Origin of the sequence: Streptomyces phaeolivaceus, from assembly GCF_009184865.1 — a bacterium.
GTDB classification, from domain to species: Bacteria; Actinomycetota; Actinomycetes; order Streptomycetales; family Streptomycetaceae; genus Streptomyces; species Streptomyces phaeolivaceus.
This window is the reverse complement of sequence record NZ_CP045096.1, coordinates 3330897-3386117: the sequence shown is the minus strand read 5'-3', so window position 1 is coordinate 3386117 and position 55221 is coordinate 3330897. Positions and strand designations below refer to the sequence as shown.

Sequence of the window (55221 nt, the reverse complement as noted above, 5' to 3'; positions counted from 1 at the left end):
TGATCTGTGACAGATGGTCAGGGCTTCACGGAGCTCTCCTGTGCCTGGGGAAAGGCGGAAGCCCCGGGCCTGGGCGGTCCGGGGCTTCCTATCCGGGGCGCGACTCCCGGGTACGGCGCCGGCAATCCTCAACCGGTAGCAAGAGGGTCCGGGCACGCCGGACGTGAGGCCCATGGTCAGGGATCAGGGCCGTTTTTGCAACTAGGTGCAGGGCTTCCACTGCATGACGGTCACCGGTACCTGCTCGACCTCGGCCGCCGTGATCTGGTCCTGGTCGAACCAGGTGTCGCACTCCTGGTGCTCCGTCGCGGGGACCTGGTAGGTGACCTCGTAGGTCTTGCCGTCGTCGGGCGCACGGAAGACGCAGCGTCGGGTGTCGGCCCAGCGGCGGGAGTCGACCTGCTCGTCGTGGAGGTTGGTGTACGGGACGTCGAACTCTTCGAGTTGCTCGGGGGTGAAGGTGCGGGTGGCCATGGGTGAAGTGTCCTCTCTGGGTCTGACATTCGGGGGTAGATGAGCCGGTAGACGGCCGGGAGATGGCGGTAGATGGGGCGGTAGACGTGCAGGTCAAGCGGCGGTAGACGGGGCGGGAGACGTCTCCTGCGCCTCGACCGGGGAAGGGGCTTCGAGATCCCTCCGGCGCACCCCCCAGGTCGGGGTGCGGCCCACCTTCACGCCGCGGTCGTGGGGAATGCCCAGCAGCTCCAGATGCGCGCGCAGATCGGACACCGTACGGCCCTCCCACTGCCCGTGGTCATGGAGGTGGGCGAGGACGGTCCGCAGGTGCACCCGGTCTGCCTCCCCCATGACGGTGAGGAGGAGGGTGCGGACGGCCTCCACGCCAGCCTCTGCCGGGGCCGACTGCGGGGTCTCCTCGGCGGGCTCGGCGGGGGGCTTGCCCGCGCGCCAGGAGGCGATGGTCCACCAGCCGGTGAGGAGCCACATCAGGGCGGGCAGGGCGCGCACCATCCGGGCGAGGACGTACGCGCCGAGCATGAGCAGCGCGACCCGTACGACGATGCCGAGGGCTGCGCGCCAGCCGGTCAGGTCGTCGCGGCGGCCGCGCGCGCACCAGGCGGCCGCGCGGGAGGCGAGGCGGCGGCCGTACGCGCGGGAGCCGACGGAGAGGCGCCCGGCAGCGCGGGCGAGGCGGGTCACAGGATGCCCGTGCCCTCGAACAGCGCGCGGACCCCGTCGCCGGTGGCGTTGAGGGCGCTGGGCAGCCAGGCGAGCGCGCCGGCCATCCCCGCGGTGAGGCAGAGGGTGGAGCCGACGTAGGCGCCTCCGAGGATGCGCTTCTTGTCCTTCTTGCCTGCGGCCTTGTACGAGAGGACGACGAGGGTGACAGCGATGACGACGACGACCGCGCCCGTGGCGCCGAGGCCGACGAGCTGGCCGGAGGTGAGGCCGGAGGAGGCGTCCGCGCCAGTGAGGGCCTGCCCTGCGCGCTCGCCGGCGCCGTTGCCGAGGGCGCCGGAGCGGGCGTGGGCCCATCCGAGGATGCCGCCGGGGCAGGCGGCGGCGCACGCGGCAGCGCCGAAACCCTTCCCAAAGGAGGCGAGTTGCTTCATCTCGCGGGGGCCGGTCCACCAGGGGTAGAGGTTCGCGATCAGGATGATCAGGGCGGCGAGGAGGCCGCCGAGGGTGAGTGTGGTGGTGGCGGTCACAGGAGGACTCCAGTAAGTGCTGTGATCGGGTCGTACCAGTGCAGGACGCCGAGGGCGCCGAGGCTGGCGGTGACGAGGAGGAAGCGGGGCAGCCAGCGGCCGGTGCGCCGGTCGAGGCCCCACGCTGCGGCGAGCGCGACGAGGGCGATGACGTAGGCGGCGCCGATGCTGGCCTCGATGCGGGCCTGGTGAACGGTGTGGGACCAGATCCCGACGGGGCTGCGTCCGGCGGCCCAGGGCAGAAGTGCGGCGAGGATCGCGGAGATCATTCGCCAGGTGACGAGCCAGTCCCACAGGCGGGCGAGGAGGCCGGGCTCCGGCTCGGGCTCGGGGACGGGTGCGAGGTCGACGGTGACGCGGACCTCGAGAGGGCCGGGCGGTGGCGCGGGCGGTGGCCAGGGGTCGGCCGGTGGGGCTGGCGGACCGGGGGGTGGCGGGCGCCAGGGCGGGGTCTCGCCGGGCTCGGGCGGCCGGGCGGGCAGGGGGACGCCGGCGGGGATGATGCGGGTGGGGAGGATCTCGTCGGGCATGGGGTGCTCCTGGTGGCCGAGGGGGCGTACGCGGAGGCGGCGGAGGTAGGCGCGGGCGCGCAGCTCGTCACCGCCGGGCGACGGCTGCGCGTTCATCAGCCGGCCAGCCGGAGGTAGCGGGCGACGGTCTCCGGCTTGGCGTTGGCGTCGGCGACCTGGTGGACGTAGCGCAGGACGGCGTCCGGATCGGTGATCCCGGAGTCCTTCGCGGTCCGGACTGCGTCCTTCACGGTCATCGGGCCGGTGGGCGGCGGGGGCGGATTCCCGGATCCGGACTGGTCCGGATCCGTGGATCCGGCGGATCCGGAATCCGTGGTGAGGCTGCGCTGCTCGGCGTCGACGACGGCCTGCCCGCGCTGGAGTTCGCGGCGGATCGGGATCATCGCGAGCTGTCCGTCGACGGCCGCGCGCCGCTTCGCAACCCACTGCTGGGTGCGGTCGTCGAGGGGGCGGGCGTGCACGCGCATGGCCATGGACCAGCCGCCCTTGGCGAGCGCGGAGACGACGGCGCCGACGATGCCGGTGATCCAGTCGCCGCTGACGTAGCCGTGGGCGAAGACGGCGCCCATGGACACGGCGAGCGCCCACCGGCCGGCCTTCTTCGCAGCCTTGGCGCGTTCGGGGTCGTAGCGGAGCAGCCACTCGACGCCCATGCACATGATCCATGAGGCGTCGAATGCGACGGCTGCGGCGTAGGCGACGACGCTGATGGTGACGGCGGCGAGGAGGTCGCCGATGCTGGCGGTCGTCCAGGCGAGGGACGCGGTGACGAGGATGCAGGCGCCGACGGTGACGGCGACGCGCACCATGTGGTCCCAGTCGCGTGGGGGTGCGGGGACCTCGACGAGCTCGCGGTCGAGGACGAGTTCGGTCTCACCGTCGACGGTGTGGGGGACGAGGCGGGTCCGCTCGATCTTGCGGGTCTTCACGGTGCTTCTCCGGGAGCGGGGCCGCGCCCCGAGCGGGGGGATGGTCGCTCGGGGCGCGGCGGTCTGGTGGGTCAGTCGTCCGGGGTCTCGGTGACGGTGAGGCCAGGGACGTACTTCCGAATGCGGTCGATGCGCTCCTCGGCGAAGTCCGGCGCGTTGGTGCTGAACTCGTCGAGGAAACGGCCGTCGGGGTCTTCGACGCGGTAGCGGATCATGCCGATGCTCAACGTGGTCTCCTCAGCGGGCGGGGCGGTACCAGCGGCCTCGGCGGTCCTGCTGCCGGTCGCGGTCCTCCCACGCCTGACCAGCGCGGTCGGCTTCGCGGGCGCCGCTGGTCTTGGCTCGGCGGAAGCGGTCGGCGCGTCCGGTGACGGTGAGGCCAGCGGCCGGGTAGGCGCGGCTGCTCTGCGCGCGGCTGAACAGGCCCATCAGCGGCGGGCCTTGATCTGCTGGTCGAGGCGGGCGCGGATGTCGGCGGCGGCCTCGTAGTCGGCGCGGCAGGTGGCGACGGTGGCGGGCTGCCGGAAGATCGGGTTCTCGCGCGGGGGCTCGGGGCTGTGCTGCGCCGGGGGCTGATCGGTACGGTGGGCCATGGGTCACTCCTGGTCACTCAGGTGGTGGCTGGCCCCAGCAGGAGTTCGCACCTCCCGCTGGGGCCGTTCTGTTGGCGAGCGCAGGGCACGCGCTCAGTCCGCCGTACAGCGGACGATTGTCACCGTACAGCGGGCGCTATACGGTGGCAAGCGTCGTGCTCCCGGAATGGGAAGGGAGCGGCCGTGGCCGATCAGCCGGGCGATGAGGAGGAGGTGCGGCTCGTGACAGATGTCGTCGACTCGCTGGAAGCGTTGGAGGACCCGGCCGAGCGGGCGAAGAGGGCCGGTCAGATGCTGGCCGCGTGGCCGGTGCAAGGGTCGCGGCTGCGGGAGATCCGGCAGGAGGCGGTGGTCGCGATGCGGGCGCAGAAGGTCAGTTACCGGCAGATCGCGAAGACGTTGGGGATCTCGCTGGCGCGGGTGCAGCAGATCGAGGCTGGGGAGCGGGGCAGGAAGGCGAAGGCCGAGGAGTAGCCGGGCATGCGAGAGCCCCCGACCGTGGTCGGGGGCTTCGTCGTGTTCAGGCGACGGCGGCCTGCCCCGACCAGACGTGCCCGCAGGCCGTGCAGCGGGCGACGGGCAGTGCGCCGGCGCCTCCGTGGAGGTGCAGCTGGCCGCCGCAGGTCGGGCATGGGCGGGCGAGGGTGGCGCGGCGTTCGCCGACGTCGAGGGCGTCCTCGACACGCATGGCGCAGCTACGGGCGACGCTGCCGATGTGGTCGAGTTGGGGGCCGGTGAGCGGGCGGAACGGACCAGGCGCGCCTTGGACGCGGCCGAGGAGCCAGAGGGCGGTGAGCGGGGCGTCGGGCCGGGCGCTCGCCCAGGACCAGCGACGGGGGTCGCGGCGTTCCTGCATGACGAGGAGTTCGCGCCGCACGCGGTCGGCCTTCGGGTAGCCCTCCGGCAGCAGCCCCATGACCGGGCGTTGGACGCTGCTCGCGGTCTGGTCTGCGCAGTCGGCGAGGGCGGTGCGGACGATGCGCATGGTCTCGTGGATGTGCAGCCGGATGGGGATGGGGCGTTCGCCGATCTGGGCCGGGTCCCGCTCGTCGCCGACCGGGTGGGAGTGGCCCGGGTCTACGTCGCCGCAGTGGGTGCAGCGGTAGCCGATCGTCCGGCCGTCGGGGGCGCGGAGGGTGGCGAGCTGCTGCGCGTGGGTCTCGTCGTGCTCGTCGTCGGCCTGGTCGAGGGTGCGGAGGTGGTCGTTCATGCGGCCGGCGGGGGGCCAGGTGGGTGCGGACCTGCCGCCGAGGGCCTCTTGGAGGTCGGGCCAGTGGCGGATGACGAGGGTGAGGTGTTCGGCGGTGGTGGTCATCGTGGCTCCCGTGGTGCGAGGTACGGTGATCAGCACCAGGGGGCGCGCCGGTCTGGCCAGACGTGAGGCGCGCCCCTGCCGTGTGTTCAGGGCTGGTCGGGCAGGTTCGCGAAGTACGGCGACTCGGCGGAGTCCGGCTCCCCCTCCTCGACCGGCGGGTTCAGCGCTTCGTCCCACACGAAGTCGCAGCGCCAGCACTCGCGTTCCAGGCGCTCCCCCTTGGGTGATCGGCCGAACGTGATCGGGTCGCGTGAGCCTGGCTCGCCTGCTGCCTTGTGGCGGGTGACGGCTTGGGTGTGGCTGCACTTGGGGCAAGTGGTGGTGTCGCCGGAGAACGGCGGCAGGGTGTCGGCCATGGGTCAGCTCTCCTTGGGCTCGTCGAGGGCGGCGTGCAGCTCGACGAGGCGGGCGTCCCACCATCGGGACACGGACGTGCCGAGGGGCGGCGGCCCGGCCTTCACCCACTGCTCGTACAGGTCGATGACGCGGCTCACGTTCTGCTCGGCGGACTGGTGCAGAGCAGCGACCACGCGCACGGTCTTCTCCAGCTCAGCTGTGTGCGCAGCGATGCCCGCGTACTTCTCCTCGGTCGTGTGGCCGTCCCACTGCGCGCGTGCGTCGTCCACGGTCACGTGCTCTACGTGGCCGAAGAGCGTGGCGTCCCGGGGGCTGATGTGCCAGGAGGCCTGTCGGCCGCCGATGTTGAGGTAGGCGATCCACCAGCCGGGTTCGTCGAGGTCGAGGGCCGGGGCGAGAACTGCGCCGTCGGTCATGGCGGCGAGGAGGGCGACGAGGTGGGCGCGTTCGCGGTACGCCCCGTCTCGCTCGCGCTCGGTGTCCTCCAGGCGCACGCTGAGTTCGGCGGCCTGCTTGGTCGCGTGCTCCATGCGCGCGGCCTTGAGCTGGAGGGCGTCGAGTTGGTCGCTGTTGATCGTGTCGACGGTCAGGCGCCCCGGGTGCTCGGCGGCGATCTTCCGCTTGGCCGCGCCGATCACCTCGGCGAGCGCGGCACGGCTCTCGTCGCTCATCTCAGCTGCGCCGCGCACGCGGATCAGCTCCCCGTCGATCTCAACGGAGCGGCAGGTGTCGGGCTCGTGGTCGCTCATGGGGTGTCGTCCTTCGTGGTGTCGGGGTCGAACGGGGCGGTCAGCTGGTCGAGGTGGGCGGACCATTCGCCGAGCAGCTGCTCGTCGGCGGCACAGAGCGCGGTCTCGTCCTGGGCGGCCGTGGCGCCGACCGGCACGTGCACGACGCGGGCGGTGAGGTGGCCCCAGCACCAGCCGACGGCGAGCGCCAGGAGCGCGGTGAGCAGGTAGGTCACGGCTGCGCCCCGTCCTGCCGCACCCCGGCGGCGGGATCGGTCTCCGGCTGCTGCGCCTCGTCGGCCATGAGCGCGGAAATGATCAGCCCTCGGTACTCCAGGGCGGTGCGGTTCAGGACGGGCTCCAACTCCAGAACGTGGCGGACGCGCTGCACCGTCGCCAGCTGGCGCTCGGCCTCCGCCTCGGCCTCGCGCAGCACGTCGCCCCGGTCGGTGGGCTCGGGCTTGGTCGCGGTCGGCTGCTCGTCGGCCATGCGGCGCAGCAACTCGGAGCCGTGGACCGTGCCGAGGTCCCACGCTTCCCGCATGCTGCCGAGGTTCTCGTCGCCCTCCTCGCCGACCATCGCGTCGTAGTCCAGCGCGAACACCGCGTCGGCTCCCTCGCGGAGGACCAACGACCGGGCGCCAGCAACAGCAGCGGCGGCGATGGTGCGGGGGTCGTCGTGCACGATCCCCCCATCACCGGTCTCACACCGGGCGTGCACCGCCTGGGCGATGGCCCACATGAGCGGGTCGCCGTCGACCCACACGGCCGGCGGCTGGTCGATGGGGCAGGACAGCGCCGAGTCGAGGAGTTCGGCGACGGCTGGCGTCTCCTTGTCGGCGGTCAGCGCGTGCGCGTGCTCGTCGAGCTGCTGCGCGGCGGCCCGCTGCCAGGGCGAGACGGCCCGAAACTGGGCGGCGATCACGTCGGCGTGGTGGGCGAGGATCGCGGCGAGGTCGGACCGGGTGATGGTGATCTGGTCGGGGATGGTGTCGGGCGGGTTGGTCATGATCACGTCCTGTTTGTGCGCGTGGGCTGGCGGAACCGGATGACCGGCGGCTGTCAGGGCTCGCTCTGTCTGCGGCTGGGATGCGTCGTGACGCCGCGATAGCGGAACCCGGCCTGCGAGGGGGCGGGCTTGCGGTAGCCGTGGCGTGCGAGGCGGTTGTAGACGCTCCGGTGGCCGACGCCGAGGACTTTCGCGAGCCGGTAGACGGTGACGCCCTGCTCGATGAGGGCGGCGAGGGCTTCGGTGAACTCGATGTTGGTCTTGCGGGAGGGGTGGTTGAGGGGGGTGTTGCCGTTGACGGTGCGGGCGATGGCGTGGAGGGCGCGGAGTTCTTCGGCGGTTTCGGGGGTGACGGTGTCGGCTGTGGTGCGTGGCATGAGGGCGCTCCTGGGTCAGGTGGTGTGCTGGCAGGGCCAGGGTTCGGCGTGGGTGATGGCGCCGCTGCTGTGGATGGTCGAGTGGGTGAGGCAGGCCGTGTGCTTGTCGGTGTTCGTGCAGTAGTCGGCGCCTGGCTCGACGCTGTGGTCGCACTGCCCGTCCAGGCACGCCTTGTCGCCGTTGACGGTGGTCATGGGCAGGCAGCGGGGTTCGGGTGCGGTGGGTCCGCAGGTGGGGCATTCCTTGCGGACGTCGGGTAGTGGGAGCCCGTTGATCCCTCGGGCCATCTCCTGGTCGGTGACGTCGCCGAGCTGGGTGCCGCAGCCGTTGCAGGCGCGCTGCATCTTGATGGTGGTGGTGCCGTCGGGGTTGGTTCGGTCGGGGGTGTGGGTGCGGGCGGGCATGGTCATGCGCTGTTCCTCTCGGCGTCGTCGGTGGTGGGGTGTTGGGGCCTGTCGGGGTGGCTGCCGGTTTCGGGGTCGCAGGCGAGGTGTGTGGTGTAGCCGCGGTCGAGTCGGTAGCCGGTGAGGGGGGTGTGGCAGACGGTGCAGAGGGGCTGTTCTGGAGCCTCTGCGGCGGGTGCTCCCTCCCCTTCCCCCACCTTCGGTGGGGGGGAAGGGGGGGAACCTGGGCCGGGGGAAGGTTCCCGCGAGGTTCCCGGGGAATGTTTGACCTGCGGTTTTGTGATTTCCGGGGAGGTTCCCGGGGAACGTTCCCCGGGAACCCCGTCGGGGAAGGTCTCGGGGAAGGTTTCCGGGGAACCCAAGTTGTCCCGGTTTTTCCGGTTGCGGACTGCGGTCGCGATCTTGTCCTTGCCGATCTTGATTCCGGCGTGCGCGAGGGCCGCGATCGTCCTCGGATTCCCGGCGTCGTTCGGCAACCCGAGGTCGTCGATCTTCTGCACCAGCCACTCCACCGAGCCCTCCGCCACGGGCTCCATGCGGTCGAACTCCATGAGGACGTGCCGGGTGCAGCCGGGCCGGTAGCGGTCGCCGTCCTTCTGCGCCTGCCGCACGAGCACGAACGCGTCCGGGCCGATCCCGGTACGGGTGTGGGTCCGCTTCAGGACCACGACGCCGCCGCCCTGGGCGCGCAACTCCCACACGTGGTCGACGTCCTGAGTCTTCGCCGACGAGCCGCGGGCGCCGCGCTCGCCGTCCTTGCCGAGGTGGTCCAAGCGCACGGAGGCGATCCCGGCCCGCTTCAGCGGGAGGAGGGTGTGCCGGTACAGCGACAGCCAGGTGTCGGCGTCGTTCTCGGGCCCGCTGATGAACCGGGAGACGGTGTCGAGGCAGACGAGCTGGGCGCCGCTCTCGCGGACCATGGCCATCAGATCGGCGCCGCCGCCCGCAGTGTCCAAGGGGCGCAGCGGGGGGAACGACGCGTACGTCATCAGGCCCATACGTCCGGGCCCGGCACCGTAAGACAGGAACCGTTCCTGAATGTCCTGGTGGCCGTTCTCGGCGTCGACGTACAGCAGCGGGATCGACGGCTGGGGGCGGTCGCCGAGGAAGGACTGTCCGGTGGCCATGCGCCACAGCCACTCCTGCACGAGGAGGCTCTTGCCGGCCTTCCCGTCGCCGACGATGGTGATCTGCTGGCCGGGGGCGAGGAGCTTGCCGGGGAGGAGTTCGACGGCGCCGAAGTTGGTGGCGAAGAAGGGGTTCCAGTCGAGGAACGCGGCGGTGAGATGGGAGGGGCCGTGGCCGGTGGTGGCGCGGCGGTCTTCGTACTGGCGGTGCTGCTCGTCGAGCTTGTCGAGTTCCTCGGCGGTCGCACCGCGGGCGATCTCGGTCTTGACGCGGTTGGCGTGCTCGTCGTGGCGGCGGACCTTGGCGATCTCGGCGATCCGCTCGGCGAAAGCCTGCGCCATCAGCGGGTCGATGGTCTGGGCGCCGAGCCGGTTGAGGAGGAGCCCGTTGTCGACCTCGCGGAGTCGCTTCTGCTTCTCGATCTCGGCGCGGACGGTGATGGGGTGGAGCTGCTTCTGCTCGGCGACCATCTGGCCGACGACGTCCCAGATGAGGCGGACGGCCGGTTGGTAGATGTCCTCGCGGTCGAGGACCTCGGTGCACTCCAGGTAGGCGATGCGGCTGTGCATGATGACGCCGGCGACCCAGTTCTCGGCCTCGGCGTCGTGGGGGCTGGTGCGCTTGGGGCCGTCCTGGTCCGCCGTGTCGCGGTTCATGTGGCGGACGTTGTCCACGGGGCGGTCTCCCTCAGAAGAGCGTGGTGGGTTCGGCGGGCGGGCAGCGGTGTTCGGTGACGTGGTCACCGCGGGCGCAGTCAGGCGGGTGGCCGGTGGCCCAGGTGAGGCGGTGTTGGCCGAGGCTGTTGGTGAGCAGGCACCAGATGAGCCGGTTGGGTTCCCGGAGTTCCGTCTGCTGTGCGGGTGTGAGCGGGGTGAGGTCGGCGGTCACATTGAGGGCGGCTCGCTGGCCGACGAGCTGGGTGATGACGGGGGCCCGGCACGCGGGGCAGCGGGAGTCGGCGCCGCCCCGCGTCCGGGCGGCCATCAGGCCGGGGTCCCGTTCAGGACCGGGGTGTTGATCTCCTGGCCGATTGCCTTGACGACGTCGGCGAACGCGGTCTTGCGGACGTCGTCGGGGCGCTCCAGCTTGAAGCCGAGCTTCAGGCCGTCGGGGGTGATCCGGTGCCGGAGCCGGGCGGTGAGCTTGTAGCCCTCCGAGCCCTCGAACGGCACCAGGCCGATCGTGAACGCCTCGGGGACGGCGAGCTGTCCCTTCTGGCCGGCCTTCGAGGTCTGGGTCTCGACGTACTGGAACTGCCGCTGGCCGTTGCTCAGTCGGGTCGCGGACTGGAAGTCGACCTTGACGGCGGCCTGGAAGGACTGGGCGATTTCCAGCATCTCGGCGGCCGAGGGCTCCAGGAGTTCGGGGAGGTGGTCTTCGAGGAACTCGGCGAACGCGTCCTGGGAGAGGAGGTGTCCGTCGCAGCGCATCCACTGCTTCCAGGTTTCGGTCTCGCGGAGGGCGAGGTGGAGGCGGTGGCCGCCCCAGCGTGCGGCGCTGGCGAGGTGGGCGTCGAGGACGGCGGTGACGGTGAGTTTCTCGGCGTCGGCGTAGATCTCGCTGGCGGGGTCGCTGTGCTTGGTCCAGTAGGCGAGGAAGGAGACGGCGTCGCGGACGACGGTGGTGCCGTGCTTCCGGCTGGGCTGGTCCTTGTACCGATCGCCGGTCAGGTCAACCTGCTCGACACCGCGCGGGGTGACGAAGGCGTAGACGCTGCCGGGCTCCAGCTCGGCCGGCTCGGCAGCCTGCTGGGCGATGTCGATGACGGACTGAACGCCGTCGAGGTCCTTGGCGAGGGCGCTGGTGTAGCTGGTGGTCATGGTCAGGCGTCCTTGTAGTCGGTGGTGGTGGGGGCGGTGCGGAAGTCGAGCTGGGTCTGCCGGGGGTCCTCGCGGACGGGCATGCCGTCGTTGTCGAGGAAGTAGAGGGACTTGACCGGGGTGGGCTTGGGGGCCTTGACGGCGGACTCGATGCCGATGGGCATGGGGGCGGATTCGACGCCGTTGGCCGGGGGGTCGACGACGATGGTGATCGTCATGGAGCCCTTCTTGCCGTGGGCGCGGACGGCGTCGAGGAGGGTGTGGAACTCGGTGGAGAGTTCCTCGTCGGTGCGGCCGTTGAGGTGGCGGGCGAGGAATGCGGCGACGGGTGCTTGCTGGATTTCGCCGGTGTCGGGCTGGACGGTCACGGTGTGCCTTTCTGCTGGTGGTGCTGGTCGGTTGGTCCGGGCCCGCCCCTCGGGGGGAAGTGGGGCGGGCCCGGCGGCGGCCGGTGGGGGTCCGGCTGCCGGTTTCAGGTGGTCGTGGGGGTGCACCTGGCGCGGTGTTCGCTGAGGGGGTTCGCACGCAGGTAGTCGGTGACCTTCGCCCGGCCGGTGACGCGTTCGTGGTGGTGGCAGGCGGTGCAGTAGAGGTCTGTGATGGGGGTCTGGTCTCGGTCGAGGCCGCGGATGTGGAGGCCGCCGTACCAGCGGGCGCTCATGCCGCGATCCGGGTGGTCTTCGGCGGCACGACCGCGCGCCGCTGGTGATACGCGGTGTTGGCGTTGCGGCAGTCGGCGCAGGGCTCCGTGCGGTCCTTCCGGTGCTTCTGGTAGCCGGAACGGGTACCGCACTTGGCGGGCGGGCGTTTCGGGCCCTGGAGGGTCTTCTCGTAGCGCCTTCGCCGCTGAGAACCGGTGAGGCCGCCCCGGATTCCGTGCCGCTCGGATCGGTGTGCGGCGCCTTCGAGGGTGAGCGCGTCGGTGAGGCAGGCGTCGCGGACGGGGCACTGGTGGCAGATGAACCGGGCCTCGTCGACGGCGTCTTTCCGGGATGCGGGTGCGAACCACAGGTCGTCGCGGATGTCTTCGTACGACGAGTCGGCGCAGAGGGCTTGGACGGTCCAGTCGTCGGCGCGGGGGCTGCTGAGGCCGTGGGCGGAGGCGCGGCTCATCGGGTCACCGCCTCGAACAGCCCGAGCTGCACGGATTCCGCGACCGTCGTCAAGGTCGGGACCGGGGCCGCCAGGTGGCAGGAACACGCGCACATCTCGCGGCACCGCACCCCGGTCAGCCACACCCAGGCCAGCTTGTTCCTGCCGTACATCAACCGACGCCCGTTGCGGTCCTCCGGCGTGCGGTGCAAGTACGCCTCGGGAAACGTCGCCGGGATCAGGCGGCTGTTCTGGATCACGGTTTCGGGGGCGAGGAACTCGCCGGTGAGGCATGCCCGGTGTCGGCCGGCCTGGCAGGCCAGCGTCGGCGGGCGCTGGCAGTCGCAGTGCTGGAACGGCTCGGGGAAGCTGACGAACTTCCGCAGCCACAGAGCGGGCCACACGTGCTCGCGGACCCAGGCGGCCTGGTCGGGGGTCATCGCGTGGTCACCGCCTCGCGGTCGGGCCACTGCACGCCGGCCAGCGCCGCACGATGCCCGTCCGGAACCTCCGCCAGCGCCTGCCCGAGCCACTCCAGGCCCATCGCCCGGAGGATCAGCGCGTCGGCCTCGTTGTCGTTCGGGAGGATCGCCCCGTACCGCTTCTGCGCGGCATCGAGGACGGCGGCCTTCCGCGAGTTGCCCTTGCCCGTCGCGTACTTGGCGCGGGACATCGGCGGGACGACGGCGACCGGGATCTCCCGCTCGCACAGGGCGCCGACGATCCGCCACCACAGGCCGGACAGGTCGTGGTGCCCGGCCTGGCCCATGGAGGCGTGCGAGGGTCCTTCGACGCATGCGAGGTCGACGGTGCCGACCTCTTCGAGGACGCGGGTGACGATGTGCTGCTGCCGCTGGTGCCGGACGGGGATGGTGTCGGCGCGGCGGCCCTTGGTGCGGATGCAGGTGGTGCCGCCGAGGGTGGCGACGCCGGTGCCGGTGAGGCTGATGTCGAGTCCGGCGACGCGGTAGAGGGGCCGGGGCCCGGCCGCCCCTGTGGCGGCCGGAACCTCGGAGTCGAACAGTGTGGGGGCGGTCACTGGGCACCACCACTCTGGCGAGCGGCGACGCGGGCCTGCCACTCCTCCTCGGTGAGATACACCTTCGGCTTCGGGGCGGCCTTCTTCCGCAGCCCCTTGGCGTTCCGCTCACGCTGGTAGGCGTTCTCGGCGTTCTGGCAGGGCTGGCACAGCGGCTCCTTGCGGTATCGGTGCTGCCGGGCGCCCCGGAAGGTGCCGTGGTTGATCGGCTTGCGTTCGCTGCCGCCGCGGGGCCGCTTGAGGCCGATGTCCTTGATGAGCTGGGTGAGTTGGGCGTCGGTGAGTTCAGGCATGGGGAGCCTCCTCGTACGAGGCCGGGTCACGGCTCGGGTTCCGGCAGTCCATGCACACGAACTGGCCCGTGATCCGCACCCGCGCGTGAGGCGTCACCCGGCCCTCCGTCGAGCACAGAGCCGACGTCTTCTCCAGCGCGTCGACCGGCCGGGCGAGAAGCACCCGCCGCCGGCAGTGCCTGCCGCGCGTCGGCTCCGGGCGGAGCAGGATCGCGGACCCGCCGACCATGAGGGCAGCCGCGGCGATCAGGGCGAGGCAGAAGCTCACGACGCACCGCCCGTGCCCCGGCCGTCGAGGAGGGCCTGCAACTTCCGGCAGCGGTCCAGCGCCCGCCGCAGCTCAGCCGCAGGATGCAACGGTCGCCCGGAGGCGCCATCGACCGGCCGCGCCTCCCAAGCGTCCCGGCCGACCGGGGGCTTCCAGGTGTCGTGGGCCTTGGCGCGGGCCTCCCACGCGGCGATGTCCTCCTCGGAGGCGTTGGGGAACTGGGCGCGGAGCCGGGCGATTTCGGTGGCCTGGCGGCTGATGATGGCCTGCTGGTCGGCGGCTTCGCGGACGAGGCGGTCGCAACGGTCCTGGAGGCGGGCGTGCTTCGCGCCGCTGACGATCTTCATGACGTGCTCCCGTCCTGCTGAGCCAGAACCAGCGGCCACTCCGGCGCGCAGTACGCCGACGGCGAGGTCTTCCGGAGGTGGGCCTGGAGCCCCTTCTGCTGCTCCTCGCGCCACGCCTGCTGAGCCAGGTACAGGCGCTGCGGGTCGTAGCCGTCGAGCCGCGGGTTCCGCTCGTACAAGGCGTCCGCGATACCGAGCGCGGCGATCGCGTCCGCCTCGGCGTTGTGCCAGTTCTCCAGGTGGACGCCGTAGTGGGCGGCGACCGCCTGCAACTTGCGGGAGCCCTTGCGGTACTTGTCGGCCTGCTTGTCCAGCACCAGGGCGTCCAGCAGCGGGTACGGCGTCTGACCACCGAGCCGGTCCGCCATCGTCGGCAGGCCGTGCCGCAGCAGCTCGTAGTGCAGGACGGACCAGTCGTACGCGGTGTTGAACGCGACGGTCGGCATGCCGTACCGCAGGCAGTTCACCAGCGTGGACGCGATCACGTCCAGCTCGGTCTTCGGGTCCTGGCCGCGCTCCTGGGCGATCTGGTCGTCGATGCCGTGGATGGCCGTGGTCTCCGGCGGGATCGGCACTCCGGGGTTGATGAGCCACGTCTGCACGCGTTCCGGTCGGTCGCCCCCACGGGCGACGATGGCGGCGGTGATGATGCGGGCTTCGACCGGGTTGGTGGATGTGGTCTCCGTGTCCCAGCCGATGCGGCGGGAGTCGAGGTACTTCACTTGCCACCGCCGTGGATCTCGCGGGCGCTGTCGTAGCCCTCCCAGTTGTCGACGCCGGCGGCCTCCAGCGAGGACAGCCACGCGTCGCGCTCCTCCAGCTCGGCGAGACGCTGCCGCAGCTTCGCGGCGTCGCCCTCACCGGCCTCGATCGCGGCAGGGGCCAGGCCCGGCAGCGCCGCAGCGAGACGCCCCTCCCGCCAGGCCTCGGCGATCGCGGTCTTACCGGCGTCCGGGATCGTCATCCGCGTGTGAGCCGCCCGGCCCTGCATCTCGACACCCGGCACCTCGTGGATCACGCCCGTCTCCGGGTCCGCCCACTCGGCGACACCGGCCGCCGTGATCTGGTCGAGGATCTTCTTCTGGAACCCGGGCTGCACTGTGGTGACGAGCTGGCGCTTGATCTCGCCGCTGTAGTTCTCGCGCACCCACTCGGTGAACTTGTCGGGGTCGGTGACGGCGGCGGCGGCCTTGGGCTGGACGAGGCTGACGCTGCCGATGTCCGGTCCGCCGTCGTCGAGGGTGAGGCTGATCTTCTGGGTGCCGGTCTCGGCCTTGGCCGTCTTCAGCCCGGCCTCCAGTTCCTTCTTCGCGTCCTTCAGCTGGTCGCCGATGGCCGTGTGGAGGGTGGAGAGGATCGCCGCGCTGCGGGCGGTGTCCTTGAGGCTCATGTGCTACTCCTTGGGCGGGGCGCCCCTGATTTGGGCAGGGGCGCCCCAGTGGTGCGGGTGGTGGGATCAGGCGGCGGAGCCGGTGAGGATCGCGGTCATCTCGCGGAGCTGCTGGGCGCCGGCCATGTCGATCGGGAGGCCGTAGCTCTTCTCGAACTCCTCGTCGAGGTTGGTGAGCCCGGCGGCCTGGGCGGCGGCGCGGAGCTGCTTCTCGGCGGTGGCCGCGTCGGCGTCGGCCTGGCTGCCGTGGATGCTCGGGCCGGTCTCGACGATCTCGCCGGACTCCCCGCCCGCGCCCGGCTTGTCCTCCGCCGGGAGCGCCTTCCAACAGCGGGTCAGGTACTCGCGCAGACCGTCCTGCTCGCCGGTGTCGGGGGCCTTGATCCGCGCGTCGGAGGGCACGGAGTCCCTGGCCTCGTTGACGATCGCGGTGACCTCGGTGCGCGTCTTGACCTCGGAGGCCCGGACTGCCAGGGCCTGCGCGGCGGCGTGCGGCTCGAACTCCCCGCCCTGCTCCGGCGTGGTCCACTGGTCGGCCTCGCCCGGCTGCACACGGCGCAGCTGCTGCACGTCCGCCTCGACGACCTCGCCGTCGGCGTTGACGTTCGCGCCCAACTCCTCAGGCGTGTAGTGCAACCCGAACAGCACGTCCTCACACGCGTCCCGAGCCACCTCGGTGATCGCACGCGCCTTCAGCATCGCGGCCGTGTACTTCTCCCACGTCGCGGGCTTCCCGTTCCTGTCCCGGGCGAAGGGCTTGCCGTCCTTGATCTGGAGCAACCCGGCCTGCTCGGCACGCTGGAGGTTCCACGTGCACTCGTAGGTGAACTCGGGGTCGTCGGCGCGGACGATCTGCGCGGTGGCCCAGGACATGCCGTCGCTCTTCACCCGGAGCTTGTGGCCGGCCTTGCGGACGAGGCCGCCGATCAGGCCGGAGGAGGCGGACGGCTTGCCCTCGATGACGTGGATGCCGGTGATGGCGGCCACGGGGGTGATGCCGAGGGTCCGGCCGTACTCGACGGCGTAGAGGACGTTGGCGGGCTTGCCGATGAACTGGCGGGGGAGGAGGTCAGCGTCGGCGAGGAGTTGGGCGAAGCGGACGGCGCCGTCGAGGGTGGCGGGGGTCGTGTTCTGGTGCTTGACGAGTTCGGCGCTCACGGGCGGCCGTCCTTCCTGGTGCGCTGCCGGGGCAGCGGGTGTGCGGTGAGATAGGCGCGGGTCGCCTGCATGGCCGGGTGCCGGATCTCCGACGCACCCCGCACCGGGGCGGCCGGACGGCGCAGGCGGCGGGCGAGGAGCGTGGGTGCGTCGAGCCAGCCGAGGGCGAGCGCCAAGGCGAGGAGCACGTGGGCGCAGAACACCCAGTCGAGGCCGGTCACTCCGCACCGCCCTCGGCGAACCAGCAGCGGACCACCACGGGGACGCCACGCCACTTCGCGTGCGAGGTCACGAGACCACCGCGGTTCGTCGTCCGCGCGAGGTCGACCTCCAGCGCCTTCTGCCAGGCCGCCCACTGCTCCTTGGTGGCCGTCAGGTCCAGCTCGATCGTCTGGAACGTCGGGTTGTGCCGGGCGTTGGCTTCCTGCGCGGGGGCGAGGGTGGTGAGGTCGACGACGTCCTCGGCGCGGAGGGCGGCCGGGCAGCCGTCGGCGTGACGGTCGAACCGCTTCGGGCAGCCGCACGGGTGGCACGGGTCGTAGTCGGGCTCGTCCCAAGGGGCGGTCAGCTTGACGCCGAAGATGTTCCGCAGCTCCGACGGCGAGACGTAGCTCTCGCTGACCAGCTCCGGGTTACGCCCTCGCTGCCACTGCTGGCCCGCGCGAAGCCGCTCGGCCAGCGCCGCGCGCTGGGCCTCCAGCTCGGCGATCCGGTCCCGGTCCACGCGCAGCTGCTCAGCCGCCTCGGACAGGGACTCGTTCGTCGAGTGCCGCTCCGCCTCCAACTCGCCGATACGGGCTTCAGCGGTCATGAGATCCTGCGTCCGCGCCACGAGCGTCGCCGCGAGGTGCCCAGTGCGAGCAGCAGCCTCCGGCGACATCAGCAGCCCCGCGTCCTCCAGCGCCTGAGCCGCCTCCACCTGCGGGCTCTCCACGGTCCGCTGCTCCCAGCGGGCCCGGATCGTCTCGGCCGCATGCGCGACCCTCGCCGCGGCGCTCACGCCGACACCGCCGAGGAGATCTCGTCGACGTCCTGCGCCAGGTCGCCCATCATCCACACCCGCACGGGCACGCCGTCGACCATGGTCGTGAACTGCAAGTGCGCCCGCTCCTCGGCGCAGTTCCCCGGCAGCACCTCGGACGGCGCGACGTTCAACGCCACCCGCCACGCCTCCAGCGCGGGCCAGGACTGCGCCTGCACGTCCACCGACTCCGGCGAGACGTAGTGCAGGGCGATGTGCATGGCGGGCAGGTTCGGGTGCAGCCCGAAGATCCGGTCCAGCGCGCTCAGCGCCTGCCGCTGATCGGCCAGCGTCGTACGCGCCCACCGTTCGGGGCCGTAAGCCGCGGGCTGCGCGGTCGGTTCGGTAATCTGTGCGGTCACGGTGACCTCTGCTTTCTCTGTTGTGTGGGGTCGCCGGTCGTCGGGTCGCCAGGACGGGCAAGTCGGGCGGCCCTTCGGCGCGTTCAGGGATGGATCAGGCGGCCTTCATGCGGCGCTTCGCTGCAGCGTTCACACGCCGTGCGGCGGCGGCCTGGAGCGCCAGCCGCGAGAAGTGCGCCGACCGCAGGTGCTGAGCCGCGCGGGCGATCTGCTCCTCCGTCGCGTCTGGGTGCAGCTCCCGCGCCTGCTTCTCAAACCGGCCGTTCGCCGCGGCTCGCGCCTTCGCCGTCCGACTCGCCGGGTCGAGCGTGTTCGCCCAACTCGTGTGGGCCGCGAGGCTGGCTCGAAGCGACCTCTCCGTGGGGTCCATGGCTATTCCTCCCTTCGTCATCCCCATTCGAGTATGGGGATGGATCGTGCGAAAAAAGAGCCCGGCGTCGGGCCTGGACAGCCGCCGCGATCGCGTCGGCCTCCGGCTCCGAGACGGTGGGGCGCTCCTCTTTCACGAGTTTCTGGATCTTGCTGTACGAGACGCCGGTCGCGCAGGCCAGGGATCTGACCGTGTGGACCACGCCCCCCGGTAGCGGCTGCTTCATCAGACGGTGAAGCAGTTCGCCGTCGTGCACGCGGTATCTGTCCGACACAGGGCCTCCGGTAGTGCCATCCCCATTCGCGAATGGGGATGGCCATAGCTAAGCACAGCGCTCCCGGGATGTCTAGCACAGCGCTCCGTCTAGTTCAGTGCGCCCCATGCGCCCCTTGTGTGTACACACGGGCGCCTGTTTTGGGCCGATCTTTGCAGGCCATGTCCCCGTTCGCGTATGGGGTTGTGGACAATGGGGCCTGTTGGGGCGTCGGGCCCCCGCCGGGTGGAGCCGACGCCACCCGAGCCGTCGCCCCCCACAAGGAGACCTCCGCATGAGCACTCGGGACGCCGAGACGCTGGCCGACCTCGTCAGCCAGTACGCAGGAAAGGGCCCCGGCCGAGGGGCGAAGATCACGTTCGAGCAGCTCGCCGACCGCAGCGTCGACCCGGAGAGCGGCTACAAGCCGAGCGCAAACCTGCTCTGGAGCATCGCTGCGGGGCGGGGGGTCAAGATGAACAAGCGGCTCGTCCGCGCTGTCGCGGCCGGCCTCGCTGGGTTCGGCATCGATGTGCGCCGAGTGAAGGCCGCTGCTGCCCGCGAGTACACAGGGTGGGATGCGGGCGAACTCACCCAGGGTGATGATGAGTTGGTGGCAGGAGAGGTGATCCAGGTGGCCCGCGCTGAAGGTGTGACGCCTGACGATATGCCCGCTGTGCGAGCCTTCTTCCAGGAGCTTCGCAGGCGGCGCGCGACCAAGGAGTAGGAACCGAATGAAGATTCTTACTCACGGTGCGTTTCACATTCACCCCATTAGGTGACCACCATATTGCGACCTCTCGCGTAGAGTGATCGAACCTCGCGCGGTTCGAACGCGTGTGCTAGCTAACGCTGCCCGCACACGCGGGAATGGGGGTCGGATGGCAGAGTCACCCGCGATGTACGAGGTCCACGTCGAAGCTGCCGACTTGAAAGGGGAGACCCCAGTCGCGGTCAGAGACGGCCTCGACAGGTACGAACTGGCCATCGACTTCTCCTGGCCTCCAGACGCCATCGCGGCGGGCCTTCAGGCCATCTTCCAGGAGGCGGTCGAAACCGAGCGCTGGTCACGCAACGACATCCGAGAGCACGGCGCAGCCACCGAGGAAGCCCGCGAGGCCGCACCCCATACGGAGCACGGCCTCGACTGCTGACACGAGCAACCCGGCGGCCTACAACCGGTCGCCGGGGCTCAGCCTCTTGTGCGCCATCCGCGCCCGCTCGGCGCCGGCCGACGAACCGTAGCGGGCCACCATCGACCGCGACCTCCACCCCGCGATCCGCATGAGGTCCGTCTCCCCTCCGTCCTCCACCATCCACTGGTGCGCGAACGTGTGACGGAACTGGTGCGGGTGGATGTGCGGCAGGCCGGCCTCCTTGCAGCGGTTCTCCACCATCGTGCCGACACCCCAGATCGTCAGCCGCGACCCGCGCTTGACGCTCCACCACAGAGCATCGTCGCTCTCCAGCGCCCGGCTGCGGTGCTTCGCGTACGCCCGCAGGTACCGGTCCAGGGCCTGAGTCGTCTTCCGGCCGAACGGGATGGACCGGTGGCGGCCGCCCTTGCCGAGGACGCGCATCACCATCTGGTCCAGGTCCAGATCGCCCACCGTCCGCTCCGTCAGCTCGGACAGCCGCGGGCCCGCGTCGAGGAACAGCATGATGATCGCCGTGTCCCGGCGGGCCTTGTAGTCCTTCCCCTCGCACTGCTTCAGCAGCTTCCGCAGGGAGTCGTCCGGGATGATCGGCACCTCCACCTCGGGGACCTCCGGCGGCTTCATCGTGCGCATGGGGGAGCGGTCCATCTCCTCCTCATCCACACACCAGTTGAAGAACCGGCGCAGCGACCGGTAGTGCTGGTGCGCGTTGCCCGGACTGGTCCTCTTCCGCAGGGCGATGATGTACGCCTCGATGTGCTCGCGGTGCAGACCCTCGTCCCCCTCCAGCTCGGTGGGCGCCAGCCGCGGATGGTCGTCGGTGGGCTCGTACTCGCGGAGGAAACCGGCGAGGCCCTCGGCTGCTGTGCGGTAGATCCGCTGCGTGTTCTCGCTCAGGCCCTGTGCCCTGAGGGAACGGAGCCAGGACGCGGCGAGGGGGGCGATGTCGTAGGCAGGCTGGTCGCTCAATGCCCACTCCCGTCTCTATTCGAGTATGCGAATGGCCGTGACCCCAGGGGAGGCGGTGGTGATCTCCGGGGTTGAGTAAGACGGTACGCCGATTCGGGAGATGGGTGAAGCGCTTGGCGAAATACCGCTGTGCGCGGTCGACATGAAAAAGACCTCGCCTTAAAAGGTGAGGTCAGAGGGTGTTTGCGCCCCCGGCAGGACTCGAACCTGCGGCCAAGCGCTTAGAAGGCGCCTGGCGCATCTCGTCGGCAGGTGCTTTGACCTGCCACTTTCTTCCTCACTGACACGCTGTCAGGGGTTTTGTGGGACGTATGTGGGATGAGGGCACCTCTGGGACGGATGGGATGCAGGGGTTCCCGACTGGGCCAGGTGGTCACCGTCTCACATCTCCTCACCTGTTCGGTGCGCCCGCGCGGAAATAGATCTACCCCTCTCCTGCGTTCTCGATCTTTGAGCCGAGGAGGGGAAGGTGTCGGGCCTGAAGCTGTTCCACACGACGAATGGCGGCGTGACGGAGGTCGCGCCGCGTCTTGCCGAGGTCGAGGCGGATGTGCAGGGCCTCGTCGAGGCGCACATGGAGACGATGCTGGGGGTACGGCTCCTGGCGAGCGAGTACGTCATCGACTGTGCTGACGGCGGCCGGATCGATTCGCTGGGGCTCGACGAGAACGGGGCGCCGGTGGTCGTGGAGTTCAAGCGCGGCACCGCGGCCGGCGTGGTCAATCAGGGCCTGTATTACATGGCGTGGCTGATGGCGCACAGGGACGCCTTCCGGCACCTGGTCCGCGACCGGCTCGGGGTATCGGCCGCGTCCCAGGTGCTGTGGAGTGCACCGAGGTTGATCTGTGTCGCCGGCGACTTCACCCGCTACGACGCGCACGCCGTACGCGAGCACAGACGCAGCATCGACCTGGTCCGCTACCGGTTCTTCGGCAGGGACCTGATCGGCCTTGAGACCGTAGCTTCCGTCACCGGCCGGACGCCGACCGTCAGACGGCCGCGCCGGGGCGCGGCCGGGCTGCCGCCTGTCCGCGCGCAGGGCGGGGCGCTGACCAAGCTGGCTGAGGCGGTCGATGAGGTGCTGCTCGGCCTCGGGGACGGCGTCAGCCGGGTGCAGCGCAAGCAGTACCGGGCGTATCAGCGCCTGCGGAACTTCGCGTGCGTCTGCCCGCCACAGAAGACCAAGCTCCTCGTCTACCTCAAGGCCGACCCCAAAGAGGTCGACCTCATTCCCGGCTTCACCCGGGATGTGACGGAGGTCGGCCACCACGGTACGGGCGATCTGGAGGTGCAGTTGCGCTCCGAGCGGGACGTGGAGCGGGCTGTGGACCTCTTCCGCGCGAGCTGGGCGGCGGCGTAATCGCCCATCGCGTCTGTGACGTCATCGGGTGCGGGACTGGGCCGCTGTGGATGTGGTGGCGATCGTGCCTTCCGACGTAGGGGGCAGGTAGTGGCGGTGGACCATCAATGATGCGAGGGATCGCCGGTTTGGCCAACCGGCGATCCCGCGCTATGTTGCCTCGCTTCGAAGCAGGCTGCGTTCACCTACCCGAGGTCTGTCATCAGCTCGCCGCAATCGGCAGCGGTGCTTCGGTGCCGCGGCCTGCAATGCCCGTCCGCACCGTCCCTGAGCCATCGGGCTACCGGAGCGGACCGAAGCCGTCACTGACCGTGCCGACCGATGCGGTCAGTCGACGGTGCGTCGGCTAGGTCGTACTCGGGGCAGGGCCGAGCGCCCGGAGGCAGGCCGGCCAAACTCGTCGAGTGGCTCCGGGACGGAGTACTCATCGTGCGCCAACTCGTGGATGCCCGGCTCTCGCACTGACGTCGGTCCGGTTCGAAGGCCAGTCCGGGCGCGACCACCTACGTTGGTTCATCTTGAGATCACGCGGATCGCAGCCGGGAAACCCACCTGCCCGGAGGTTATGGCTCGTGGTCTACTGCCGGTCATGCCGTTGCTGATGCTGGATCTCGACAACACATTGGTAGACCGCGACGCCGCCTTCCGGGCCGCGGCCACCGCACTCCTGGCGGAGCATGCACTGCCCAAAACCGACATCGAATGGCTGATGACCCTCGACGCGAGCGGCTACACACCCAAACCGGCTGTCGCAGAGGCCATGGCGGACCGCTACGGGACGGCGCTTCCTGAGACCGCTATCCGAACGCTTCTCGATCGTGGCGCCGCTGATCGCGTCGTTTTGGCCAAGACCACCCGCGAGGCGCTCACGAAGGCGCTCACCGATGGCTGGACCTGCGTGATTGTCACCAACGGCCGCACCGTGCAGCAAGAAGCGAAAATCCGCAACACCGGGCTCGAACGGCTCGTACAGGGCTGGGTGATCTCCGAACACATTGGTCATAGGAAGCCGGACCCGGAGATCTTCCACGCGGCGGCTCAAGTCGTCGGAGTCCCCCTCTCCGGCGCCTGGATGATCGGCGATTCGCCGCATGCCGACATCGGAGGCGCAAACGGGCTCGGTCTTCGAAGCGTGTGGGTGTCGGGCGGCAGGCCGTGGCCCGAGGACTCATACCGGCCCACCCACGTTGCCAGCGGCGTCTCCTCAGCGATCAACTTTGCCATCGGCACGACGTGATAAACCAGGGGACACGGGACCGTCTCAAGCCTCGCGGATCGGCGTGTCGAGCACGGAGACGAGTGCGTCCACGTTGGCGGTGATGAACTCAGCCAACTGCGGTGGCATCAGGTGGAGTTCGTCGACAGCTTCCGCTGTGAACGGCACCCGGACCACCTCGTAGCCTCCCCGCTCTGGCTTGCTGAACTCCGTGCCGGTCCGCGCGGTCAGGTCCATCGACACCAGGTTTGCGGCGAAGATGTGCTGGATGCCGATGCCGTCGTCGAGTTCGTCGGTGATCAGGTAGACGAGTTCAGCGCGGCCCACTGTGCCGCCGAGTTCCTCGTACACCTCGCGGTGCAGGGCCGCCTCGATGGTTCTGTCGTCGGCTTCCACACCACCGCCGACCGTCACCCAATACGGCTCCCGGCCCGGCTTGTGTGAACCGCCCCGGCTCGAATGGAGACTCGATTTCATGAAAGGATCGAGTCATGGCACGACCTTCCCGTTACCCGCTTGAGCTCCGCCGTCGTGCGGTGCGCATGGTCGCCGAGGTGCGCGACGGCTATCCGACCGAGACGGCCGCCTTGCAGGCGGTGGCAGAGAAGCTCGACATCGGCTCGCGCGAGACGCTGCGGAACTGGGTGAAGCAGCACGAGATCGACGGTGGCCAGCGTCCGGGGATGACGACGGAGGAGTCCGCCCAGCTCAAGGCGTTGAAGAAGGAGAACGCCGAACTCAAGCGGGCCAACGAGATCCTGAAGGCCGCGGCGAGTTTCTTCGCGGCCGAGCTCGACCGGCCACACACACGCTCGTAGCGTTCATCGACGAGCACCGGGACCGCTTCGGCGGCGTCGAGCCGATCTGCAGGACGCTCACCGAGCACGACTGCAAGATCGCCCCTTCCACGTATTACGCCCACAAGAAACGCCTTGAAACTCCCTCCGCCCGTTCCGTGCGCGATGAGGAACTCAAAGAACGGATCCAGGAGGTCTACACGTCCAACTACCGTGTCTACGGGGCCCGGAAGATATGGCGCGAGCTGAACCGGCAGGGACATATGGTGGCCCGCTGCACCATCGAGCGTCTGATGCGCGAACTCGGCATCACCGGCGCCGTCCGCGGCAGGAAGGTGATCACGACGATCACCGATCCGGCCGCCGGGCGGGCCCCGGACCTTCTCGACCGCGACTTCGTCGCCCGTGCCCCGAACCGCTGCTGGGTCGCCGACTTCACGCATGTCGCCGCCTGGAGCGGTGTCGTCTACGTCGCCTTCGTCGTGGACACGTTCTCCCGGCGCATCGTCGGCTGGTCCGCCTCCGCCTCCAAGGAGACCCAACTCGTCCTGGATGCACTGGAGATGGCCCTGTGGCAGCGTGACCGCGAGGACCGCCGGCACACTCCGGGGCAGCTGATCCACCACTCCGATGCCGGGTCGCAGTACACGTCGTTCCGCCTCGCCGAACACCTCGACGCGGCCGGCATCGCGGCGAGTATTGGATCAGTCGGGGATGCGTACGACAACGCCCTGATGGAGTCGACGATCGGCCTGTACAAGACCGAGCTGATCAAACCCCAGCGTCCCTGGAAGTCGCTCTCCCAGGTCGAGTTGGCCACCGCCGAGTGGGCCGACTGGTACAACCACCGCCGACTCCACGGTGAGATAGGCCACGTTCCACCCGCCGAGTACGAGGCCAATCACTACAAGGAATCCACGAAACCCCAGGTCACAACCACAATCTGAGATCTCTACCGAACCCGGGGCGGTTCAGTCCTGTTCAAGGAAGTTGCCGACCTCGGCTTCGAGGGAAGCCAGAGAACCTTCTACCGCGAGCTGGACCGCCGACGCCACCTGCTGGTCCCGGCCGACCGCCAGGAAACCAACTCGCAGGAGGACCCTGACCAGGTCCCATCCGGGATATCCCGCACGCTCGCCCTCAGGTCGGAGCGGACACCGGTGCTGCCACAGCGAGTCGCCCCGATCGCAGGAGAAACCCTCAACTCCTACCTGGCCCGGATCGCCCAGGCCAACCACCTCACAGTCACCGAGGTCCTGGCAGTACTGCCCACCTGGTTCTCCACGAAGACCAACAACCTCGACGACCGAGCCCAGCACCATATGCTCGCCCCCGCAGCCACCCAGGCCCTGCACGAACTCGCTCGTCTCACCGGCACCACTCCCGCCGGCCTGGCTCACGCACTCCCCGCGTTCGGCACCGACGAAGGCCCCGTCCGGGCCACGACCGCCTGCCACCAGTGCACTGCCCGCCTCGGTATCCGCCAGCCCGTCCCCGTCCACCTCCCGGTTCACCACAAGGTCTGCACGCGGCACGGAATCTGGCTCAGCGATCTCGGAGAACCCCACCTCGACCTCTCCATATGCCCCGAGATCACCACCGCTCAACACCGGGCGAACCGCCTCCTACGCCGCTTCACACCCCAGCAACTCACCCTCGCCCACCAAACCGCGGTCGAAACCGTCCCGCCCTGGCCGGACTCCCCAGCCGCCGTCCCTCACCACTGGCGATACCGGCGCCTCGCACTGCAGACCCACAATCACCAGCGCGGCATCCCGACCGACCTCGACGCACACGCACACGCCTCGATCTACCCCGACGCCATCGAACTCGCCGCAGCAGCACTCGCCAAGCATCCTCACCATCCGGCAAGATCCATTGGCGAAGACTCTCCACATCTCCGAACGGCGACACCCGCGGGTCACGGCCACTTCGCCACTCAAGATTCCTCGCCGCAGGTCAAAGCGACTGCGTCAGGGACGGCTCGGTGACACAGGACAATGGCCGCTGCGGTTCGTACGGTGCCGACAACGGCCCGCCGAGGAACCCGCCATCCCTATCTGGGCGGAGTGCGGCGGAATCTATCTGGGTGCGGTGACGCGTAGCCGGATGGCCTCCGACCCATCCGGCTAGCGCGTGTGACCTGACCAGTCAGCAGTGGCATGGGCTGGCCGATCAGACGATGTATTCCTCCATCAGTTCGGCGAGGTGGACGATGGCGGGCCAGGTGGTGGCGATGTTGGTGTGGGCGTGGAAGCGTCGTTGGGCGTGGACGTACATGGCCCAGTCGGCTGGGTTGTCGCCGTCCTGGAGGAAGGCGGGCACGATCTCCAGGGAGGTGGGGTTGGAGCAGGTCCAGGTCCGGTTGGCGGTCTGGGCCGGGTCGAACTTGGTGAGCGTGAGAGGGGTCTGGTTCTGATCGGGGCGCGGGTTGATGCCCCAGAAGGAGCGTTCCCCGACTTCGACCAGGCCGGAGAATCGCCCGTGCCGGGTGACGGGGATCAGTTCGTCGGTGTCGTCGCCGGCGCTGGCCATTTCCTGGGTGACACCGAAAGCTCTGGGCACTGCAGAGCGATCGCTGCGCTCGCGTAGCCGGATGATGCGCAGGCCCGGCTGGTCGCCGGGCTTACGGCGGTCTGGATCCGCGTTGGGGGCCGTGATGTCGATGCCCGGCAACACGAGCTGGTCGAAGGTGATCCGGCTGTCCTGTAGCCAGGGCCAGATGTCCTTGTCGCTCGTCCGGGCGCGGCGTACGAGCAGCAGGCGGTTGACGGTGGAGTCGAGCGACAGAGCATTGGTGAGGAATTCGGCGAGGGCCGCGCGAGCGGTACGGGGCACGCGTCCGCGGCCGGCCACGAGTGCTTCCGGCAGGGTGGTCAGTGGCATGGGGCGCTCGGTGGGGCTGCCGGTCGTCGTCATGAGCTGTGCCGTGGACTCCTCGTGGGTGTGCTGACGGATCAGCATGGGCACGAGCATCCGCTCGCCGGCGGGGGCGAGCCAGACGGTGATCAGCTCGAAGGGGCCTTCGATGCCGGGTGGGGCGTGGAGTTTGGGCAGGTGACCGGCCTGGCGGAGGGCGTCCCGGAGGGCGGAAGCGGCGCGCTCGATGTCGGTGGTCGCGAAGTCGGTGCCGGGGAAGCGTTTAGCGAGGGCTGCTTTGCTGGAATTGGTGTTGGCCGGCGGGATGGGGCGTAGGCCCTGGACGTTGCGGCGCAGGCTCGGGAGGACTTTCTTGAAGAGGGTTTTGGGGTCGCGCTGGTGTGTGCGGGAGAAGTAGGCCGCGCCTTCCATCTCCACGATGCAGGCGGTGGGGTGGGCGAGGCGGGGGAATGCACGGGTGATTCGCGCCGTGCGTTCGGCCTCGCTGGCTTCGTAGGCGGCCCGCCGGGCTGCCGGGTCTGACTCGGTGGAGCGCGGCAGACCGGCGGTCAGGTCTTGCGGGTCGTGGCGGTGGAGGGTGAGGTTGATCGGTCCGGTGAAGCTGGCGCACGCCGCTGTTGGGGTGGCGGGAGTCAGGCCGAGTTTGTCGGCGGCGGCTGTCTGTAGACCTTGCCACGTGCGGTCGGAGGAGGCCCAGACTTCGAGTTCGTATGTGGGGGAGCCGGGCAGCTGCATCGGCAGGCGTGTCTTCGAACGGGTCCGTGCCTTGGGGCTGGGCATCAGGGGGACCAGCCCCTTGTCCTCCAGCTGTCGGGCGACCTGAGTGAGGGCCTCCATGTGGTCGCGGGGCTGGTAGCCGTGGCCGACGGGGTGGTCGTGGGTGGCACGAGCCGGCGGGGCGCCGTCCTGGTCCGGATGGCGGTAGGTCATGCCGCTGCTGTGGACGAGATGGGCGGCGAAGGGCTGTCCCGCCGCGTTTCCAGGGGCGGCGCGCAGTTCGTCGAGGCTGGGTGGCTCGTGGTGGGTGAGGCGGGCGAGGATACTGGTGACGCCCGGCTGCCAGGTCCAGGAGGTGTCCTGTCCGCGGCGGCGGATGGTGACGGAGCTCTGCAGGAGCATGGGACGTTCGCGGCGGTGGATGAAGCCTTCCTTGGCGGAGAGCAGGACGCTGGCGGTGGGGTCGCCGTTTCCGCGGCGGGGGATGTAGTCGAGCGCGTTCGTCGCGAAGCGGGTCATACCCAGGTCGACGTGGAGGTGGACTTCGGGAACGCCCGGCACAGTTTCCAGGTGGAGGGTGAGGACGTCCACGCTGGCTCCGACTGCGCCGTCTTCATCGATGAGGATCTCCGGTTGGCCGAGGTGCAGGGTTCGGCGGCCGTCGGCCTGGGTGGGGCCGAGCCGCAGGTCACGGTGGTGGCCCAGGAGCTGAAGGTCGGTGGTGGTGAGATGTTCGGCGACGAGGCTGGGCAGGAGGTCGAAGACGTGCGCGGGAGGGTTGGCGGTGCCGTTGGGGTGGAGGCCGTGCTGGGCGAGGTCGAGGTCTTCGGGGATCCATTTGAACTGGCCGGCGCCTTCGAGACGGCCGTACCAGTCGGTGTCCGGCACGTGAGGCGCCACGTGAGCGGAGGCCCATGCCGACAGCGCGATCAGCAGCAGGTCCGGGTCGATCTCGGTTCGCGCACGCAGCCAGGCCGGATGGCGAGGGTCCCAGTGCACGGAGGTGATCTCCGGGTCGATGAGGGTGATCAAGTCCTTCAGTGACTTGGTGGGCAGGTTGTCGGGTCCGTTGCGCTTTCGGCGGCCGGGGCGGGCCTCCCAGGCGGCCTGGAGGACGTTGAGCATCCCGGGTGGGCAGGTCGCGCGGTAGCCGGTGACGGGCCAGCTGGCCCCGGGGGCGAAGGTGAGCACGGTGGCCTGGGTGGCGCGGTAGGCGGGCATCAGCGGTGACCCCAGTCGATGTTGTCGAGGAGATGGGAGGCCAGGCCCCAGCAGGCGTGGGCGAGTTCATGGTCGAGGCGCTGTGCCGCGGTGGCGGTCGGGCCTGGATCGGTGAGCCAGCCGTGCAGGAGTTGCTGGGCGGCGACGATCACGCTCGTGCGGGGAGTGTCGGCCGCGGTTTCATCGAGCGTGGCGGTGCGGGGCGCGAAGGCGGCGTCGCAGAGGTACACCAGCACCGGTTCGTTGCCGCGGATGCCGCGGCCGATCGTCTGGTGGAGCGGGACGATGAAGTTGCCGACGAACGCCGCGTGTTCGACCGGGTCGGTCAGGCGGGAGAACAGGACCGGCTCTCCGACCCGCTGTTGCCATCGGCGGCGTTCGCCGTGGCGGAGTTTGCGCGCGAGGTCGACGGGATCGACCGAGGGGTCGGCCAGCTCGATCGGGTCGCGGAGGCGGCGCATCGCCTCGCGGCTGAGCAGGGACAGCGGGAAGGTGGCATCGTCGGCGGGTGGGTGGATGCGGGCCAGGTAGAACACCGCGCCCAGGGCGGCGACGCGGCGGGCGTTGAGGATGTTGTGGCCGCGTTGGACGGCGCCTTCGGCAGCAACAAGGATGTCGGCGCCGGAAGCGGCAAAGGTGGGCAGTCGGCGCCTTGGGATGCTGTGCCGGGTGGGCGGGTCGTCGTCGCGGATGACGTGGAGGGCCGTGTAGGGCGTCTTGTGGTTGATGTAGTCGGCGACCGTCTGGGCATCGCGGGTGCTCTGCACGGTGAACAGGACCTGCTGACGGTCGTCGGTCAGCCGCAGACGGGCCTGCTGGAGCAGGGAATCGCGCGCACCGGGGGCCGGGTTGCAGATCCAGTCCGCGGCCGTGCACAGGGCCTGGGCATGTCGAGTGGGGTCGCCGCCGGTACCCGAGATAAAGACGGGGCGGCCGTCGGCGTAGCGCGGCGGCCGGAAGAACATCTTGCTCTCCTTCAGCGCCGCCCTGGCCTTTGCCGGCTCCCGTAGTACCAGGTTCGGGGCCACGTCCAGGTGGAAGCGGGGTGAGGCGGGCATCCAGCTGGTGGCGGAGGCAAGGACGACATGCGGTCCCTCGATACCCTCGGCTGTCAGGAGATCATGAAGGTGGTAGAGCAGCCAGCGGCCGACCCCGCGCAGCCACAGGATGCTGAACGACCCGCTGTCACCACCAGGGTTGGGCTGCCACTGAAGTGCCATCAGGTTTCCGGCAGCCTGTTCGGGCACGAACGGCATCAGGTCACGTGGCGGCTGCCGACTCCAGAACTCCTCCCCGTCGTCGATCGGGGAGGAGCCGATGGCGCGCAGCCGTTGGGCAACTTCGAAGAACGAGGTCGTGATACGCGCGGCCCACACCCCGGCCTGCAGCAGTTGTGCGTACTCCGCCAGCGTGCCTCGTACCTTCGCCTCGTCGATGGCGGGCTGGTGCGTCGTGATCCATGCCTCGGCGGCCTCCTGGGCCGAGACATGAGTGTCGTGGGCTGCCGTCATCGCCTCGATCAGCTCGGCCCAGTTCGCCGCAGGAGCCTGGAACGGGGCGGAGAGCACCGAGGCGAAGTGCTCTTCGAAGTAGTAGTCGGCGGCTTCTTCCTGTTCAGCCTTGTCCGCGAAGTCAGTCCGTTCACCCAGGCCGTGAAGGCTGCGCGCCAAGCGCCGCAGGAGGCTGTAGCCGGTGAACGGTCCCTCGGCGATGACGTCGTGCAGCGCGTCCGCACCAGAGGCGATGACCAGCCGGTACAGCTCGGTCAGTGCCTGATCGTGCCGACGGAAGTGTTTGTCGCCGGCCGTCACCTCCGGGTCGAGCAGATCGAGGAACCAGGAGTGCTCCAGCCGCTGCCCGATGCGGTCGCCTACCCGGTGACTCCAGCCCCTGCCGGGCTGGGAAAGGATTTCGTGCAGCAGGAACCGGTCGTCGAATTGCTGCTGCACGGTGTCGGCTTCGTCGACGAGCAGGACAGACAGGTGGTGCTGTGCCGCTTCGGCGACGCGGACCTCAATATGGGACTGAGGCATCCTCGTTGAGGCCAGGCCCGCCGAGGTCGTCACCCACACCTGTGCTTCGGCAACCTTGCGTGCCGCCGTATGCGAAGGACACCGGGACAGAAGCGGGCAGTCGCGACGCCCGCTCTCGCCGGCGACGGTGAGCCGGCCTGTGCAGGGCCGTTCCTCGCGGGGCAGAGGGGCCCGGTCGGTCCTGCTGGTCAGCCGTAGCTCCTCCAGGTAGCACTGGTCGTCGGCGAACGCCGCGGCAGGGTCCAGACCCGTGGGGAAGGCCGTCTCGCCGTCGTGGAGGAGCGAGCGCCAGAACCGGTCCTTGTGGACGCCCTCCCGGGTGCGTCCGAAGATGGGCACGGCATCGATGCCCAGGGCCTGCAGGAAGCTGACTTTGGCGAACACGTCACTGCCGGAGGCGAGGACGAACCCGACCTTGCCGCCGCGGCGGGCGACGATGAAGGCGATCAGGTCCAGCAGGGTGGACTTGCCGCTGTTCATCAGGCCGACCACGTGCCACAGGCGGTCAATGGTCATCCGCCACTGCTGATCGAGGAGACGACCTTCGGCGTGGTCGGCCAGCAGGGCTTCCATCTGCTTGAACCGTTTCACGAAGTCCCGGTTTTCGATCTCCGGGTGGGCTTCCAGGAGTTTGTCGATCTGTTCGGCAGCCCACTGGAAGTCATCCTGCGTGAGGGGGATGGGCTCCTGCACTCGGGAGACCGCTGCGGGCAGTACTGCGGGTGCCGGCGCCGGGATGAGAGTCTTGGGGACGCGGATCTGTTCCCGCCTGCCGTCGGCCTGCTCGAAAGAACACACCGAACCCGGCGGCGCCGGCCGGTACGAGGACGCCGTCTGGTAGGGGGCGATCTTCTGCAGCGTCTGACGGTAGAGGTCATGACGGGCCGCGGCGTACGGGGTGGACCGCCGGGTGAACACGGTCGACAACTCCGGCTTGTGGCCAAGCATGTCGCAGGGTTCGAAGCCCCGCACCTGTACCGGCAGCTTCACGTACTGATCGAGCTTCTCCCGCATGGTCCCGGTCTTGGCAAGCGGGCCCATCACCTCCCGCAGGGTCCGGAGCTGCGGGCCCAGGTCCTCCTCCAGGCGCATGTACCCGGACAGAACCGGCCACAGCGCGCCGACGCCCTGGCCGGGCAGATGGTCGTCCAGGAACGACAGGCCCACTTCCAACGCGCAGATCTCCCACGGCCTGAGGGGTCCGAGCAGGGGGCGCACGTTGTCGTCCGCCAGTTCCTTAACCAGTGACTTGCTCCAGGCGCGGGTGTCCCTCATCGCGTTCCTCCTGCCTGACGCGCACGGACGGTGGCCTGCCGCAGGAACGTCTGCTCGTCGAGGACTTCGACGCCGGAAACGCGGCCCTGCAGTTCACGCTCCAGATCCGCCACGTAGCCGGGAGTTCTGAGGCGGTGCATGGGGATGACGATGATGTGTCGCCGTGCCGGCACGCGTGGATCGCAGCGAAAGCCCCGGGCGAGTAGGGCTGGGCTTGAGCAGTCCTTGGCGTCGACGGCCCAGCGCTCCGCCTCTGCACCCGGTTCCCGGGCCTTGAACGTCAACGCCATATCCCACGCGTCCAGGCACGGCCAGTCCTCGACGCACAGTGTGCCGTCGGCGATTTCGCCCAGGTGGTCCAGCAGCCGTCCCTCCAGCAGTCCAGGGTCGTGGAAGAACTGGCGGGTTGCCCGGTGCTGGGTCCAATACGCGCCCAGACACGCCACCTCGTACTGCTCTGGCACCCCTGTACAGCCGGGAGCCCCACAGCCAACGGCCCCGTCGTCAACCGGATTTCGGCAGTCTGCACAGCGCCGCAGGCGAACCTTCCCCGGTGCCTGAACCGGGTGGTGGACGTAGGCGATGCGGACGAACTTCGCGAGGAACGAGTCATGGTCGGAGTCCGCTGCCGGGAGTTCCCGCGCCAGCGCCTGGACCTCGCGGTCGCTGAGCACCGGATGGTCGATCAGCAGGCGCCGCAGGCGACAGTAGACCCGCTGAACAGCGTCGTCGTCCTTACCGTTCATCCGTGCACACAGCATCAAGGCGGCAAAAACCTGATTCTGAACGAGCTCCGCCTCGACGTCAGCGTGCTGGATCAGGTCTGCCGCCTGCTCGGCAAACTCAGACAGGGCATCACCCTCCAGCAGCACCACGTCGAGATCGCCCTCGGTGAGCGACAGAGGTACAGGCCACGATCCCAGCGGGCGACGGCACCAGTCGAACAGTTCCAGGTCATTGCCGGGCGCATCCAGGCCCAGTGACTGCGCCTTCCACCACAAGCGGCCCCGTGCGTCACGCCACGCACGCGGCAATGGCCCCGACCCATCCGTACAGCGGGCTTGAACGCCAGCCCGCTGTCGTTCGAGGCGGATTTTCGCCAACGCGGCACACAGCAGCTCCACCAGCAGGTAGTCGTCCTGAGCGGTCCGTGGGTCTCTCTCTCCGCCGGGGCCGGGGTCCCGCGATGCAGGGACCGCAGCAGCCGGGCGGTGATCATCTGGAAAGTCGCCGTCAACCGATGGTGGCTGCGTACCGCCGGAGGCCGACGCAGCCGCTTCCTGAGCAACACTCATAGCCGACCGGTATACCCGACCGCACTGACAACGCCCCTCAAGATTCGAATGGTTATTCGATTGATTCGCTCATGATCTCGATTATCGTCAGATGGCGCTGCCGGATGGCGCTGTGGGCAGCGTCGCTACGGCCTGCGAGATTCTTCGATGGGGATCTCTGAATACGGCTCTGTCTTCGGCCCCGGGGAACGCTTGCGGCCCGCGCTGTCAGTGGTGCGTGGTGGGATATGTAGCAGCACTGTTGCCGATGTCTCCGGAGTCGCCCGCATGAGCTTACGTATGACGGTCCCTGCCTCTCGCGAGCCGAAAATGACATCGGAGCGAGCCATCGGGCTGCGTCCTGGGAGGTCTAGTGCGGGCAGCTCTCGAGCGATGGGGTCCGGCGGGCGAACCTCGCAGTGGCGACGAGGGGTGTGCAGGGTGCCGTCGGCTGCTCGCGCGCATATGCCCGAGGCCGCCGCGCGGTGCGTCCCGAAGGCCGTTTTTTGGTGGTTCTCGGGAGGCGGATATCGTCTGTGGGTCTCCCGCGCAGGCAGCGCGACGCTCCGCGTGTGCTCACCCGGCAGGCCAAGCCTGGTGTGTACATGCAGAACCTGCCCTAAATAGGGTGACCAGCAGGATTTCACGGCCTTCGGGTCGCCACCTTTTGACGAGCAAGGACACCTCCGACTGATGGCAGTGACCCAGCAGGAGATCGAGAACCGGTTGTGGGACGCCGCCGACGAGCTGCGTGTGGCGATGCCCGAAGCGCAGTACTCCTCGGTCGTCTTCCCTCTGATGTTCTGGAAGTACCTGTCGGATACCTGGGAGCACACCCACCAGACCTTCCTCAAGGAGAACGAGGACCTCGACCTCTCAGCCGAGGAAGCCGACGAGGTCGAGTACAGCAACTACCAGACGTTCAAGATCCCCTTCATCTTCCCTGGCACCGTCGCCGAGAGCCGCGCCTCTTGGTCATCCATCCTCGCCACCGTCGCCCAGCACGGCCTCGGACAGCGGGTTCGCGCTTCCCTCCAAGCCATCGAGTCGGCCAACCCTGACAAGTTCTCCCGTCTGTTCGGGTCCATGATCTGGACCTCGGAAGCAGTGCTGCCCGGGGAGGTGCTGGCGTCGGTCATGCGGACGATGGACCGCGCCCCCAAGATGCACGAGGGCAATATGTCTCACGACGTGCTCGGGGGAGCGTACGAGTACCTGCTGAAGCGGTTCTCCGACGGGTCCGGGACCCGTGCCGGCCAGTTTTTCACCCCGCGCGAGGTCGTCGAGCTGATCATCGAGCTTCTGGACCCCAAGAATCACGAGTCGGTGTACGACCCGACGTGTGGGTCAGGCGGCATGCTCATCGCCTCCGCCAACTTCCTGAAAGCCCGCGGCAAGCGTGGATACACGCTCAGCCTGAACGGGCAGGAGGCGGTCACAGATACTGCGGGTGTGGCCCGCATGAACCTCTTCATGCACAACCTGACCGAGTTCAAGGTCGAGGTCGGCGACACCCTAAGGGACCCGCGCTTCAAGAAGCCGGACGGGTCCGTCAAACAGTTCGACGTGATCGTCGCCAACCCGCCCTACAGTCTGAAGTGGAAGCCTTGGACTAATGACCCGCGCGCCATCGGCGGGGTTGCCCCACAGTCTTCGGCGGACTGGGCATTCGTGCAGCACATGATCGCCAGCATGGACTCGAAGAAGGGCCGCGCCGGCGTCGTCCTGCCCCACGGCGTCCTCTTTCGAGGCGGCCAGGAAGCAGCCATTCGCAAGCGCGTTCTCGACGACGACCTGCTTGAAGCGGTGATTGGCCTGCCTGCGAACCTCTTCTATTCAACCTCCATCCCCACAGCGATCCTGGTGTTCCGTGCGCCCGGCACCAAGGTCGAACAGCGGCAGGACGGTGTGCTGTTCATCGACGCCTCCCACCGGTTCACCAAGGCCAAGAATCGCAACATCCTCACGGACGCGGACATCGCCGACACGGTGACCGCCTACCACTCGGACTTGGAGGGCGACGGCACCCCGGTGGCCTCCGACGGAGAGGGCGGTCTGTCGGCGCGATTCGTCCCGATCACCGAGGTCGTGGCCAACGGGTACGACCTCAACATCGGCCGCTACATCAAGCAGGCCGCGGCCGAGCGGGAGGACCTCGGCACCCTCATCGACGCCTACAACATCGCCCGGGCCGAGCGTCAAAAGACCGAGCAGCGCATGCTCGCGGTCCTCTCTGCAGCAGGGATCGAGGGCTTTGATGAGTGACTGGCAGCAGATCAGCCTCGGTGACCTGGAGACCTCTGTTCCCCGCAAGGTAGCCGTTCCGCCGCAGGGATCGAGGGCTTCGATGAGTGACGGCTATCCGCTTCGTCTGCTCGGGGAGGTGATGCGCCTCGACATCCAGCGCACACCGATGAAGCCGGCAACTACTTACCGCCTGGCCGGGGTCCTGAATGCAGGAAAGGGGGTTGTCGCTAAAGGTGAACTCGACGGCGGAGATACAGAGTACGCAGCAATGAACGTGCTGCGCGCCGACCAGGTTGTGATGCGCAAATTGACCGCATGGGAAGGTCCGATCGCCGTAGTACCTGCCGAATTCGATGGATTCGTCGCCAGTAATGAGTTCCCGACGTTCACGCTTGGCCCAGAACTGATGCCCGACTGGATGAGGCACGTCTGCCGTTCACCGCGCCTGTGGGCAGAAATGAAGAACCGGGTGAGCGGGACGGTTCAACGGCGCAAGCGTCTCAACCCAGAGCAACTCTTGCAGATCCAACTCCCAATCCCACCCCGCGAGGTGCAAGCGCGGATCGTCGAAGTGCTCGATTCTGTGGACGCCCAGATCGTCGCACTGGAAGCCGAGGCTGACGTGCTCGATGAGCTTTGGTGGGCGCTGGGACGGGAGATGGTGACAGTATTTGGTGACGTGGCGATGGCCCCATTGGCGTCGTTCTGCGACATCTCGGGAGGTCTCACAAAGAACAAGAAGGACCTTGATCAGCCGGACCTTGTGGAGGTGCCCTATCTGCGTGTTGCGAACGTCCATCGGCGCCATCTGAATTTGTCCGAGGTGGCGATGATCAAGACCACCCGGGCGAAGGCGGACAAGCTTCGACTGCAATCGGGCGACGTGCTGATGAACGAGGGCGGGGACAAGGATAAGCTTGGTCGAGGCCATGTCTGGGAGGATCAGATTCCCGACTGTATTCACCAGAATCACGTTTTTAGGGTCCGAGTCACCGATCGACGCTTCGACCCGCATTTCTTGTCGGCTTGGGGTAATACCTTCGGTCGGGAGTGGTTCGAGACATTCGGCACCCAGACGACCGGGATCGCCTCCATTAACCGCGCGACCCTCAGCAGATTCCCCGTCCCGGATGTCCCGGTGGCCGTCCAGCAGGATTGGGCGGGGCGTATCGGGGCCGTCGCGGAGACAATGGAATCCCTTCGGGGCCAGGCACGCAGCCTTCGAGCAACCCGCGCAAGCCTGGTGTCGGGCCTGCTGGACCAGAGCATCACCATCAACATCGAGTCCGTCGAGCAGGGGGTCTGAGCCGTGGCGAAGGGAATTCGCGAGCGTGAGTTCCAGAACCTAATGATCCATTGGTCTCTGCCCATGGGCTGGGGCTTTACAGCGGGCAGGTCGCTACCGCGTGAGACGACACAAACGGTGCTCGCCGGCCAGCTGCGGGACGCCATCGTCCGGCTCAACCCTGAGGTGATCGACGGGTTCGACATGGACGCCGTGGTCGAGGAGATCATCGCCACGGTCAACGCCGTCGAAGGCGGACTGGTGCGAGCCAACGAGCAGGTGCTGGAACTGCTGCGAGGGCACAAGGAGTTCCGGGGCTCCGACGGCGTGTGGCACGCCTTGAAGGTCATCGATTTCGAGCACCCGACCACCAACACCCTGGTCGTGTCGGACGAGGTGACCATAACCATCCCCGGCAAGACCCCCCGCCGGTTCGATCTCGTGTACTGGGCCAATGGCCTGCCCCTCGTTGTCGTAGAGGTGAAGTCACCGACCGCTAAGTCCGGATGGGCCGACGCCGCACGCGAGATCAACGACGTGTACGCCACCGAATACCCGTGGTTCTTCACCCCCAATGTCTTCGCTGTCGCCTCCGACGGGCTGAAGCTGCGGTTCGGTGCCGCTGGTGCGCCCCTGAACCTGTGGCAGCCGTTCCGATCCACTGACGACGACGAGAACCTGTCCGGGCAGGCCGACGTGCAGCGCTCCGTCGAGTTGCTGCTCAACCCGGCCACGGTCCTGGACATGCTCGCCAACTTCGCCCTCTTCGACACCTCTGGGGGCGGGGCGGACAAGAAGTACCTGCCCCGCTATCCACAGATGGAGGCCGCCCATCTGATCCACAGGCGGGTCCTGGCCGACGGCAAGAAGGGTCTGGTCTGGCACCACCAAGGCAGCGGGAAGACGCTGCTGATGGTGTTCGCTGCTTCGCTGTTGCTGGCTGACACCCGCACCGAGTCGCCCACGATTATCTTGCTCTCGGACCGAACCCAGCTCGTGCGGCAAACCTCCGGGGTATTCACCTCCGCGATGGGCGACGCCTACTTCCACCAGCCCTCCACCAGCAAGGAGTTGCGTTCCCTGCTGGCTGACGATGTGCGCGGCGTCATCTCCACGACTGTCCACAAGTTCGCCGACGCCGGCAAGAACCTGTCGACCCGCCGCAACATCATCGTGCTGGTCGATGAGGCACACCGCACCCAGTCATCCGAGGAAGAGTCCCTGGCGGGGCAGATGCGCGCAGCGTTGCCGCACGCGAAGTTCTTCGGCATGACCGGCACACCCGTCAGGAACCTCGCCACCAACACCTTCGCCCTCTTCGGTGAGGAGACCGACCCGAACAGGGTGCTGCACCGGTATTCGGTGTCCCGGTCTCTGCAGGACGAGGCAACCGTTCCTGTCATGCTGGACCCGCACCCGGTCACCTTCGAGATGAACGACCAGGCGCTCCAGGCCGAGTTCGACCAGTTCGCCGACGAATTCGACCTCGACGACCCTGACCGTGAAACCTTGTCCCGCAAGTTCGGGCGCCTCACCTCGGTGTTCGCCAACCCCGAACGCATCCACACGGTCTGCCAGGACATCGTGGACCACTACCTGGCCGGCACCTATCGCAACGGCCTCAAGGCGCAGGTCGTCGCCTACAACCGTGAGTTGGCCGTGGCATACACGGACAAGATCAACGAGCTGCTGGCCGGCTTCGAGGCGTCGCAGGTACTCGCCGAGGTGGGCAAGCACGATCGGATCACCGCAGAGGTGAATATCCACGTCTCGGACGCCAAGACCGAGGAAGCGGCCATGCGGCCCTACCGGCTCTCCGAGGTTGACGAGGAGGACCAGAAGCGGCGATTCCTCACTCCCGATGACCCGCTGTGCTTCCTGGTTGTGACAGCCAAGCTGATGACTGGGTTTGACGCCCCCAACGAGGGCGTCCTCTACCTGGACAAGCCGATGAAGGCTCACAATCTGTTCCAGACGATCACCCGCCCGAACCGCACCTGGGTCTCCCCGGCCGGTTTCGTGAAGACCACCGGCGTGGTCGTGGACTACATCAGCCTGGCCGAAGAGGTCCAGCGTGCGGTCGTCGACCCCACCTCGGAGGGGTCCGCCGGCAAGGGCGGCGGCTTCGTGACCGACCTGACCGATCTGGTCGCCGAGTTTCGCACCACCTTCGCCCGCATCGAAGACCTCCTCGCAGACGTGGACGGCCTCGACCTCACGGCCCACGGATACGAGTCCGTACGTGTCATCAACGGCTTCCTGGACGCCAACCCTGACGCTGCCGAGGTCTTCAGCAAGAACTACCGGCTTCTGGCCCGCCTGTACCCGCTCATCAACACGGACAAGCGGGTCGCCAAGTACCAGGACGGGTTCGGGCTCTTCGGGTCTGCGTACACGACCCTGTTCAAGAAGTCTTCCGACGAGGAAAGGAAGGAGCGACTGGGCGAGCTGGGGCCGATGGTCCTGGAGATAATCAACGCCCACGTCCACTCCTTCTCGGTGGCCGCCTCCCAGGAAGAAGCCCTCGTCCTGGATGCCCAGGGCATTACGATCCTCAAGGAGCTGCTGGCCCTCGTCCGTCCCAAGCCCGACAAGGACGACAGCGAGGACAAGAGGCCACCGTCTGCGGCGGAGATCCTGGACCAGATCAAGGCTGCCCTCGAGAAGGGCGTCGAACCGGGGTCTGCGAAGTACACCGCCCTGGCAGAGCGGATCAGGCAGCTGCGGGACCGGATCATCCAGAACGCCCAGGACGCCCTGGAGTTCCTGGCCGAAGCACTCCGGGTCGCCCGTGCCATCGTGAACGCGGAGAAGCACCCCGACGAAGCCGTCGTGCTGGACGACGACCACGTGGGTGTCCTGACGCGGATCATCCACGACCATGCTCCGCCCGGCCTCACCGTCACGGAGCGGAACCTGGCCGAGGAGATCGACCACGTGGTCAAGCGCACCCTCGCCCAGTCGTGGGACAACGCCGAGGCTCGCAACCGAGGCGTCCGCCGTGCCACCGCCGCGGTCTTCCGCCGGTACATGCTGAAGCCGGTGGGCGAACCGTACGGCTCCACCGTCGCCTACGTCGAAGCCCACTACCTCGTTGACTGACGAGTGCGTGGAGGCCCGGCAACCTGTGACGGTTGCCGGGCCTCGTCGCGCTGCTCGGGCCCCGACCTGTCCCCTGAGCGACGCCAACTTTCGTCGTCGTTCCGGCTGGCGGGGATGCTACAACGGGGCCAGGGCTGCGATGTCGCGCACGGTGATGTGGAGGGCGTGAAGAGGCTGAGTCCGTGTGGGGCGCACGACCTCCAGACTTTGTGCGCCCTCACGAAGCCGGAAGACGAGCTGGTCGAAGTGGTACCAGCCGAGGTTGATCCACAGGGCGTCCGCGCCGTACTGGTTGCGGCGGTGGTCGAGTGGCTGTCCCTGCACCCATAGGGACGGCGGCGACATGCCGGAGTCCTCGGTATAGCGCACGGCGGCAGCGGCTGCGCGATGCAGTGGGCTGTCCGTCTTCCATCGGCGCCCCAGGGCGGCTACGGCGGCCGGGTCGGTGGGGTCGGCGGCCGTGAGGGCGATGCGGCTGATTTCGATCGCGCCGGTGTCGACCAGTTCCACTAGCCGGATGCGTATGGGGAGGGGGATCCACCGGTCGAGTCCGTCGAACTGCTCGATCATGGCGTCGCGGGGCGCTCGGCCGGCGTCCGGGTCCGCCTTCATGGCCTGCAGCCGTTCTTCTGCGGTGGCGCGGGTGTCGCCGCGTTTCCACAGCAGTCGTGGCTCGGAGCCTTCGGGGAGGCGGTCATTCTGGTTGAACTGGAATTGGAAGCCGCGCTTGCTGCCTTTGAGCGCGCGCTTCATGCCCGCCATGGGATCCCGCCCGTACATGAGGGCGCCGACGACGTGTTCGGTGAATTCAGTGTCGGTCCGGTGGATCACGGCCACGTCGAGGTCGCCTGGCTGCAGCGCGCCTCGGGCGTAGGAACCGAATACATAGACCTCGTCTACGAGGTCGAGGGGGCGACTGCCTGCGTCCAGATTGTCGAGCATCTTGTGAAGCATCTCCGTTGCCCGTTCACGTTTCACTTGGACTCCCTTGCCGCCCACGAGCACTGCTTGGACCTTAGGGGCCACAAGCTAAGGAGAGAGCGCTCTGCAGAGTGAGCGACTCTGTCGGGGATCTTGAGGACGGGCGTCACTTCCCTTGGCGCCACCACAGCGGCCGGGGTAAGTCGCGTGCGTCGAGGTACTGCTGGAATGCTGTGGGAGGGCGGGGCCGGTACGAGCTGTCGGCGGGTTCTTGAAGGCTCAGCCGCTCGATGTTGATCGCGAGTGCGGTCAGGACGTGCTGGACGTGCGTCTTGGCCAGGCCGCGGTAGCGGCACCGGCGTCCGCGGTGGCCGTCCGCGAACTCCTCGATGGTGCCCTCGGCCCCCGAGCGCCGCCTGTAGAGCCGGCGCCAGTCCGCATCCTGCTGATCGGCCCGGTTCTTGACCTGGAGTTCGTACAGGCGCCGTGTCGGGAAGTACAGGCTGCGAAACCGGCCCGGAGTGCACTTGGCCCGCTCGGGGCAGCGGCCGCACTGGCGGGCGTCGAACCGGACTGTGACCTTGGTCGGCTCGACTGTCGGCAGGTCCTGCCAGTTGCCGCTGACCTGCCCGTTGGGGCAGGTCACCTCGCGCTGGTCGAAGTCGATGATGAAGTTCTCCCGGCCGAAGCCGTCCCCTGCCCGGTGCTGCGGGGTGGTGCTGGGCGGAAGCGGCCCGATCAGGGTGACGCGGTGCAGGCGGGCGGCTTCGTCCATGCCGGCCACGGAGGTGTAGCCGCCGTCGACCAAGTGCCGATTCGGCAGTAGACGCCGTCGCCTGAGGCGGGCGTGGATGCCGGGCAGCGCCTGGCTGTCCGCGCTGGAGACGGCCGTGGCCACGTCGGTGATGATGTTGACCCGCTTGTCGTCGCAGGTCTCGGTCAGGTGCACGAGGTAGCCGGTCCAGCGTGTGTCACCGCGCATGGTGCAGCGGGCCTCGGTCTCGTACGGGGATTCGATTCGGACTCGGGAGGGCGGCTGGCCGTCGCGTTTCGTGCGCGGCCTGAACCGCCCCTTGGCATCCACCAAGAAGTGCTGCACCAGGATCGTTCGGAGCACGTTCGCCTGCGCCGGAGCGCCGCCGGGGAACCGGGCGTCGAGACGGTACAGCAGTTCGCGGGCGTCGTTGCCCACCTGCTCCAGGCGGGCGACGGGGTGGCTGGGCTGGGAGCACAGGCGAACCGGCCGGCCGTAGCGTTGGGCCCATTCGGCGGTGACCAGCTCGTCCAGCACCTCTGGCGCGTCGCGGGCCGCCTCTTCCAGCACGGCGCGGACCGCCTCGCACGCCAGCTCCAGGCGGGTCAGCTCCCGTGCGGCGGACAGGACGTGGGTGGAGTCGGTGCGCTGCGTGACCCGCCCTTTGAGCAGGCCGGCCCGTCGGATCCGGGTGAGTGCGAGGCCCAGTAGCCGGTCGGCGCGGTCGCCTTCGGCGAGCCGGTCGCGGAAGTCGGACAGGACGCTGTGGTGGAAGCCGGGATCGTCCAGGTCCAGGCCGAGGGCGTACTTGAAGTCGATTCGGCAGCGCACTGCCTCGGCGGCCTGGCGGTCGGAGAGGTTCATCGCGTACTGCAGCACGCAGACGGTGGCGAGTTGGGCGGGTGAGAGCCCAGGTCGGCCGTCACGCGGGTACCAGGCGGTGAAGTCCTCGTCGCTCCAGAGGCCGTCGAGGCGGTCGCGGATCCACATCGCGGTGGTGCCTTTGGGGTTGGCCGCGCGGGCAACCCGGGCGGTCAGCGGCGGGATCTCGGCTCCGGAGTGAGGCTGGAGGGACACATCGGGCTCCTGGGGAACGAGGGCGGAACGTTCCAACGAGCCTGACGCAACGTCACGATCGTTAACTGCCCATCCTCAAGATTCCCGACAGAGTCGCTCAGTGAATCCACGAGCGCCCTCGCGCTGGGTTGCCGAGGGCGGGGCCTCGTCGGCATTCAGCGAGAGTAAGCCCTCGTGAAACGGACAGGCGCGGTACGGTGCGAGTGTGGCCCTGCGGCATCCCCCGTCCGCAGGGCCACACTGCTGTTCGCGTGCGTGAGTGTGCTGGTCAGCGACTTCGGCTCGCCTGAGGTCTGACGACGGTCGTGGCGATGGCCGGTGCGGTAGCGGTGAGACGCGGAGGCTGCCGCTGGACGCTGGGGTTGAACCGCCGCGTGCCGGTGCCGTGCGCGAGTTCCTCGGCCAGGTCGGCGATCATGGGGGCGGGTGCGTAGGGGGAGGCGTGGATCGTCCAGGTGGGCTGGCCGATGGTGGGGCCGGCCCAGATGGTCCAGGTGGCGAGGCTGCCGTTTGGTTGCTGGGCGGCGAAGGCGTCGAACTGGACACCGGCGTCCTGGGAGGCGTTCGTCCAGCGGAGCCAGCGTCCGTCCACAGTGTGTTGCCATCCGGCGTCAGCGAGGGGTTTCGTGGCGGCGGTGACGGTCTTCTCGTCAACGGGGCTCCCCAGGGCGGTGTCCCATCCGTCACCGTCGGCGAGGTGGTTCAGCAGTGCCTGAAGCATGGGGGCGGGGGCAGTGCCCGTGGCGGTCAGGTGCCACATGCGGTCGGACACTGGCGTCTCGTACGCGGCCACGGTCCAGGCGGTTTCACGGGGGTGGGCTTCGTGGACCCGCTCGATGCGCAGGGTCTGCGATTCGTGGATGGCGTGGGTGGTCTCGTCGGACCAGGTGCGCCATTTCTCCCAGTCGCCGTGTGCATCGAGGAAGGTGTCGAGGATGGCGTCGTGGTCGCCGGCATCGGCCAGGTAGGCCGGGACGGTCTCCGGCTCCGGGCGGGCCGGTTCGGGCTTGGCTGCGGTGCAGGCGAGTGGGGTGCGGGCTTCGGCGGCGGCGCGTTCGGTGTCGGTCAGAGGCGCCGGGCCGGGGTGCATCTCGGCGCCGTGGATCTTCTCGAAGGCGACCATGGCCCCAGCGGGTGAGTCGAAGGTGTCGGCGATTTGCCGCAGGTGGTCCTCGCCGTGGAGGTAGACGGACTTGCCGTTGCGGTGGAGGTAGGTGCCGACCGCGACGGTGGTGTGGCCGTCGTGGGCGTGGGCGTGGATGAGGAGGTGGCCGTGGCGGATGTCGTCGTGGATCTTCTGCGCCTGATTGGAGACTTCGCGGATTTCGCTGCGGGTGCACCAGGGCATCGGGTAGTTGGCCCAGGTCCATTCTTCGTCAATGGCCTTCTGGAGCCGAGGGGTGATCTCGACGGTGATGCCTTCGGCGGTCAGGTGCTTGGCTGCGTCCTGCGCCCAGTGGGGTTCCTCGTGGTCGATGCGGACCAGGGCCAGGACGTTGTCGGTGACGACGGTCCAGTCGGCTGCCTCCAGGCCCAGGTGGGCGATGTGTGCCTGGGCGCCGGTCAGGACGGCGGTCACGGCGCTGGGATGGGTGGGGTGGGTGTCGAGGCGGACGTGGGCGTCGATGGTGGGAGTCACGTTGGGTGTCGTCTCTTCTGCCGGTGGCCGGGCCTTGGGTGGGTCCGGCCACCGGCGTATGCGGGGTGCTATCGGGTTGCTCGCGCGGCGCGGGCGGGGCGCGCGGCTGTGGTGGTCGGCGGGCCGGCACGGGTGGTGGGTGCGGGGCGCGGTCGTGGCGGCGGGACCGTTCCGGTGGCGTGCTGCCAGCGGGTGCGGACGGCGCCGATGTCGGCGAGGGAGCGGCGGGCGCCGACGACGAGCTGGAACGGGGTGTTCGCCGGGTCGCCGGCGTACGCCTCGATGTGCCGGCCGGTGTGTTCGGCGGTGGCCAGGAGGGAACGCTGCAGGGCCCGCTCGCCCCAGTGCTCCACGGACCCGGCCGGTTCGGCCAGCAGGCGGAGCACCTCGCCTGGTTCACTTCCGTCGTCCAGCAGACCGCGCTGCTGGGCTTCCCACAGAACGGTGACGGGGTCGACGGGTTCGCGGCGGCGAGCGAGGGCGGTCAGGCACTGCCAGAGCCCGGCGTGCAGCGGTCGGTTGAAGTCCTCGGGGAGCAGCCACCGGAGGGACTCGATATCTGCGGGGTGCGCGGTGGCAGTCGCGAGCAGCAGCTGCTCCTCCTCGACCGCCTCGGTGTAGTCGGGCGCGATGGTCGGTGGCGGTGCCGTGGTGCGGGGCAGGACGCCGGCGCGCGGAGGGAAGCGGCTCGCGATGTCGTCCACGACCGCGGCGAGCGCGTCGGCCTCGGCGAGCACTGTCTGGACGGGGTGCGGGAGGGAGGCATCGTGGACGGTTTGGACGAGGCGTTCCGCGGCGGCCTCCAGACGGCGGCGGGCGTGTTCGGCCTCGACCATCCGCGCGTAGGCCGGCGCGTGGCGGGGCCAGGGGCAGATCTGGATGAGGGTGTGCAGGTATGAGACGGACAGTCCGCGCGCCTGCTCGCGGCCGGCGGCGAGCACCTGGTTGAGCCACTTGGTGTTCTTCGCGTGCTCGGCCGGATCGGGCCGGGGCAGGGCGCTGATCGCGGCGAACAGGGCGGTGTGCGTGGCGGTGGAGAACGAGTCGGCGGTAATCCCGGTCACGTCGCCGAGCCGATGCGGGTCGAGGAGGAGGGCACCGAGGAGGGCCTGCTCGGCGTAGCGCACGGGCTGCGGCGGATGTGTGTCGGGCAGGTCGTCGAGGTCGTCTTTGTTCGGTTCGGGGCTGTGGGGCATCAGGCAGCCAAGGTGAAGTCGTCGGGGTCGAGGGTGACGCCGAGGTGCGGGGCGAGGAGATGGCCGGCGAGCAACGGTGGGACCGCGTTGCCGATTTGGCCGAAGACCTGGCCTTTGTTGCCGGCCCAGGGGTAGTCGGCGGGGAAGGTCTGCAGGAGGCCCGCCTCGCGGGCGGTGATCCGGATCGGCTCCGGCACGGCGGGGGTTTCCGTGTCCTGTGTCGGCGCAGCGGCTGGTTCCGCGACCCACGTGCACTCGTTCGCGCGGTGTCCGAAGAACAGCGTTCCCGCCGGCTCCTCGATGGACCGGATGGTGGCGTTGGCCTGGTTGTTGCTGCGCAGCGACCAGGACCAACGGTGGGCCTCGGCGGTGAACGTCGGCGCCGGAGCGTTGGCGGCACGGTTCTCACGGGTGCCGTGTCGCGCCGCCCACCCTGCGCCTTCTCGGCGGGACTGCAGAACCACTCCGTCCGGCCGGGGCATCCAGGTGCCGCGCTCCCGGGCATCGGACAGCGTCTTTCGGGAGCCGGAAGGGAAGGGCTCGGGCCCGCCTCCGGGGCCGCCGCCTGCGCAGACGGTGGGGACGGGCCGGTCGGTCGCGCCCCACCCGAGCGCCTCAGCCATGCTCACCCAGCGGGCGCGGCCCGGACCGAACAGCGATTCGGGCTCGGCGACTTGGGAGTGCGTCGGCGTGGGAGGCTGTGCCGTACGGACCCGGGAGGCGAGCAGAATCGCCCGCCTCCGCGTCTGCGGAACGCCGAAATCGGCGGCGTTGAGGATCCCGTACCAGACCGAGAACCCCCAGCCGCGCAGGACGGCCGCGTACTGGCGCCACAGCGGCAGCACGTCGGGGACCTCCTCCATGGCCACCCACTCCGGTTCGCCGACCGTGTTGAGGGCATGCAGGTAGCGCATCGGCTCGGCCGCCAGCAGGGAGCGCTCGTCGCGGCAGGCGGCCAGGAGTTGCTCGCGGGTGTCGCGGCCGGTGGCGAGGTCGGCGACGGCCTGGTGGACCAAGGGCTGGTCGACCAGGCCGAGGCGTTTGCCGGCCATGGACCATGCCTGGCAGGGAGGGCTCGCGATGAGCCCGGCGGTTTTTCCGAGGAAGGGCCAGACGGGGTACAGTGCCACGTCGGTGCGAATGGTCAACTGGCCTGCTGCCGTACGGGTTTTGCAGGCCCATTCGTCCCATTCCAGGCCCACGTCCCGTACGCCGAGGACGTTAAGTGAGTGGCTCCATCCCCCCGGTCCTGCAAACAGGTCCAGGATGGTCAAGAGGCCAGTCCGAAGTCGTCCTGGACCGGCTCGACTTCACCGCGGCAGGCCCACGGGGAACAGCCGTCGATGACGCCCTGTTCCAGCTCCTGAAGGTCCGGTCCGCTGTCGGTGAGTTCTTGCTGCATCGCTGCCCATTCGGCGGCGGTGACGTGATCGATCGGGGCTTCGCTGAGAGGGACGCGGGAGCGGTGGAGAAACGCCTCGCCGAGCAGACGGTTGCCGGTGGCGTTGGCGCGGGCGTTTCCCTTGCGGATGGCCGCGTCGAACTCCACTACGTCCTCCCATTCCGCCGGGGAGTTGTCGCGGATATTGCGCCATTGGGCGTTTCCGTGGAACGGGCATCCGAGGCAGCTCGATTTCGGGGTGTCGGCCAGGCCGAGCGACGTCAGGTAGCGGATGCAGTCGGACCGTGACCAGCCCATGTCGATGAGCGGGTGCCGGTTGCGCATGTACTTGACGTCGGCGTCCTTGGCCCGGTGGAATTCGTCGGTGGAGATGCCGACCCACTGCTCGACGAATACGTCCCTGGGAATGCGTGCCGGGTAGGGGTAGCCGAGTAGTTCGCGGACCTTTTTCTTGATCGGCTTGATCTTGTATTCCCCGGTGCATTGGCGCCTGGTCATACCCGGATTTCCGTCCTTGTTCAGGACGTAGAGCGGCATGGACGCAAATCTGTGGTCGGGGTCCAGGGCATCCTTGCGTATGTGTCCGGATGATACGCGAAGAATGGGTATGTCTGCGGGTCCGGCTATTTCTCGCTCCAGCCGGTCGAGATGGGAATAGACGGCTCTTGGTTCCCAGCCCGTGTCGGCGAAAATTGCGTAGTCGACCTTCGGGAGTATGCCGTGTGCGGAGAGGGCGAGCATGGCGCTGGACTGGACACCGGCACCTAGTGAAATTGCCCGGAAAGTGGGGAGTTCGGAAATGATCGGTCCTGGGGGTGAGGAGGGTGGGGGCCCGGTTCGACGGCGAGGCGAGCGATGCGTTCGCTGATGAGCGCGGGGTGGCGGATGGGCAGCGCGTGCGTGGTGCGGGGGAGGATCTCCAGGCGGGCGGCCGGGAGTTGGGCGGCCAGCCGCTGGGTGTGGGCGGCGGGGATGTGCCGGTCGTCCGCGCCAGCCATCAGCAGCAGCCGGTCGCCGAACTGGTTGAGCACGGTGGCATCGCGCGGCTGGTAGCCGCGCAGGCACTGCCACAGGTCGGCGAGATCGCGGGTGTGGGTGTGGCGGATGCCGTGCCGGCACGGCGGTGGCCCGTCGGCCGGCTGGTCGGGGTGCGGCGCGAGGCGGTAGGGGTGTGTGGTGGGCAGCCGGTGCCGCAGCCGGTCCACGGCCTGGGGCGCGTGGGTGCAGGTCAGGGCGAACAGGCTGCGACCGGCGGCCAGAAGCAGGGCACGCGGGCTGCGGCCGGGCAGCACGCTCGCCCTGCGTGCGGTGGCCGACAGCAGCACCGACCCCCGTACGCGGGTCTGGTGGTGGGGGTGCAGGGCGGTGAGTTCCTGCAGGACGAGGGCGCCCAGGGAATGGCCGGCGAGCACGAGCGGCCCGTCGGGGACGAGGTGGGTCAGGATCTGGTGCAGGTCGTCGGCGAGCTGCCGGATCGTCAGCGGTGCCTGACCACGGGGGGTGTGACCGTGCGCGCGCTGGTCGTAGCGCACGACGGTCAAGCCCAGACCGGTCAGGTGCCGGGCGTGGACACGCCACAGGTCCGCGGTGACGGACGCGCCGTGCACCAGCACGACCGTCGCGCCGCCGGGACGCGGGTGCACCGGAGTGTCGCGGTAGACGGACAGACGCGTGCCGTCTGCGGCGGAGACCGACAACACCTCAGTGGCAGAAGTTGGGTTGCGCACAGGGAGGACTCCCAAACGGGGATCAGTAGGGGGCTGCCGTTCGTCGTTCGCGCCGGGGCGGTGGAACCGCCCGTCCGGCACCGCACTGCGCTTGCCGCCGTACTGGGTCGGGCGGATGGCGAGGAGGCGGCCACGAGAGGGCCGGCTGGCCAGCCCGTACAGCTGCGGCCTTCGGTGGCTGTGTCGCGCTGGATCCCGGCGGCGGAGATGTTCAGCGGCGCGGGCCCGGCGTGACGGCGGGGGCGGCAACGGCGGGCGGCCGTGCCACGGTGGAGCTGCCGGGGCCGACGAGGTGGACGGGGCTGACCAGGACGCGGTCAGCCGGTCATCGCGTGCGTCCCACGGCGGCCTGCTTGGTCGCAGGAGGCGTCACGGCCGCAGTTGGGGCGGGGGCTGTGGTGGGCTTGTGCTGGGCGAGGGCACGCTGGCCTTCGGCGGTGACGTGGAGGCTCTGGCCCTGGTGCAGGGATGTCGTGGTGTCCACCTCGACGAGTCCTCGCTTGATCAGGGCGTTGAGGGTGGCGACGTTCACGGTGGCCCGGTCCTTGTCGCTGGCCTTGAGCACGCCGTATCGGCTGATCACGTAGCGGGTGCCGCCACTTGCGGACAACCGGGCGAGGACGGCGTACTGGCTGATCGTGATCTTCGGCGCCGGTGTCGCCTGGTTCTGTTCGGCGTGCTGCTTCAGGTCCCGGGTGATGCCGCTGGCGAGGTAGTAGCAGCCGGTGTAGGCCAGGTCGAGCTGGTGGGCAGCGTTCGCGAGGTGCTCCGCCATGGCGGGGACCGCCTCCGCATGCCGCGCCGTGCGCACGGCTGCCTCATTAGCCGGCGAGTTGGAGAACGGGGCACCCGGCGGGCCGGGGAACGGGGCGCCCTCCAGCGGGTTGGCCTCCAAGGCGCAGGCCAAGTCGCATGCGGCGATACTGGCGGCGGAGACGACGGAGGCGAGCGCCTCCAGAGCCGGACGGCTGCCGGGTACGGCGATGTACTGGCTGCCGTCGAGGGCGGCGAGGCGGAACATAGCCTGTTGGACCAGCTCGTTCGTGTCCACGATCTTTGCTGTGAGCTGCTGCCGGGCGTCGGTGCCGGGGGTGAGGGTGAGCGAGCGGATCTCGCTGTGCAAGTCCTCGAAGTCGCTCCCGAGTTGCCGTAGATGGGCTACCTCGGCTTGCAGGTCGATCTGGCGCATGGTGCAGTGCTCCGGGGAAGGCGGACGATGGTCAGCGGCTGCGACGCTGGACCGGTGTGGTGGGCGGCGGTGCGGGGGCGGCACCGGGGCGCGATGGCGCCGGTGGAATGTCCTGCCAGGTCGCGATGCCGAGGTCGATGCGCACGCTGACGCCGTCGGCGTAGAGATGGGCCTCGGCACGGACAACAGCGCTGAGGGCGTCGCGTTTACCTAGTCCGGACGGCACGCGTACTGCCGCTGGGCCACCGCTGGTACGAAGCCGTACTGGACGAGGACGGCGCCTGCCTGGCCCGTGGCCGCGGTCGCGGCGACCGCGTGCTCGGTGAAGCGGATGGTCACGTGGGGCTGGGCATCCGGGCTGGCGCCGTGCTGGCGCGTGGTCCAGGCCAGGTCGACGAGGTCCAGGGTGTGGGCCATGAGCCCGTAGGCCGCGACACCGGCGCGCTCGTGCGCGTCCTCGGCCGTCTCGGGCGGCAGGAGGTAGAGGGTGCGGCCCTGGTGCTCGCGGGCGGTGAATCCCGCGCCGGTCAGGATGCGGGCGGCGTTGCGGAGAGGGCGGTTGAGGACGAGGAAGGTCCATCCGTCGCCGGTCGAGCCGATGAAGATGTCGTGGTGATCGGTGAGAGCCATGGTGGTCCGGAGGGTCGTGGTGCGGTCAGCGCGATCTGGGGGTGTGGCGCAGCGCGGTTAGGCGGCCGTGTCGTAGTCGCCCTGCTGGGGTGCGTGCTTGGCTATGGCGCGGGCGGTGATGGCCTTCGACGCGCGGGCGGAGGCGGCGGACAGCTCGTCAGCGCCGGGCTCCAGGTACCAGGGACGCAGGTCGAGCATCGCGGCGCGCATGCCGGTGGCGAAGCACAGCGCGGTGCCCTTGGGCAGGGCCCGGATCGCGTCGGGGGGCAGGATCCGCTCTTGCCGCATCGACACGGAGGTCGACTTGCCGGACTCCGAGTGGGAGGTCGAGGTGGTCTCGACATCGTGGTCGCCGATCAGGCGGCTGAGCTTGTCGGCGAAGTCGGGGTCGTCGATTCCGGAGCCGATGACCTTCACGGTCGAGGCGGACCACATGGCGTCCATGCCGGCGTCACCCCAGACCTTCTGGCCCTGGCGGTAGGACTGCAGGATCGTGATCGGAATGATCCCGCGCGACCCGAGGTGCGAATACAGATCCGGCAAGTCGCTGATCTTGCACACGTTGGCGGCCTCGTCGAGGATCGCCAGCATGGGCGGGTCGAGCCGTCCGCCGGCGCGTTCGGCCTGGGCGGTCGCGGCGCGCATCACCGAGTCCGCGCACGCCGCGATCAGCGCGGAGGCGCCGCCGCCTCCGTCTTTGCTGAGCAGGAAGAGCGTGTCGGTCGAGCCGACGAACTGCGCCGGCTGGAATTCGGGGACGCCCTCCTGCGGCGTCACCCAGGCCGCGATCTCGGAGTTGAGCAGCGCGGCGGCGTACTGGCGGGCGGTCTCGTAGATGCCGTCGCGGGTCTCGGGCGGCCCCTCCACGGTGCCCTTCAACTGCGCAGCGACGGCGGCGAAACCGTGATCACGGAGGATGTCGAGCGGAGTCCGGTCGGCAGGGAAGGCGAGCCACTGCATGATGTCGGTGATCGGCCGCTCGTCGAGAGCCGCGGCCAGGAGCAGCTGGGACAGGATGTTGCTGCCGGCCTTGGACCAGAAGTCTCCCTGCTGGGACGCATCCACGCTCGCGGCGAGGAAGTGGCCGGCCAGCCGGTTCGCCCCGTCCAGGGTGGTCGCGCCGGCCAGGGGGTTCCACCACATCTCGCGGGCAGCATGGGCGATCTGCTGCGGGTCCATGGTCCACACCTGTCCCGCTTTCGCCCGCGCTTCGTAGGCCGTGGTGAAGGCATCGCCGGCGGCCTTGTTGCTGGTGAGCAGCACCGGGCCCGGGGCGTGCAGGATGGAGGGGATCGCGAGCGAGGTCGTCTTGCCGGACCGGGGCGCCATAATCGCAACGGCGACGTCCTCGAACCCCATGCGCACCTCGTGCTTGGTGCCCTGCAGGTTGCCCAGGAGGATGCCGGTGTCCTTCGCGTCGATGTTCTTGGCGTCCTTCAGACTCGGCCGCAGGGAGCGGGCCTTGTCGGCGATCGCCCTGGCCATCAGGGGCTCGATGTCCCGGGCCTTGGCCATGTCTGCGATCTTCTTTTTCCGACCGCCGCTGCGGCTCCTGTGCCGGGCCCATACGACGCCGACCACAACCCCGAGGGCCAGGAGCAGAAGGACGGGCACGATGCGGGCGCCGATCAGCAGGGACGTTTCTCCCGCACCGGGCCAGACCTGCTCGGGGTGGAGCAGGGCGGCGGTCGGCTGGTACGGCGCCCAGCCGGCTCCGGTGAGGTAGGCGGTGATGTTGCCCGACAGCCAGGCGAAGTGGGCGAGGGGGACGACGATCGCGAGTACGCCGAGGAGGAGGCGCAGGACGAGGTCGTATCCGTCGGTGGAACCGTTCGAGGAGGAGGAAGGGGGCAAGGGCTACGTGCTTCCGGACGGGGATGGGGGGATGAGCGACTGTGGCCGTTCTTGACCGGCGCGACCTCGACGGTCTCGGGAGCCTGGGGGCATGCTCACTTCCGTGTCGCAATCCGCCGGAGAGGTGCGGGGAGCGGTATGGGGGCCAGAGGTGAACGGGCCTTGCGGGCAGCGGAGTTGATCTCCCGGAGCGTCTTGCCGTGAGTGGCCCAGTCGTCGAGGTGGCTCCATGATTCGGCGTGATGCTCGGCGAGGGCGTCGTCGAAGTCGGCGGTGCCGGGCCTGGCGGTGGTGGGGAGGGCGTCTCGGGTGGCCAGCCACTGCTCGTGCAGTTCGTTGAGCCGGTCGAGGGCGTCGCGCAGGACGCCCAACTGGTAGACCCAGCGGCTCTGCACCGTGTTCTGCGGCAGCTGGGTCAGCTGTGTCTCGGCGGTGGCCAGCAGGTGACGGGCGCCGTAGCGGAGCGGCTCGAACGCTGTCAGGGTGTCGGCGTCGCGCTGGCTCGCGCGCATGCCGTAGGCGTGGTCGTCGTGGGGCCAGCCGTCGAGGTCGGTGTGCTCGTCGGAGTAGGCGTCCCAGGCGTCGAGGATCTTCTTGCTGTCGTTCAGATAGTCGTCGAGGTGCCGGAGGGAGTCGCGGTGTGCGTGGTGGTCGCTGGAGATGAGGTGGAGTCCTGTCGGTTCAGCGGCGAGCGGTCGGCTGGGCTGGGCCGAGGTTCGCTGGGGCCGGGGCCGTCGCGGGTTTCGTCTGCTGACGGCGGGTGGAGCGTGCCCGTGCGCGGAGGGAGTCGATACGGGTGGTGTGCGCGTCGACCACCTGCTGCGGGCGTAGCGCACTGGGCTTCTGCACGGCGCTGTAGTGGCCGGTGCGGTCATACATGCCGCGCTGGAGCGGGCTACGGTCGGCCAGTGCGGTGAGGAACGATTCGACCAGGTGGGCGGGGGTGTGCTCGTCGAAGTAGGCGTGCCAGATGCGCGGGCCGTGGAACTCTCCGTGGCCGGGCTCACGGGTCTCGACGTGCCAGGACGGCAGGTCGCGGAATTCGCTCAGCGGGCGCAGTTCGATGTGGCACATGGAGTCTGGCGAGCGCGCTGTGCCGTCTGAGTCGCGGTGCCACCCTGCCGCAGTCACCGGGTGCCACGGGTCCGGCTGCTGTGGCGGCGGGACGACGAGGGCGTCGGTGAAGCCGGCGAGGACCTCGGCGGGCACGAGTTCGCCGAACTCCGCGTACCAGCCGGGCTCGGTGTCGGTGGGCTCCGCCCGCAGCCGCCACCACGCGGAGGTGGTGGACTGCGGGTCGAACTGGAGGCGGTGGCGCAGGTCGGGGCTGTGCAGGACGATCTCGGCACTCAGGGGGTCGGAGACGGCGCTCCATCCGGCGGCAGCCAGACCGTGGGTGACGTGGCGGGCGTCTCCGGGGCCGGCGAGGTGGCGGGGGCTGGTGTCGAACGGGATGCGCCCGGCGTGCTTGTCTGCGTACGCGGCGAGCTGCCGTTCGCTCAGCGCCACCGGCAGTACCCCGGCTCGCTCGTGACGGCGCTGCCGTACAGGTCGCGGAGGTCGTCCAGGACGTAGTGGAGGGTGTGCTGGTCGGTCTGCTCCCACGCGGCCGTGCGCAACTCGGTGATCAGAAGGTCGACCTGCGCGGTGCGCGGGACGTCCGTGTGGTTCTGAAGGGCACGGGCGAGGGCGCGCAGCGTGTCGGCGAGTTGGACGGGCAGGCCCGTGTACTCGTCGAGGAGAGGCTCGACGAGGGCGAGGGCCTCCACGGGGTCGGGGTTCTCGCGCAGGTAGTCGGTGAGGTCCGACAGCGTTTCGGTCAGTGTGTGGATGGTGTCCGGGGTGAGTGCGGGCATCGGGCTCCTTGGGACGGGGCGTCGGGTCAGCGGCGGGTCCGGGCGCCGCCGGCCGGGGTGTAGGGACGGGCGGTGGGGCGTGGCCGGGTGCTTCGGGCGCTGTTGCGGGCCCAGGTGGCGGCGCGGGCGGCCGTGATCCGGGCCTGCTGCCACGCACTGAGCTGGGAGGGCTTGACGGAGACTGACCAGGTACGGATCTGCGCGCTGTGCGGTACGCGTCCGCGCGGGCGCATCACGGGATCGGGGCTGGCGAGTTCGGTCGAGAAGGCTTGCACCAGGTGCATCGGGGTGTTGGGCGTGAAGTTGGCCGTCCACCCGTTGCCCTGCTTGTCCTTCGCTCCGGTCCACCACATCGCCATGCCGTCGGGGCTGTGGTGGTATTGCATCCACGTGGTGCCGTCGGGGCTGGTCGCGGTGTAGTGCTCGCCCTCGAAACGCGTGTGCCAGTTCTGCTCCTGCAACGGTGCCCAGACGTTGGGAGCGTGGGCGGAGCGGGGGCGGGTGAGGGCGTCGGTCAGACCGGCGACGATCTCCACCGGGGTCTGCCGGCCCAGGTGCGCCGTCCACTCGCCGTTGGGGCCGTCCGCTCTGCCGTGCACGGTCCACCCGCCGGGAAGGACGTAGGGGTCGTAGGCGACACGGACGGTGCGGTCGGGGCTCTCCATGAGCAGGGGGCCGTTCGTCTTGGACTTGTCCCGCCATCCCGAGGCACGCAGGAACGCCGCGACGTGGCGGACGTCGCCGCCGCCGGCGAGGGTCCGGGGCTGGACGAGGTAGTGCTGCTCGGCCTGTTCGCCTGGCCCCCAGCCCTGCCATTGCTTCTTCTTCACCGGTGCCGCCGGATGACGAGCGGTGCGGGTGCCGGGGGCTTCGCCGCGGTGGTGGCGGGCTGGGTGCCGACGTGCTGCAGGGTGTCCTTGTGTTCGTCCAGGTCGAGGGTGATGTCGTGCAGTTCGTTCGAGGCGCGGCCCAGAGCGAGCCATACCTCCGCG

General features: G+C 69.2%; 62 protein-coding genes and 1 pseudogene (1 of these 63 cut by a window edge). 10 read left to right on the top strand and 53 right to left on the bottom strand.

The features are described from left to right. Positions 1–201: 201 nt before the first annotated feature. From F9278_RS15870 to F9278_RS46210, 8 genes are all read right to left on the bottom strand, one after another. Positions 202–474: a hypothetical protein gene (locus F9278_RS15870; protein ID WP_152168922.1), complete on the bottom strand. Its 273-nt coding sequence runs from the start codon at positions 472–474 to the stop codon at positions 202–204. A gap of 93 nt (positions 475–567) precedes the next feature. Then, positions 568–1158, bottom strand: a complete 591-nt coding sequence (locus F9278_RS15865) for a hypothetical protein (RefSeq protein ID WP_152168921.1) — start codon at positions 1156–1158, stop codon at positions 568–570. Further along, positions 1155–1667, bottom strand: coding sequence for a hypothetical protein (locus F9278_RS15860; RefSeq protein WP_152168920.1), 513 nt, complete (start codon positions 1665–1667; stop codon positions 1155–1157). The genes F9278_RS15865 and F9278_RS15860 overlap by 4 nt, the downstream gene beginning before the upstream one ends. Next, positions 1664–2293, bottom strand: a complete 630-nt coding sequence (locus F9278_RS15855) for a hypothetical protein (RefSeq protein WP_226966763.1) — start codon at positions 2291–2293, stop codon at positions 1664–1666. The genes F9278_RS15860 and F9278_RS15855 overlap by 4 nt, the downstream gene beginning before the upstream one ends. Further along, a complete protein-coding gene (locus F9278_RS15850) occupies positions 2293–3126 on the bottom strand; it encodes a protein transporter Sec31 (protein ID WP_152168919.1) in 834 nt (277 codons plus the stop codon). The genes F9278_RS15855 and F9278_RS15850 overlap by 1 nt, the downstream gene beginning before the upstream one ends. A 71-nt stretch (positions 3127–3197) precedes the next feature. After that, on the bottom strand, positions 3198–3353 hold the full coding sequence (locus tag F9278_RS46215; protein WP_193241510.1) for a hypothetical protein: 156 nt from the start codon (positions 3351–3353) through the stop codon (positions 3198–3200). A 10-nt stretch (positions 3354–3363) separates the two neighbouring features. Further along, complete coding sequence (locus tag F9278_RS15845) at positions 3364–3555, bottom strand: hypothetical protein (protein ID WP_152168918.1); 192 nt, start codon at positions 3553–3555, stop codon at positions 3364–3366. Continuing rightward, a complete protein-coding gene (locus tag F9278_RS46210) occupies positions 3555–3719 on the bottom strand; it encodes a hypothetical protein (protein ID WP_193241509.1) in 165 nt (54 codons plus the stop codon). The genes F9278_RS15845 and F9278_RS46210 overlap by 1 nt, the downstream gene beginning before the upstream one ends. 183 nt (positions 3720–3902) lie before the next feature. Between F9278_RS46210 and F9278_RS15840 the strand changes: the two genes are divergently transcribed. Then, positions 3903–4193 (top strand): helix-turn-helix domain-containing protein, encoded by a 291-nt coding sequence (locus tag F9278_RS15840; RefSeq protein WP_152168917.1) that lies wholly within the window; start codon positions 3903–3905, stop codon positions 4191–4193. Positions 4194–4239: 46 nt separating this feature from the next. Here the strand turns inward: F9278_RS15840 and F9278_RS15835 are convergent, their stop codons facing one another. The 25 genes from F9278_RS15835 to F9278_RS15725 all read right to left on the bottom strand — a co-directional run bounded on the left by F9278_RS15835 (position 4240) and on the right by F9278_RS15725 (position 18198). Beyond that, a complete protein-coding gene (locus F9278_RS15835) occupies positions 4240–5034 on the bottom strand; it encodes a hypothetical protein (RefSeq protein ID WP_152168916.1) in 795 nt (264 codons plus the stop codon). Positions 5035–5120: 86 nt separating this feature from the next. Next, the gene (locus tag F9278_RS15830) at positions 5121–5390 is read right to left on the bottom strand and encodes a hypothetical protein (protein WP_152168915.1); all 270 of its coding nucleotides are present in this window, start codon (positions 5388–5390) and stop codon (positions 5121–5123) included. A 3-nt stretch (positions 5391–5393) separates the two neighbouring features. After that, positions 5394–6140 carry a hypothetical protein gene (locus F9278_RS47090; RefSeq protein ID WP_226966762.1) on the bottom strand — a complete coding sequence of 249 codons (747 nt, stop codon included), beginning with the start codon at positions 6138–6140 and terminating at the stop codon, positions 5394–5396. Next, positions 6137–6355 carry a hypothetical protein gene (locus F9278_RS46205; RefSeq protein ID WP_193241508.1) on the bottom strand — a complete coding sequence of 73 codons (219 nt, stop codon included), beginning with the start codon at positions 6353–6355 and terminating at the stop codon, positions 6137–6139. The genes F9278_RS47090 and F9278_RS46205 overlap by 4 nt, the downstream gene beginning before the upstream one ends. Next, positions 6352–7128, bottom strand: a complete 777-nt coding sequence (locus F9278_RS15820; RefSeq protein ID WP_152168914.1) for a hypothetical protein — start codon at positions 7126–7128, stop codon at positions 6352–6354. Before F9278_RS15820 ends, F9278_RS46205 begins: the two co-directional genes overlap by 4 nt. Before the next feature lie 53 nt (positions 7129–7181). Further along, a complete protein-coding gene (locus F9278_RS15815; protein WP_152168913.1) occupies positions 7182–7505 on the bottom strand; it encodes a hypothetical protein in 324 nt (107 codons plus the stop codon). Between the two features lie 15 nt (positions 7506–7520). After that, positions 7521–7916: a hypothetical protein gene (locus tag F9278_RS15810; RefSeq protein WP_152168912.1), complete on the bottom strand. Its 396-nt coding sequence runs from the start codon at positions 7914–7916 to the stop codon at positions 7521–7523. After that, a complete protein-coding gene (locus tag F9278_RS15805) occupies positions 7913–9712 on the bottom strand; it encodes an AAA family ATPase (protein WP_152168911.1) in 1800 nt (599 codons plus the stop codon). Before F9278_RS15805 ends, F9278_RS15810 begins: the two co-directional genes overlap by 4 nt. Positions 9713–9725: 13 nt before the next feature. Next, on the bottom strand, positions 9726–10022 hold the full coding sequence (locus tag F9278_RS15800) for a hypothetical protein (RefSeq protein ID WP_152168910.1): 297 nt from the start codon (positions 10020–10022) through the stop codon (positions 9726–9728). Then, the gene (locus F9278_RS15795; protein WP_152168909.1) at positions 10022–10858 is read right to left on the bottom strand and encodes a DUF2303 family protein; all 837 of its coding nucleotides are present in this window, start codon (positions 10856–10858) and stop codon (positions 10022–10024) included. The genes F9278_RS15800 and F9278_RS15795 overlap by 1 nt, the downstream gene beginning before the upstream one ends. Before the next feature lie 2 nt (positions 10859–10860). Next, positions 10861–11226 (bottom strand): hypothetical protein, encoded by a 366-nt coding sequence (locus F9278_RS15790; RefSeq protein WP_152168908.1) that lies wholly within the window; start codon positions 11224–11226, stop codon positions 10861–10863. A gap of 104 nt (positions 11227–11330) precedes the next feature. Then, positions 11331–11519 carry a transcription factor WhiB gene (locus F9278_RS15785; RefSeq protein ID WP_152168907.1) on the bottom strand — a complete coding sequence of 63 codons (189 nt, stop codon included), beginning with the start codon at positions 11517–11519 and terminating at the stop codon, positions 11331–11333. Next, positions 11516–11971, bottom strand: coding sequence for a WhiB family transcriptional regulator (locus F9278_RS46200; protein ID WP_193241507.1), 456 nt, complete (start codon positions 11969–11971; stop codon positions 11516–11518). Before F9278_RS46200 ends, F9278_RS15785 begins: the two co-directional genes overlap by 4 nt. Beyond that, on the bottom strand, positions 11968–12390 hold the full coding sequence (locus F9278_RS46195) for a DUF6248 family natural product biosynthesis protein (protein ID WP_193241506.1): 423 nt from the start codon (positions 12388–12390) through the stop codon (positions 11968–11970). Before F9278_RS46195 ends, F9278_RS46200 begins: the two co-directional genes overlap by 4 nt. Next, complete coding sequence (locus F9278_RS15775) at positions 12387–12989, bottom strand: hypothetical protein (RefSeq protein ID WP_152168905.1); 603 nt, start codon at positions 12987–12989, stop codon at positions 12387–12389. Before F9278_RS15775 ends, F9278_RS46195 begins: the two co-directional genes overlap by 4 nt. Then, positions 12986–13282, bottom strand: a complete 297-nt coding sequence (locus F9278_RS15770) for a hypothetical protein (protein WP_152168904.1) — start codon at positions 13280–13282, stop codon at positions 12986–12988. Before F9278_RS15770 ends, F9278_RS15775 begins: the two co-directional genes overlap by 4 nt. Next, the gene (locus F9278_RS15765) at positions 13275–13550 is read right to left on the bottom strand and encodes a hypothetical protein (protein WP_152168903.1); all 276 of its coding nucleotides are present in this window, start codon (positions 13548–13550) and stop codon (positions 13275–13277) included. Before F9278_RS15765 ends, F9278_RS15770 begins: the two co-directional genes overlap by 8 nt. Further along, positions 13547–13897 carry a hypothetical protein gene (locus tag F9278_RS15760; protein WP_152168902.1) on the bottom strand — a complete coding sequence of 117 codons (351 nt, stop codon included), beginning with the start codon at positions 13895–13897 and terminating at the stop codon, positions 13547–13549. Before F9278_RS15760 ends, F9278_RS15765 begins: the two co-directional genes overlap by 4 nt. Beyond that, the gene (locus F9278_RS15755; protein ID WP_152168901.1) at positions 13894–14619 is read right to left on the bottom strand and encodes an exonuclease domain-containing protein; all 726 of its coding nucleotides are present in this window, start codon (positions 14617–14619) and stop codon (positions 13894–13896) included. Before F9278_RS15755 ends, F9278_RS15760 begins: the two co-directional genes overlap by 4 nt. After that, a complete protein-coding gene (locus F9278_RS15750; RefSeq protein ID WP_152168900.1) occupies positions 14616–15287 on the bottom strand; it encodes a hypothetical protein in 672 nt (223 codons plus the stop codon). The genes F9278_RS15755 and F9278_RS15750 overlap by 4 nt, the downstream gene beginning before the upstream one ends. A 66-nt stretch (positions 15288–15353) precedes the next feature. Further along, the gene (locus F9278_RS15745) at positions 15354–16445 is read right to left on the bottom strand and encodes a hypothetical protein (protein WP_152168899.1); all 1092 of its coding nucleotides are present in this window, start codon (positions 16443–16445) and stop codon (positions 15354–15356) included. Next, on the bottom strand, positions 16442–16666 hold the full coding sequence (locus F9278_RS15740) for a hypothetical protein (protein WP_152168898.1): 225 nt from the start codon (positions 16664–16666) through the stop codon (positions 16442–16444). Before F9278_RS15740 ends, F9278_RS15745 begins: the two co-directional genes overlap by 4 nt. After that, positions 16663–17445, bottom strand: coding sequence for a hypothetical protein (locus F9278_RS15735; protein WP_152168897.1), 783 nt, complete (start codon positions 17443–17445; stop codon positions 16663–16665). The genes F9278_RS15740 and F9278_RS15735 overlap by 4 nt, the downstream gene beginning before the upstream one ends. Next, on the bottom strand, positions 17442–17828 hold the full coding sequence (locus F9278_RS15730; RefSeq protein ID WP_152168896.1) for a hypothetical protein: 387 nt from the start codon (positions 17826–17828) through the stop codon (positions 17442–17444). Before F9278_RS15730 ends, F9278_RS15735 begins: the two co-directional genes overlap by 4 nt. A gap of 94 nt (positions 17829–17922) precedes the next feature. Next, positions 17923–18198 (bottom strand): hypothetical protein, encoded by a 276-nt coding sequence (locus F9278_RS15725; protein WP_152168895.1) that lies wholly within the window; start codon positions 18196–18198, stop codon positions 17923–17925. Between the two features lie 548 nt (positions 18199–18746). On the opposite strand from F9278_RS15725, the gene F9278_RS15720 reads away from it, so the two are divergent. After that, complete coding sequence (locus F9278_RS15720; RefSeq protein ID WP_152168894.1) at positions 18747–19178, top strand: hypothetical protein; 432 nt, start codon at positions 18747–18749, stop codon at positions 19176–19178. 154 nt (positions 19179–19332) lie between these two features. Further along, positions 19333–19605: a hypothetical protein gene (locus F9278_RS15715; protein WP_152168893.1), complete on the top strand. Its 273-nt coding sequence runs from the start codon at positions 19333–19335 to the stop codon at positions 19603–19605. Positions 19606–19623: 18 nt separating this feature from the next. Here the strand turns inward: F9278_RS15715 and F9278_RS15710 are convergent, their stop codons facing one another. Next, positions 19624–20577: a tyrosine-type recombinase/integrase gene (locus F9278_RS15710; RefSeq protein ID WP_152168892.1), complete on the bottom strand. Its 954-nt coding sequence runs from the start codon at positions 20575–20577 to the stop codon at positions 19624–19626. A gap of 469 nt (positions 20578–21046) precedes the next feature. Between F9278_RS15710 and F9278_RS15705 the strand changes: the two genes are divergently transcribed. Both F9278_RS15705 and F9278_RS15700 read left to right on the top strand, forming a co-directional pair. After that, positions 21047–21937 carry a DUF5655 domain-containing protein gene (locus tag F9278_RS15705; RefSeq protein WP_152168891.1) on the top strand — a complete coding sequence of 297 codons (891 nt, stop codon included), beginning with the start codon at positions 21047–21049 and terminating at the stop codon, positions 21935–21937. Positions 21938–22526: 589 nt separating this feature from the next. Beyond that, positions 22527–23174: an HAD family hydrolase gene (locus F9278_RS15700; RefSeq protein ID WP_152168890.1), complete on the top strand. Its 648-nt coding sequence runs from the start codon at positions 22527–22529 to the stop codon at positions 23172–23174. 24 nt (positions 23175–23198) lie between these two features. Here the strand turns inward: F9278_RS15700 and F9278_RS15695 are convergent. Continuing rightward, positions 23199–23591: pseudogene (locus F9278_RS15695) on the bottom strand (NUDIX domain-containing protein); the annotation flags it as partial. Positions 23592–23644: 53 nt separating this feature from the next. Here F9278_RS15695 and F9278_RS15690 point away from each other — a divergent pair. Together F9278_RS15690 and F9278_RS48710 are read left to right on the top strand one after the other, a co-directional pair. Further along, a protein-coding gene (locus tag F9278_RS15690; RefSeq protein ID WP_152166439.1) for an IS3 family transposase occupies positions 23645–24897 on the top strand; the annotation gives its coding sequence in 2 pieces (ribosomal slippage) (positions 23645–23927 and positions 23927–24897; 1254 coding nt in all). Between the two features lie 213 nt (positions 24898–25110). Next, on the top strand, positions 25111–25941 hold the full coding sequence (locus tag F9278_RS48710) for a TniQ family protein (RefSeq protein ID WP_152168888.1): 831 nt from the start codon (positions 25111–25113) through the stop codon (positions 25939–25941). Between the two features lie 184 nt (positions 25942–26125). Here the strand turns inward: F9278_RS48710 and F9278_RS15680 are convergent, their stop codons facing one another. Genes F9278_RS15680 through F9278_RS15665 form a run of 3 tightly spaced genes read right to left on the bottom strand, consistent with a single transcriptional unit; the run spans position 26126 to position 33200 of the window. Beyond that, positions 26126–28768 (bottom strand): pPIWI_RE module domain-containing protein, encoded by a 2643-nt coding sequence (locus F9278_RS15680; RefSeq protein ID WP_152168887.1) that lies wholly within the window; start codon positions 28766–28768, stop codon positions 26126–26128. Continuing rightward, positions 28768–32076 (bottom strand): pPIWI_RE_Z domain-containing protein, encoded by a 3309-nt coding sequence (locus tag F9278_RS15675; protein ID WP_193241505.1) that lies wholly within the window; start codon positions 32074–32076, stop codon positions 28768–28770. The genes F9278_RS15680 and F9278_RS15675 overlap by 1 nt, the downstream gene beginning before the upstream one ends. Then, complete coding sequence (locus F9278_RS15665) at positions 32073–33200, bottom strand: restriction endonuclease-related protein (protein ID WP_152168884.1); 1128 nt, start codon at positions 33198–33200, stop codon at positions 32073–32075. The genes F9278_RS15675 and F9278_RS15665 overlap by 4 nt, the downstream gene beginning before the upstream one ends. An 843-nt stretch (positions 33201–34043) precedes the next feature. Between F9278_RS15665 and F9278_RS15660 the strand changes: the two genes are divergently transcribed. The 3 genes from F9278_RS15660 to F9278_RS15650 are packed head-to-tail and all read left to right on the top strand — an operon-like array spanning position 34044 to position 39984. Next, a complete protein-coding gene (locus tag F9278_RS15660; RefSeq protein WP_152168883.1) occupies positions 34044–35615 on the top strand; it encodes a type I restriction-modification system subunit M in 1572 nt (523 codons plus the stop codon). Then, positions 35608–36903 carry a restriction endonuclease subunit S gene (locus F9278_RS15655; RefSeq protein WP_226966761.1) on the top strand — a complete coding sequence of 432 codons (1296 nt, stop codon included), beginning with the start codon at positions 35608–35610 and terminating at the stop codon, positions 36901–36903. Before F9278_RS15660 ends, F9278_RS15655 begins: the two co-directional genes overlap by 8 nt. Positions 36904–36945: 42 nt before the next feature. After that, positions 36946–39984, top strand: a complete 3039-nt coding sequence (locus F9278_RS15650) for a type I restriction endonuclease subunit R (RefSeq protein WP_226966760.1) — start codon at positions 36946–36948, stop codon at positions 39982–39984. A 117-nt stretch (positions 39985–40101) separates the two neighbouring features. On the opposite strand, the gene F9278_RS15645 is transcribed toward F9278_RS15650, so the two are convergent. From F9278_RS15645 to F9278_RS15575, 15 genes are all read right to left on the bottom strand, one after another. Continuing rightward, positions 40102–40962 (bottom strand): nucleotidyltransferase domain-containing protein, encoded by an 861-nt coding sequence (locus F9278_RS15645; protein ID WP_152168881.1) that lies wholly within the window; start codon positions 40960–40962, stop codon positions 40102–40104. Between the two features lie 109 nt (positions 40963–41071). Further along, on the bottom strand, positions 41072–42736 hold the full coding sequence (locus F9278_RS15640; RefSeq protein ID WP_193241490.1) for an IS1182 family transposase: 1665 nt from the start codon (positions 42734–42736) through the stop codon (positions 41072–41074). Between the two features lie 268 nt (positions 42737–43004). Then, the gene (locus tag F9278_RS15635; protein ID WP_152168880.1) at positions 43005–44375 is read right to left on the bottom strand and encodes a DUF317 domain-containing protein; all 1371 of its coding nucleotides are present in this window, start codon (positions 44373–44375) and stop codon (positions 43005–43007) included. Between the two features lie 68 nt (positions 44376–44443). Next, positions 44444–45571, bottom strand: a complete 1128-nt coding sequence (locus tag F9278_RS15630) for a DnaB-like helicase N-terminal domain-containing protein (protein WP_152168879.1) — start codon at positions 45569–45571, stop codon at positions 44444–44446. Then, positions 45571–46845 (bottom strand): DNA cytosine methyltransferase, encoded by a 1275-nt coding sequence (locus F9278_RS15625; RefSeq protein ID WP_152168878.1) that lies wholly within the window; start codon positions 46843–46845, stop codon positions 45571–45573. The genes F9278_RS15630 and F9278_RS15625 overlap by 1 nt, the downstream gene beginning before the upstream one ends. After that, on the bottom strand, positions 46842–47714 hold the full coding sequence (locus tag F9278_RS15620) for an adenine nucleotide alpha hydrolase family protein (protein ID WP_193241504.1): 873 nt from the start codon (positions 47712–47714) through the stop codon (positions 46842–46844). Before F9278_RS15620 ends, F9278_RS15625 begins: the two co-directional genes overlap by 4 nt. A 23-nt stretch (positions 47715–47737) precedes the next feature. Beyond that, entirely contained in the window at positions 47738–48673 is a 936-nt protein-coding gene (locus tag F9278_RS15615) for an alpha/beta fold hydrolase (RefSeq protein ID WP_152168877.1), read from the bottom strand. A gap of 352 nt (positions 48674–49025) precedes the next feature. After that, positions 49026–49889: a hypothetical protein gene (locus F9278_RS15610; RefSeq protein WP_152168876.1), complete on the bottom strand. Its 864-nt coding sequence runs from the start codon at positions 49887–49889 to the stop codon at positions 49026–49028. Between the two features lie 210 nt (positions 49890–50099). Beyond that, on the bottom strand, positions 50100–50519 hold the full coding sequence (locus tag F9278_RS15605; RefSeq protein WP_226966759.1) for a hypothetical protein: 420 nt from the start codon (positions 50517–50519) through the stop codon (positions 50100–50102). A 57-nt stretch (positions 50520–50576) separates the two neighbouring features. Then, positions 50577–52373, bottom strand: coding sequence for a type IV secretory system conjugative DNA transfer family protein (locus F9278_RS15600; RefSeq protein ID WP_152168875.1), 1797 nt, complete (start codon positions 52371–52373; stop codon positions 50577–50579). Positions 52374–52468: 95 nt separating this feature from the next. Then, positions 52469–52885: a hypothetical protein gene (locus F9278_RS15595; protein ID WP_226966758.1), complete on the bottom strand. Its 417-nt coding sequence runs from the start codon at positions 52883–52885 to the stop codon at positions 52469–52471. 169 nt (positions 52886–53054) lie between these two features. Then, positions 53055–53882, bottom strand: coding sequence for a DUF317 domain-containing protein (locus F9278_RS15590; RefSeq protein WP_152168874.1), 828 nt, complete (start codon positions 53880–53882; stop codon positions 53055–53057). Beyond that, positions 53873–54229: a hypothetical protein gene (locus F9278_RS15585; protein ID WP_152168873.1), complete on the bottom strand. Its 357-nt coding sequence runs from the start codon at positions 54227–54229 to the stop codon at positions 53873–53875. The genes F9278_RS15590 and F9278_RS15585 overlap by 10 nt, the downstream gene beginning before the upstream one ends. Positions 54230–54255: 26 nt before the next feature. Beyond that, positions 54256–55059 (bottom strand): DUF317 domain-containing protein, encoded by an 804-nt coding sequence (locus F9278_RS15580; RefSeq protein WP_152168872.1) that lies wholly within the window; start codon positions 55057–55059, stop codon positions 54256–54258. Further along, on the bottom strand, positions 55056–55221 hold the 3' portion of the coding sequence (locus F9278_RS15575; protein ID WP_152168871.1) for a hypothetical protein. 218 nt of this gene lie beyond the right edge of the window; only the last 166 of its 384 coding nucleotides appear in the window; its start codon lies off the right edge, out of view; it ends in the stop codon at positions 55056–55058. The genes F9278_RS15580 and F9278_RS15575 overlap by 4 nt, the downstream gene beginning before the upstream one ends.

Excerpts from the sequence above, each read along its gene's own strand:
- F9278_RS15870 (WP_152168922.1), bottom strand. The coding sequence starts at position 474 with ATGGCCACCCGCACCTTCACCCCCGAGCAACTCGAAGAGTTCGACGTC.
- F9278_RS15855 (WP_226966763.1), bottom strand. The coding sequence starts at position 2,293 with ATGAACGCGCAGCCGTCGCCCGGCGGTGACGAGCTGCGCGCCCGCGCC.
- F9278_RS15845 (WP_152168918.1), bottom strand. The coding sequence starts at position 3,555 with ATGGGCCTGTTCAGCCGCGCGCAGAGCAGCCGCGCCTACCCGGCCGCT.
- F9278_RS46210 (WP_193241509.1), bottom strand. The coding sequence starts at position 3,719 with ATGGCCCACCGTACCGATCAGCCCCCGGCGCAGCACAGCCCCGAGCCC.
- F9278_RS15835 (WP_152168916.1), bottom strand. The coding sequence starts at position 5,034 with ATGACCACCACCGCCGAACACCTCACCCTCGTCATCCGCCACTGGCCC.
- F9278_RS15830 (WP_152168915.1), bottom strand. The coding sequence starts at position 5,390 with ATGGCCGACACCCTGCCGCCGTTCTCCGGCGACACCACCACTTGCCCC.
- F9278_RS47090 (WP_226966762.1), bottom strand. The coding sequence starts at position 6,140 with ATGAGCGACCACGAGCCCGACACCTGCCGCTCCGTTGAGATCGACGGG.
- F9278_RS15820 (WP_152168914.1), bottom strand. The coding sequence starts at position 7,128 with ATGACCAACCCGCCCGACACCATCCCCGACCAGATCACCATCACCCGG.
- F9278_RS15815 (WP_152168913.1), bottom strand. The coding sequence starts at position 7,505 with ATGCCACGCACCACAGCCGACACCGTCACCCCCGAAACCGCCGAAGAA.
- F9278_RS15810 (WP_152168912.1), bottom strand. The coding sequence starts at position 7,916 with ATGACCATGCCCGCCCGCACCCACACCCCCGACCGAACCAACCCCGAC.
- F9278_RS15800 (WP_152168910.1), bottom strand. The coding sequence starts at position 10,022 with ATGGCCGCCCGGACGCGGGGCGGCGCCGACTCCCGCTGCCCCGCGTGC.
- F9278_RS15795 (WP_152168909.1), bottom strand. The coding sequence starts at position 10,858 with ATGACCACCAGCTACACCAGCGCCCTCGCCAAGGACCTCGACGGCGTT.
- F9278_RS15785 (WP_152168907.1), bottom strand. The coding sequence starts at position 11,519 with ATGAGCGCCCGCTGGTACGGCGGCCTCCACATCCGCGGCCTCGACCGA.
- F9278_RS46200 (WP_193241507.1), bottom strand. The coding sequence starts at position 11,971 with ATGAGCCGCGCCTCCGCCCACGGCCTCAGCAGCCCCCGCGCCGACGAC.
- F9278_RS46195 (WP_193241506.1), bottom strand. The coding sequence starts at position 12,390 with ATGACCCCCGACCAGGCCGCCTGGGTCCGCGAGCACGTGTGGCCCGCT.
- F9278_RS15770 (WP_152168904.1), bottom strand. The coding sequence starts at position 13,282 with ATGCCTGAACTCACCGACGCCCAACTCACCCAGCTCATCAAGGACATC.
- F9278_RS15760 (WP_152168902.1), bottom strand. The coding sequence starts at position 13,897 with ATGAAGATCGTCAGCGGCGCGAAGCACGCCCGCCTCCAGGACCGTTGC.
- F9278_RS15750 (WP_152168900.1), bottom strand. The coding sequence starts at position 15,287 with ATGAGCCTCAAGGACACCGCCCGCAGCGCGGCGATCCTCTCCACCCTC.
- F9278_RS15725 (WP_152168895.1), bottom strand. The coding sequence starts at position 18,198 with ATGGACCCCACGGAGAGGTCGCTTCGAGCCAGCCTCGCGGCCCACACG.
- F9278_RS15720 (WP_152168894.1), top strand. The coding sequence starts at position 18,747 with ATGAGCACTCGGGACGCCGAGACGCTGGCCGACCTCGTCAGCCAGTAC.
- F9278_RS15715 (WP_152168893.1), top strand. The coding sequence starts at position 19,333 with ATGGCAGAGTCACCCGCGATGTACGAGGTCCACGTCGAAGCTGCCGAC.
- F9278_RS15700 (WP_152168890.1), top strand. The coding sequence starts at position 22,527 with ATGCCGTTGCTGATGCTGGATCTCGACAACACATTGGTAGACCGCGAC.
- F9278_RS15680 (WP_152168887.1), bottom strand. The coding sequence starts at position 28,768 with ATGCCCGCCTACCGCGCCACCCAGGCCACCGTGCTCACCTTCGCCCCC.
- F9278_RS15675 (WP_193241505.1), bottom strand. The coding sequence starts at position 32,076 with ATGAGGGACACCCGCGCCTGGAGCAAGTCACTGGTTAAGGAACTGGCG.
- F9278_RS15660 (WP_152168883.1), top strand. The coding sequence starts at position 34,044 with ATGGCAGTGACCCAGCAGGAGATCGAGAACCGGTTGTGGGACGCCGCC.
- F9278_RS15655 (WP_226966761.1), top strand. The coding sequence starts at position 35,608 with ATGAGTGACTGGCAGCAGATCAGCCTCGGTGACCTGGAGACCTCTGTT.
- F9278_RS15650 (WP_226966760.1), top strand. The coding sequence starts at position 36,946 with ATGATCCATTGGTCTCTGCCCATGGGCTGGGGCTTTACAGCGGGCAGG.
- F9278_RS15630 (WP_152168879.1), bottom strand. The coding sequence starts at position 45,571 with ATGCCCCACAGCCCCGAACCGAACAAAGACGACCTCGACGACCTGCCC.
- F9278_RS15620 (WP_193241504.1), bottom strand. The coding sequence starts at position 47,714 with ATGCTCGCCCTCTCCGCACACGGCATACTCCCGAAGGTCGACTACGCA.
- F9278_RS15610 (WP_152168876.1), bottom strand. The coding sequence starts at position 49,889 with ATGCGCCAGATCGACCTGCAAGCCGAGGTAGCCCATCTACGGCAACTC.
- F9278_RS15605 (WP_226966759.1), bottom strand. The coding sequence starts at position 50,519 with ATGGCTCTCACCGATCACCACGACATCTTCATCGGCTCGACCGGCGAC.
- F9278_RS15595 (WP_226966758.1), bottom strand. The coding sequence starts at position 52,885 with ATGCGCGCGAGCCAGCGCGACGCCGACACCCTGACAGCGTTCGAGCCG.
- F9278_RS15585 (WP_152168873.1), bottom strand. The coding sequence starts at position 54,229 with ATGCCCGCACTCACCCCGGACACCATCCACACACTGACCGAAACGCTG.